This window comes from Nocardioides sp. CCNWLW216 (assembly GCF_037120545.1).
In the GTDB taxonomy this organism is placed as follows: domain Bacteria; phylum Actinomycetota; class Actinomycetes; order Propionibacteriales; family Nocardioidaceae; genus Nocardioides; species Nocardioides lianchengensis.
In genome coordinates this window covers 82,879-138,410 of record NZ_JBBBBJ010000001.1, presented here as the reverse complement: position 1 = coordinate 138,410, position 55,532 = coordinate 82,879, and the positions used below count along the sequence as shown (strand labels likewise).

Annotated in this window: 57 protein-coding genes and 1 pseudogene (1 of these 58 running past the window's edge); 29 read left to right on the top strand and 29 right to left on the bottom strand. The window is 72.4% G+C overall.

Translation table 11 applies throughout. The annotated features are described in order from the left end of the window. The 3 genes in view from V7S47_RS00590 to V7S47_RS00580 are tightly spaced (at most 26 nt apart) and all read left to right on the top strand, a layout consistent with a single transcriptional unit that may run on beyond the window. Nucleotides 1–523: the 3' portion of a UbiA family prenyltransferase gene (locus tag V7S47_RS00590; RefSeq protein WP_336559802.1), read on the top strand. 311 nt of this gene lie to the left of the window's left edge; the window shows 523 of its 834 coding nt (coding positions 312–834); its start codon lies beyond the left edge, outside the window; its stop codon occupies nt 521–523. A 26-nt stretch (nt 524–549) separates the two neighbouring features. After that, nucleotides 550–1,101: a hypothetical protein gene (locus V7S47_RS00585; RefSeq protein ID WP_336559801.1), complete on the top strand. Its 552-nt coding sequence runs from the start codon at nt 550–552 to the stop codon at nt 1,099–1,101. Next, on the top strand, nt 1,101–1,844 hold the full coding sequence (locus V7S47_RS00580; RefSeq protein ID WP_336559800.1) for a phosphoglyceromutase: 744 nt from the start codon (nt 1,101–1,103) through the stop codon (nt 1,842–1,844). The genes V7S47_RS00585 and V7S47_RS00580 overlap by 1 nt, the downstream gene beginning before the upstream one ends. 157 nt (nt 1,845–2,001) lie before the next feature. Here V7S47_RS00580 and phoU read toward each other — a convergent pair whose 3' ends face one another. Beyond that, nucleotides 2,002–2,658, bottom strand: coding sequence for a phosphate signaling complex protein PhoU (gene phoU / locus V7S47_RS00575; RefSeq protein ID WP_336559799.1), 657 nt, complete (start codon nt 2,656–2,658; stop codon nt 2,002–2,004). Between the two features lie 121 nt (nt 2,659–2,779). On the opposite strand from phoU, the gene V7S47_RS00570 reads away from it, so the two are divergent. Both V7S47_RS00570 and V7S47_RS00565 read left to right on the top strand, forming a co-directional pair. Next, nucleotides 2,780–3,937 carry a sensor histidine kinase gene (locus tag V7S47_RS00570; protein WP_336559798.1) on the top strand — a complete coding sequence of 386 codons (1,158 nt, stop codon included), beginning with the start codon at nt 2,780–2,782 and terminating at the stop codon, nt 3,935–3,937. Continuing rightward, complete coding sequence (locus tag V7S47_RS00565; protein WP_090860681.1) at nt 3,934–4,611, top strand: response regulator transcription factor; 678 nt, start codon at nt 3,934–3,936, stop codon at nt 4,609–4,611. The genes V7S47_RS00570 and V7S47_RS00565 overlap by 4 nt, the downstream gene beginning before the upstream one ends. A gap of 142 nt (nt 4,612–4,753) precedes the next feature. On the opposite strand, the gene V7S47_RS00560 is transcribed toward V7S47_RS00565, so the two are convergent. Beyond that, nucleotides 4,754–5,368 (bottom strand): maleylpyruvate isomerase N-terminal domain-containing protein, encoded by a 615-nt coding sequence (locus V7S47_RS00560; protein ID WP_336559797.1) that lies wholly within the window; start codon nt 5,366–5,368, stop codon nt 4,754–4,756. 92 nt (nt 5,369–5,460) lie between these two features. Between V7S47_RS00560 and V7S47_RS00555 the strand changes: the two genes are divergently transcribed. Then, nucleotides 5,461–6,402, top strand: a complete 942-nt coding sequence (locus tag V7S47_RS00555) for a DMT family transporter (protein WP_336559796.1) — start codon at nt 5,461–5,463, stop codon at nt 6,400–6,402. Here the strand turns inward: V7S47_RS00555 and V7S47_RS00550 are convergent, their stop codons facing one another. Further along, nucleotides 6,403–8,034, bottom strand: coding sequence for a sensor histidine kinase (locus V7S47_RS00550; RefSeq protein ID WP_336559795.1), 1,632 nt, complete (start codon nt 8,032–8,034; stop codon nt 6,403–6,405). It abuts the gene before it with no gap. A 184-nt stretch (nt 8,035–8,218) separates the two neighbouring features. Between V7S47_RS00550 and V7S47_RS00545 the strand changes: the two genes are divergently transcribed. Beyond that, a complete protein-coding gene (locus tag V7S47_RS00545; RefSeq protein WP_090860684.1) occupies nt 8,219–8,572 on the top strand; it encodes a DUF1304 domain-containing protein in 354 nt (117 codons plus the stop codon). A 138-nt stretch (nt 8,573–8,710) separates the two neighbouring features. On the opposite strand, the gene V7S47_RS00540 is transcribed toward V7S47_RS00545, so the two are convergent. The 3 genes from V7S47_RS00540 to V7S47_RS00530 form a co-directional block, all read right to left on the bottom strand. Next, nucleotides 8,711–9,211, bottom strand: coding sequence for a YbjN domain-containing protein (locus V7S47_RS00540; protein ID WP_336559794.1), 501 nt, complete (start codon nt 9,209–9,211; stop codon nt 8,711–8,713). Next, complete coding sequence (gene mshA, locus V7S47_RS00535; protein WP_442945322.1) at nt 9,208–10,467, bottom strand: D-inositol-3-phosphate glycosyltransferase; 1,260 nt, start codon at nt 10,465–10,467, stop codon at nt 9,208–9,210. The genes V7S47_RS00540 and mshA overlap by 4 nt, the downstream gene beginning before the upstream one ends. Nucleotides 10,468–10,535: 68 nt before the next feature. After that, nucleotides 10,536–10,898 (bottom strand): hypothetical protein, encoded by a 363-nt coding sequence (locus V7S47_RS00530; protein WP_336559793.1) that lies wholly within the window; start codon nt 10,896–10,898, stop codon nt 10,536–10,538. Between the two features lie 77 nt (nt 10,899–10,975). On the opposite strand from V7S47_RS00530, the gene V7S47_RS00525 reads away from it, so the two are divergent. Then, on the top strand, nt 10,976–11,722 hold the full coding sequence (locus V7S47_RS00525) for an SDR family oxidoreductase (protein WP_336559792.1): 747 nt from the start codon (nt 10,976–10,978) through the stop codon (nt 11,720–11,722). A 315-nt stretch (nt 11,723–12,037) separates the two neighbouring features. Here the strand turns inward: V7S47_RS00525 and V7S47_RS25665 are convergent. After that, nucleotides 12,038–12,496 (bottom strand): annotated as a pseudogene (locus V7S47_RS25665) (phosphatase PAP2 family protein); the annotation flags it as partial. On the opposite strand from V7S47_RS25665, the gene V7S47_RS00515 reads away from it, so the two are divergent. The 3 genes from V7S47_RS00515 to V7S47_RS00505 are packed head-to-tail and all read left to right on the top strand — an operon-like array spanning nt 12,404 to nt 13,987. After that, a complete protein-coding gene (locus tag V7S47_RS00515; RefSeq protein WP_336559790.1) occupies nt 12,404–12,733 on the top strand; it encodes a hypothetical protein in 330 nt (109 codons plus the stop codon). The pseudogene V7S47_RS25665 and the gene V7S47_RS00515 overlap by 93 nt on opposite strands. A gap of 40 nt (nt 12,734–12,773) precedes the next feature. Next, nucleotides 12,774–13,289 (top strand): TetR/AcrR family transcriptional regulator, encoded by a 516-nt coding sequence (locus tag V7S47_RS00510; RefSeq protein ID WP_336559789.1) that lies wholly within the window; start codon nt 12,774–12,776, stop codon nt 13,287–13,289. Nucleotides 13,290–13,291: 2 nt separating this feature from the next. Next, nucleotides 13,292–13,987 carry an aspartate/glutamate racemase family protein gene (locus V7S47_RS00505; RefSeq protein WP_336559788.1) on the top strand — a complete coding sequence of 232 codons (696 nt, stop codon included), beginning with the start codon at nt 13,292–13,294 and terminating at the stop codon, nt 13,985–13,987. On the opposite strand, the gene V7S47_RS00500 is transcribed toward V7S47_RS00505, so the two are convergent. Genes V7S47_RS00500 through V7S47_RS00490 form a run of 3 tightly spaced genes read right to left on the bottom strand, consistent with a single transcriptional unit; the run spans nt 13,984 to nt 16,729 of the window. Then, nucleotides 13,984–15,231, bottom strand: coding sequence for a protealysin inhibitor emfourin (locus V7S47_RS00500; RefSeq protein ID WP_336559787.1), 1,248 nt, complete (start codon nt 15,229–15,231; stop codon nt 13,984–13,986). The two genes, V7S47_RS00505 and V7S47_RS00500, sit on opposite strands and share 4 nt — an antisense overlap. 48 nt (nt 15,232–15,279) lie before the next feature. Then, nucleotides 15,280–16,215 (bottom strand): hypothetical protein, encoded by a 936-nt coding sequence (locus tag V7S47_RS00495; protein WP_336559786.1) that lies wholly within the window; start codon nt 16,213–16,215, stop codon nt 15,280–15,282. Between the two features lie 43 nt (nt 16,216–16,258). Then, a complete protein-coding gene (locus V7S47_RS00490) occupies nt 16,259–16,729 on the bottom strand; it encodes a PPOX class F420-dependent oxidoreductase (RefSeq protein WP_336559785.1) in 471 nt (156 codons plus the stop codon). A gap of 18 nt (nt 16,730–16,747) precedes the next feature. Here V7S47_RS00490 and V7S47_RS00485 point away from each other — a divergent pair, with 18 nt between their 5' ends. The 4 genes from V7S47_RS00485 (at nt 16,748) to V7S47_RS00470 (ending at nt 20,362) form a co-directional block, all read left to right on the top strand. Next, on the top strand, nt 16,748–17,626 hold the full coding sequence (locus V7S47_RS00485; protein WP_336559784.1) for a hypothetical protein: 879 nt from the start codon (nt 16,748–16,750) through the stop codon (nt 17,624–17,626). Nucleotides 17,627–17,710: 84 nt separating this feature from the next. After that, nucleotides 17,711–19,603 (top strand): translational GTPase TypA, encoded by a 1,893-nt coding sequence (typA, locus tag V7S47_RS00480; protein WP_090860693.1) that lies wholly within the window; start codon nt 17,711–17,713, stop codon nt 19,601–19,603. Between the two features lie 91 nt (nt 19,604–19,694). Continuing rightward, on the top strand, nt 19,695–20,048 hold the full coding sequence (locus tag V7S47_RS00475; RefSeq protein ID WP_336559783.1) for a hypothetical protein: 354 nt from the start codon (nt 19,695–19,697) through the stop codon (nt 20,046–20,048). Between the two features lie 8 nt (nt 20,049–20,056). Beyond that, a complete protein-coding gene (locus V7S47_RS00470; RefSeq protein ID WP_336559782.1) occupies nt 20,057–20,362 on the top strand; it encodes a hypothetical protein in 306 nt (101 codons plus the stop codon). Nucleotides 20,363–20,409: 47 nt separating this feature from the next. On the opposite strand, the gene V7S47_RS00465 is transcribed toward V7S47_RS00470, so the two are convergent. Continuing rightward, nucleotides 20,410–21,519: an ABC transporter ATP-binding protein gene (locus tag V7S47_RS00465; protein ID WP_336559781.1), complete on the bottom strand. Its 1,110-nt coding sequence runs from the start codon at nt 21,517–21,519 to the stop codon at nt 20,410–20,412. A gap of 274 nt (nt 21,520–21,793) precedes the next feature. On the opposite strand from V7S47_RS00465, the gene V7S47_RS00460 reads away from it, so the two are divergent. The 7 genes from V7S47_RS00460 to V7S47_RS00430 all read left to right on the top strand — a co-directional run bounded on the left by V7S47_RS00460 (nt 21,794) and on the right by V7S47_RS00430 (nt 29,595). Beyond that, nucleotides 21,794–23,095 carry an ABC transporter substrate-binding protein gene (locus V7S47_RS00460; RefSeq protein ID WP_336559780.1) on the top strand — a complete coding sequence of 434 codons (1,302 nt, stop codon included), beginning with the start codon at nt 21,794–21,796 and terminating at the stop codon, nt 23,093–23,095. A gap of 99 nt (nt 23,096–23,194) precedes the next feature. Next, nucleotides 23,195–24,199 carry a carbohydrate ABC transporter permease gene (locus V7S47_RS00455; protein WP_336559779.1) on the top strand — a complete coding sequence of 335 codons (1,005 nt, stop codon included), beginning with the start codon at nt 23,195–23,197 and terminating at the stop codon, nt 24,197–24,199. Continuing rightward, nucleotides 24,196–25,038, top strand: a complete 843-nt coding sequence (locus tag V7S47_RS00450) for a carbohydrate ABC transporter permease (RefSeq protein WP_336559778.1) — start codon at nt 24,196–24,198, stop codon at nt 25,036–25,038. The genes V7S47_RS00455 and V7S47_RS00450 overlap by 4 nt, the downstream gene beginning before the upstream one ends. Then, nucleotides 25,035–26,531 carry a GH1 family beta-glucosidase gene (locus V7S47_RS00445; protein WP_336559777.1) on the top strand — a complete coding sequence of 499 codons (1,497 nt, stop codon included), beginning with the start codon at nt 25,035–25,037 and terminating at the stop codon, nt 26,529–26,531. The genes V7S47_RS00450 and V7S47_RS00445 overlap by 4 nt, the downstream gene beginning before the upstream one ends. A gap of 19 nt (nt 26,532–26,550) precedes the next feature. Further along, nucleotides 26,551–27,585 (top strand): LacI family DNA-binding transcriptional regulator, encoded by a 1,035-nt coding sequence (locus tag V7S47_RS00440; RefSeq protein WP_090860701.1) that lies wholly within the window; start codon nt 26,551–26,553, stop codon nt 27,583–27,585. Nucleotides 27,586–27,624: 39 nt separating this feature from the next. Beyond that, nucleotides 27,625–28,338, top strand: coding sequence for a FadR/GntR family transcriptional regulator (locus V7S47_RS00435; protein ID WP_336559776.1), 714 nt, complete (start codon nt 27,625–27,627; stop codon nt 28,336–28,338). Nucleotides 28,339–28,578: 240 nt separating this feature from the next. Beyond that, nucleotides 28,579–29,595, top strand: a complete 1,017-nt coding sequence (locus V7S47_RS00430) for a TIGR03617 family F420-dependent LLM class oxidoreductase (protein ID WP_336559775.1) — start codon at nt 28,579–28,581, stop codon at nt 29,593–29,595. 11 nt (nt 29,596–29,606) lie between these two features. Here the strand turns inward: V7S47_RS00430 and V7S47_RS00425 are convergent, their stop codons facing one another. The 3 genes from V7S47_RS00425 to V7S47_RS00415 form a co-directional block, all read right to left on the bottom strand. Then, the gene (locus V7S47_RS00425; RefSeq protein WP_336559774.1) at nt 29,607–30,236 is read right to left on the bottom strand and encodes a hypothetical protein; all 630 of its coding nucleotides are present in this window, start codon (nt 30,234–30,236) and stop codon (nt 29,607–29,609) included. A 38-nt stretch (nt 30,237–30,274) separates the two neighbouring features. Continuing rightward, on the bottom strand, nt 30,275–31,183 hold the full coding sequence (locus V7S47_RS00420) for an LLM class flavin-dependent oxidoreductase (protein ID WP_336559773.1): 909 nt from the start codon (nt 31,181–31,183) through the stop codon (nt 30,275–30,277). A gap of 140 nt (nt 31,184–31,323) precedes the next feature. Continuing rightward, the gene (locus tag V7S47_RS00415; protein WP_336559772.1) at nt 31,324–32,646 is read right to left on the bottom strand and encodes an MFS transporter; all 1,323 of its coding nucleotides are present in this window, start codon (nt 32,644–32,646) and stop codon (nt 31,324–31,326) included. Nucleotides 32,647–32,720: 74 nt separating this feature from the next. Here V7S47_RS00415 and V7S47_RS00410 point away from each other — a divergent pair, with 74 nt between their 5' ends. From V7S47_RS00410 to V7S47_RS00395, 4 genes are all read left to right on the top strand, one after another. After that, a complete protein-coding gene (locus V7S47_RS00410) occupies nt 32,721–33,224 on the top strand; it encodes a MarR family winged helix-turn-helix transcriptional regulator (RefSeq protein WP_336559771.1) in 504 nt (167 codons plus the stop codon). Between the two features lie 81 nt (nt 33,225–33,305). Further along, complete coding sequence (icmF, locus tag V7S47_RS00405) at nt 33,306–36,515, top strand: fused isobutyryl-CoA mutase/GTPase IcmF (protein ID WP_336559770.1); 3,210 nt, start codon at nt 33,306–33,308, stop codon at nt 36,513–36,515. 92 nt (nt 36,516–36,607) lie between these two features. Further along, nucleotides 36,608–37,102 (top strand): thioesterase family protein, encoded by a 495-nt coding sequence (locus V7S47_RS00400; protein ID WP_336559769.1) that lies wholly within the window; start codon nt 36,608–36,610, stop codon nt 37,100–37,102. After that, nucleotides 37,099–37,809: a helical backbone metal receptor gene (locus V7S47_RS00395; RefSeq protein ID WP_336559768.1), complete on the top strand. Its 711-nt coding sequence runs from the start codon at nt 37,099–37,101 to the stop codon at nt 37,807–37,809. The genes V7S47_RS00400 and V7S47_RS00395 overlap by 4 nt, the downstream gene beginning before the upstream one ends. Before the next feature lie 90 nt (nt 37,810–37,899). Here the strand turns inward: V7S47_RS00395 and V7S47_RS00390 are convergent, their stop codons facing one another. The 11 genes from V7S47_RS00390 to V7S47_RS00340 all read right to left on the bottom strand — a co-directional run bounded on the left by V7S47_RS00390 (nt 37,900) and on the right by V7S47_RS00340 (nt 47,584). Next, nucleotides 37,900–38,940, bottom strand: a complete 1,041-nt coding sequence (locus tag V7S47_RS00390) for an App1 family protein (protein WP_336559767.1) — start codon at nt 38,938–38,940, stop codon at nt 37,900–37,902. A gap of 118 nt (nt 38,941–39,058) precedes the next feature. Next, entirely contained in the window at nt 39,059–39,832 is a 774-nt protein-coding gene (locus V7S47_RS00385) for an enoyl-CoA hydratase-related protein (protein WP_336559766.1), read from the bottom strand. Beyond that, nucleotides 39,829–40,407 carry a rhomboid family intramembrane serine protease gene (locus V7S47_RS00380; protein WP_336559765.1) on the bottom strand — a complete coding sequence of 193 codons (579 nt, stop codon included), beginning with the start codon at nt 40,405–40,407 and terminating at the stop codon, nt 39,829–39,831. The genes V7S47_RS00385 and V7S47_RS00380 overlap by 4 nt, the downstream gene beginning before the upstream one ends. Nucleotides 40,408–40,533: 126 nt before the next feature. Then, nucleotides 40,534–40,797, bottom strand: a complete 264-nt coding sequence (locus tag V7S47_RS00375; protein WP_336560424.1) for a GIY-YIG nuclease family protein — start codon at nt 40,795–40,797, stop codon at nt 40,534–40,536. A 168-nt stretch (nt 40,798–40,965) separates the two neighbouring features. Continuing rightward, on the bottom strand, nt 40,966–41,973 hold the full coding sequence (locus V7S47_RS00370; protein ID WP_211753188.1) for a cytochrome d ubiquinol oxidase subunit II: 1,008 nt from the start codon (nt 41,971–41,973) through the stop codon (nt 40,966–40,968). Beyond that, nucleotides 41,970–43,379 (bottom strand): cytochrome ubiquinol oxidase subunit I, encoded by a 1,410-nt coding sequence (locus V7S47_RS00365; RefSeq protein WP_336559764.1) that lies wholly within the window; start codon nt 43,377–43,379, stop codon nt 41,970–41,972. Before V7S47_RS00365 ends, V7S47_RS00370 begins: the two co-directional genes overlap by 4 nt. Before the next feature lie 52 nt (nt 43,380–43,431). Then, nucleotides 43,432–44,091 carry a dihydrofolate reductase family protein gene (locus V7S47_RS00360; RefSeq protein ID WP_336559763.1) on the bottom strand — a complete coding sequence of 220 codons (660 nt, stop codon included), beginning with the start codon at nt 44,089–44,091 and terminating at the stop codon, nt 43,432–43,434. Continuing rightward, a complete protein-coding gene (locus tag V7S47_RS00355) occupies nt 44,088–44,357 on the bottom strand; it encodes a hypothetical protein (protein ID WP_336559762.1) in 270 nt (89 codons plus the stop codon). Before V7S47_RS00355 ends, V7S47_RS00360 begins: the two co-directional genes overlap by 4 nt. Before the next feature lie 290 nt (nt 44,358–44,647). Then, the gene (gene folP / locus V7S47_RS00350) at nt 44,648–45,511 is read right to left on the bottom strand and encodes a dihydropteroate synthase (RefSeq protein ID WP_090860714.1); all 864 of its coding nucleotides are present in this window, start codon (nt 45,509–45,511) and stop codon (nt 44,648–44,650) included. Next, entirely contained in the window at nt 45,508–46,404 is an 897-nt protein-coding gene (locus V7S47_RS00345) for a glucosyl-3-phosphoglycerate synthase (protein ID WP_336559761.1), read from the bottom strand. The genes folP and V7S47_RS00345 overlap by 4 nt, the downstream gene beginning before the upstream one ends. A gap of 52 nt (nt 46,405–46,456) precedes the next feature. After that, complete coding sequence (locus V7S47_RS00340) at nt 46,457–47,584, bottom strand: hypothetical protein (protein ID WP_336559760.1); 1,128 nt, start codon at nt 47,582–47,584, stop codon at nt 46,457–46,459. Nucleotides 47,585–47,730: 146 nt separating this feature from the next. Here V7S47_RS00340 and V7S47_RS00335 point away from each other — a divergent pair, with 146 nt between their 5' ends. After that, nucleotides 47,731–48,348: a TetR/AcrR family transcriptional regulator gene (locus V7S47_RS00335; protein ID WP_336559759.1), complete on the top strand. Its 618-nt coding sequence runs from the start codon at nt 47,731–47,733 to the stop codon at nt 48,346–48,348. Between the two features lie 448 nt (nt 48,349–48,796). Further along, nucleotides 48,797–48,919, top strand: coding sequence for a hypothetical protein (locus V7S47_RS00330; RefSeq protein WP_336559758.1), 123 nt, complete (start codon nt 48,797–48,799; stop codon nt 48,917–48,919). Nucleotides 48,920–48,951: 32 nt separating this feature from the next. Here V7S47_RS00330 and V7S47_RS00325 read toward each other — a convergent pair whose 3' ends face one another. From V7S47_RS00325 to V7S47_RS00310, 4 genes are all read right to left on the bottom strand, one after another. Then, a complete protein-coding gene (locus V7S47_RS00325) occupies nt 48,952–52,473 on the bottom strand; it encodes a M1 family aminopeptidase (protein WP_336559757.1) in 3,522 nt (1,173 codons plus the stop codon). Between the two features lie 149 nt (nt 52,474–52,622). Beyond that, complete coding sequence (locus V7S47_RS00320) at nt 52,623–53,246, bottom strand: N-acetylmuramoyl-L-alanine amidase (protein WP_336559756.1); 624 nt, start codon at nt 53,244–53,246, stop codon at nt 52,623–52,625. Nucleotides 53,247–53,515: 269 nt separating this feature from the next. Then, a complete protein-coding gene (galE, locus tag V7S47_RS00315) occupies nt 53,516–54,520 on the bottom strand; it encodes a UDP-glucose 4-epimerase GalE (protein ID WP_336559755.1) in 1,005 nt (334 codons plus the stop codon). A 310-nt stretch (nt 54,521–54,830) separates the two neighbouring features. After that, nucleotides 54,831–54,983 carry a hypothetical protein gene (locus V7S47_RS00310; RefSeq protein WP_336559754.1) on the bottom strand — a complete coding sequence of 51 codons (153 nt, stop codon included), beginning with the start codon at nt 54,981–54,983 and terminating at the stop codon, nt 54,831–54,833. A 113-nt stretch (nt 54,984–55,096) separates the two neighbouring features. Between V7S47_RS00310 and V7S47_RS00305 the strand changes: the two genes are divergently transcribed. Then, nucleotides 55,097–55,264, top strand: a complete 168-nt coding sequence (locus tag V7S47_RS00305; RefSeq protein WP_170867226.1) for a hypothetical protein — start codon at nt 55,097–55,099, stop codon at nt 55,262–55,264. Nucleotides 55,265–55,532: the final 268 nt, after the last annotated feature.

The following is a 55,532-nucleotide window of genomic DNA, read 5'->3' as shown; positions in this document are numbered from 1 at the left end:
CGACCGCGAGCGCGACCGGCGGCACGACCTGCCCGGCAAGCCGATCGCCCAGGGCCGGCTCGACCCCGGCACGGTCTGGTTCGCGCTGATCTGTGGCGTGCTGCTCCTCGTCCCGCTCTCGATCGCGACCGGCATCACCGCGGGCTGCCTCTACCTCGCGTCGGTGGCCATCGGGCTGCTCGGCAACCTGGTGCTCCGCGAGGGCGTCCTGTCCTGGCTGCCCTGGGCGGCGTCGTACGCCCTGCTCCCGGGCTACCTCTCGTACGGCGGTTGGGGCGGCGAGGCCGTCGGCGACCCGCCCGAGCCGGCGATGGTCGCACTGGCGGCCCTGCTCGGCGTCGGGATCCACTTCCTGCGGGCGCTGTGGGGCCTCGTCCCCGACCACGCCGACGGCTGGACCTACCTGCCGCTGCGGCTGGGGCTGCGACTCGGCGCGAGCCGGCTGCTCGCGGTCGCCTCGGTCTACACCGCGCTGGTCGTCGTCGGCCTGGCCGTGACCGGCACCTACGTGGGGCTCAGCTGAGGCTCGACGCTAGGCTGTGGCCGTTCGTGCCGCTCTCCCGTGAGGCCTCCCAGATGCTGCTCCGCCGCAAGATCGCGCTCGCCGTGTGCGCCACGGCGATCACCGCCCCCGTCCTGAGCTCCTGCGGCTTCAACTACGCCACGGACCAGCCCTACGACCCGGCCGCGGGCACGAACAACCGCGACGCGCGGGTCGACGTACTCGCCGCCGTCGTGGTGGCCGGGCAGGACGACCGTGGCACGCTCGTCGCCGGACTGGCCAACAACGACGACGAGCCGATCTCGCTGACCAGCGTCGTGGGCGAGGGCCTCACCGCCGAGTTCGACCCGATCGAGGTCCCGGCGTCCGGCTACGTCAACCTGGCCGACGAGGAGGTCCACGTCGAGGGCAGCTTCGCCGCCGGCGACGTTCTGAATCTCAGCCTCGACCTCGACAACGGCGAGTCGGTGGCCCTCGAGGTGCCGGTCGTCACCAACTGCGACGAGTTCGCGGGCTTCGACACCTCCACCGGGGAGGGCGCCGAGTCCGAGGACCCGGCGTACAGCTGCGAGTACGCCGAGCACGAGGGTGGTCACTGATGACGTCGACGCTGATCCTGCTCCGCCACGGCGAGAGCGAGTGGAACGCCAAGAACCTGTTCACCGGCTGGGTCGACGTGGCCCTGACCGACAAGGGTCGGGCCGAGGCCGCCCGCGGCGGTGAGCAGCTGTTGGCGGCCGACCTGCTCCCGGACGTCGTCCATACCTCCCTGCAGCGCCGCGCGATCAACACCGCCGCCCTCGCGCTCGACGCCGCCGACCGCCACTGGATCCCGGTCAAGCGCTCCTGGCGCCTCAACGAGCGCCACTACGGCGCCCTGCAGGGCAAGGACAAGAAGCAGACGCTGGAGCAGTACGGCGAGGAGCAGTTCATGCTCTGGCGCCGCTCCTTCGACGTACCCCCGCCGCCGCTGGCCGACGACGACGAGTTCTCCCAGGCCGGGTTCCCGCAGTACGCCGACCTCGGCGACGACCTCCCCCGCACCGAGTGCCTCAAGGACGTCATCGCGCGCTTCCTGCCGTACTGGGAGTCCGACATCGTCCCCGACCTGCGCGCCGGCAAGGTGGTGCTCGTCGCCGCCCACGGCAACAGCCTCCGCGCGCTCGTCAAGCACCTCGACGGCATCAGCGACGAGGACATCGCCGGCCTGAACATCCCCACCGGCATGCCGCTGCGCTACGAGCTCGACGACGAGCTGGTCCCGGTCGTCAAGGGCGGGACCTACCTCGACCCCGAGGCCGCTGCTGCCGCCGCCGCGGCGGTGGCCAACCAGGGTCGCTGAGCGGGCTCGGCGGGGCGCCGCAAAGTTTCATCGGCTAGCCGATGAAGCTCACGCCTGGACGATGAACCTTTGTCGTCCGGGGATGAGTTTCATCGGCTAGCCGATGAACCTTTGCGGGCCGCGGCGGCGACCCCGGAGCAGCCCGGACCAGCCCGGGTCAGGCCCCGACGGCCCGCGGGTTCTCCCCGGTGACGACGAAGACGACCCGGTTGGCGACCGAGACGGCGTGGTCGGCGATGCGCTCGTAGTAGCGGCCGAGCAGGGCGACGTCGACCGCGGCCTCGACGCCGTGGGTCCAGTCGTCGGCGAGCAGCTCGGCGAAGGAGGTACGACGGAGCCGGTCCATCTCCTCGTCGGCGCGGCCGAGGGCGATCGCGGCCTGGACGTCGCGGGCGGTGATGATCCGGGAGACCTTGGAGACCATCTCCTCGGCGACCTCGGCCATCCGGGAGACGGTGGGCCGGACCTCGTCGGGGACGGCCACGAACGGCGTCCGGAGGCGGGCGATCTTGGCGACGTGGACGGACAGGTCGCCCATCCGCTCCAGCTCGGTCACCATCCGCAGCGTGGCGACCACGACCCGCAGGTCGCCGGCCACCGGCTGCTGGAGGGAGAGCAGCTCGAACGCGGTCTCCTCGACCCGCTCGCGGGCCCGGTCGATCTCGACGTCGGCGCTGATCACCCGCTCGGCGATCTCGGCGTCGCCGGTCAGCAGGGCCTCGGTCGCGAGCCGGACCGCCTGCTCGACCTCGCCGCAGATGGTGGCGAGGTCGCCGAAGACGGAGTCGAGCTGCTCATGGAACACATCACGCATGACCAGGACCCTACGGGGCCCGAGTGACCGCACGGGGTGGACGCGTGAACGGGTGGTGAACACTCGGAAGCCGGTGCCCGGGAGGCGAACTCCAGGTGAATCCCGCCGTACTCTTGCCGCCGTGGACCCGACGATGCAGGCGTTCCTCGCCGCGGTCATCGGTGCCGTGGTGGCAGGAGGAGCCGTGCTTGCGTGGGCCGTCAGCGACCGCCAGCAGCACCAGCTCCCGGTCCACGAGGAGCCGGTCGTGCCGGCGGGCGTCGCCACCGTGCTGTCGGTGCTGCGCAGCAGCGCGGTCGTGGTCGACGACGCCGACGTGGTGCTGAAGGCCTCGGCGCCGGCGTACGCCCTGGGCCTGGTGCGCGGCACCCGCCTGGTGGCCGACGACCTCGCCGAGCTGGTCCGCCAGGTCCGCCGCGACGGCCAGATCCGCGAGACCGAGCTGGTCATGTCGCGCCCGGGCGTCCCCTCGCGTCACGTCACCGCCCGCGTCGCCCCGCTGGGCTCGCGCCTGGTCCTGGCCCTGGTCGAGGACCGCACCCGCGAGCGCCGCGTCGAGGCCGTACGCCGCGACTTCGTGGCCAACGTGAGCCACGAGCTGAAGACGCCGGTCGGCGCGATCCGGCTGCTCGCGGAGGCCATGCACGACGCGTCCGAGGATCCGGCGGCGGTCAAGCGGTTCGCCGACCGGATGCACATCGAGAGCGACCGGCTCGCCCAGCTGGTCCAGCAGATCATCGAGCTGTCGCGGCTGCAGGCCGACGATCCGCTGGAGACGCCGGCGGCGGTCGCCCTCGACGACGTCATCGCGGTCGCGGTCGACACCAGCGCCATCGACGCCGGCTCCAAGCGCATCGAGATCCTCACCGGCGGCACGCCGGGCCTGCAGGTCTACGGCAACGAGGAGCAGGTGACCGCGGCGGTCAGCAACCTGGTCGCGAACGCGGTGTCGTACTCCGAGAGCGACTCCACGGTCCTGGTCACCACCAAGGTCGACGAGGGCTCGGTCGAGATCTCGGTCGTGGACCAGGGCATCGGCATCCCGTCCGACGAGATCGACCGGATCTTCGAGCGCTTCTACCGCGTCGACCCGGCCCGCCACCGCTCCACGGGTGGCACCGGGCTCGGCCTGTCCATCGTCAAGCACGTCGCGGCCACGCACGGCGGAGAAGTCCGGGTGTGGTCAGTCGAGGGCCAGGGGTCTACGTTCACCCTGACCCTCCCCCAGTACTTCGGGGCAACCCCGAGAGAAGACACGAAGCAGGAGGAACGCCCGTGACCCGGGTACTCGTCGTCGAGGACGAAGAGAGCTACAGCGAGGCACTCGCCTACATGCTGCGCAAGGAGGGGTTCGAGGTCGCCATCGCGGCCGACGGCAACTCCGCACTGACCGAGTTCGACCGCAACGGTGCCGACATCGTGCTGCTCGACCTGATGCTGCCCGGCCTGCCCGGCACCGAGGTGTGCCGGCAGATCCGGCAGACGTCGAGCGTGCCGGTGATCATGGTCAGCGCCAAGGACGACGAGGTCGACAAGGTCGTCGGCCTCGAGCTGGGCGCCGACGACTACGTCACCAAGCCCTACTCCCCGCGCGAGCTGGTCGCCCGGATCCGCGCCGTGCTCCGCCGCGGGACCGAGCCCGACCTGGCTCCGGCCACCCTCGAGGCGGGTCCGGTGCGGATGGACGTCGAGCGGCACGTCGTGACGGTCGACGGGAACGAGCAGCGGCTGCCGCTCAAGGAGTTCGAGCTGCTGGAGATGTTCCTGCGCAACCCCGGCCGGGTGCTGACGCGCGGCCAGCTCATCGACCGGGTCTGGGGCTCCGACTACGTCGGCGACACCAAGACCCTCGACGTCCACGTGAAGCGGCTGCGGGCCAAGCTCGAGCCGGACCCGGGCGAGCCGAAGTTCCTGGTCACCGTCCGTGGCCTGGGCTACAAGCTCGACCTCTGACGACGCAGGAGTCACAGGTCGAGCGCGCCGGCGGCCCAGCCGCGCGCGAGGAACGAGCGCGGGGCGTGGGGCCGCCGGATCGAGCAGCCCCGCCGCTGAGGAACGAAGCGGCGACGGGCATGTCGAGATCTGACCTCCGACCTCACCCCAGCACCGGCAGCCGCGGGTCGTCGCTGGGCAGCCGCCCCGTGCCCCGCAGCACCGCCTCGACGTCGTCCCACGCCGCCGGCAGCGGCCCGCCGTACGACGCCTCGAGGACGCTGCGGGTGTGCGCGAGCGCTCCGGGCGGCGGGGTCGCGCCGATGTCCAGGTCGAGCAGGTGGACCGTGGCCTCGACCACCAGCGTGGAGACCAGGTCGGCGACCGTGAGCACGTGGCCCTGCGTGGTGACCAGTGCCCCGGGGTCGGCGGCCGCGGCCGCCCGCGCCGCCGCGGCCGAGGTGCTGCTCCACTGGTCGACCAGGCCGGTCGCGCCGTCGTACGCCGCGGCCGCGCGCTTCACGAACCGCGCGTGCGCCGTACCGCCGTCGCCGCGGTCGGGGTGGAACGACGCCCAGTAGGTCACCGCGTCGACGTCGGCCGGCCCGGCGGCCGGGGACGCCAGCGCCACCAGGGCGCGCTGGGCGTCGAGCAGCTGGTGGAACAGCAGCTCCCGCACGTCCCACTCGGCGGTGCGGGTACGACGCCCGAACGCCGCCTCGTCGAGCCCGGTCACCGCGGACGTGACCGCGGCCCAGCAGCCGGTGAGCAGGTCCATGAGCAGGCCCGTACCCACCGGTGGCGGGATCTCGCGCAACGGCGTCCGAAAACCGCGTGTCGACCGTCGGTGGGTGTCCCTACGCTGAGCCGGTGACGAGCACCGCGCCCTCCCCGGCCCCCACCTCTCCCCCGGCGCCCAGCGCTCCGCCCACCTGGCTCCCGGTGGCGGCGGTCGCGGTGACGCTGGTCTTCTGGGCCTCGGCGTTCGTCGCGATCCGCCACCTCGGCCAGGACTTCTCGGCCGGCGCCCTCTCGCTGGGACGGCTGCTGGTCGGCTCGCTGTGCCTGGCCGCGGTGGCGCTGCCACGCGGCCTGCCCCGCCCGAGCGGGCGGCAGTGGGTGACGATCGTGACCATCGGGGTGCTCTGGTTCGGGATCTACAACGTCGCCCTCAACGAGGGCGAGCGACGGGTCGACGCCGGCACGGCCGCGATGCTGATCCAGGTCTCCCCGGTGCTGATCGCGCTGCTCGCGACCCTCTTCCTGGGCGAGCGGTTCACGGTCTGGGTGGGCCTCGGGCTGGCCCTCGCGTTCGGGGGCGTCGCGCTGATCGGGCTGTCGACCTCCGACGGCAGCGATCGCGACCTGCTCGGCGTCGTGCTCTGCCTGATCTCGGCGGTGGTCTACTCGGTCAGCGTGGTGCTGCAGAAGCCCCTGGTCGCGCGGCTGCCGGCGGTCCAGATCACCTGGTTGGCCTGCACCGTCGGCGCGATCGTCTGCCTGCCCTTCGCGGGCCAGCTCCTCGATCAGGCCGCCGACGCACCCACGTCGTCGATCCTGTGGGTGGTCTACCTCGGGGTGTTCCCGACGGCGATCGCCTTCACGACGTACGCCTACGCCCTGCGCCACATGAGCGCCAGCAGCCTCGGGATCACCACCTACCTGGTGCCGCCGCTGACCATCGTGCTCGGCCTGCTGCTCCTCGACGAGGCGCCGCCGACGATGGCGTACGCCGGCGGCGTGCTCGCCCTGGTCGGGGTCGCGGTCGCGCGCCGCAAGCCGCGCCCGGTCGACCGGCCCGCGCCGGCGTAGCTACGACTCGCCGAGGGCCGGCGCGCCGCCGCCCGGCGGGATCCGCACGGTGACCGTCGTGCCGGCCGCGCGGTCGGAGGTGAGGACGCACTCGCCGCCGTGCGCCTCGACGACGGCGCGGACGATGGTCAGCCCGAGACCGACGCCCTGGACCGCGTCCCGGCGCGCGGAGGCGGCCCGGTAGAACGCGTCGAAGGCCCGCTCCCGCTCGTGGCCGCGCATGCCCGACCCCGTGTCGCTGACGACCAGCTCGACCCCGCCGACGGCTCGCAGCTCGACCCGGGTGGTCCCGCCCGGCGGCGTGTGCTTGAGTGCGTTGGAGAGCAGGTTCTGGACCACCAGCCCGAACAGGTGCGGGTCCAGCGAGGCGATCACCGGGTCCAGCCGGCCCTCGAGGAGCACGCCCCGGTTCTCGGCGTGCGGGGCCTGCCGCGCCAGCTCGGCGCCGACGAGGTCGGCCACCTGCACCTCGTTGCGCTCGACGACCATCCGGCCCGCCGAGCTGGCCATGAGCAGCTGGCTGATCCGCTCGGAGAGGCGGAGCGCGCTGTCGCGGACGGTGCGCACCGCGTTGCCGTGCGTCGGGTCGCCGCCCAGGTCCTCGACGAGCATGTCGAGGAAGCCGAGCATGCCGTTCAGGGGGGTCCGCAGCTCGTGGGAGAGGGTCGCGAGGAACTCCTCACGAATTCGCACCGCCTCGACCAGCTCAGTGACCTCGTCGGAGACGACGACGACGCCCAGCCGCTCGCCGTGCTGGGTCGTCACCTGACGCGCTGACATCAACGATGCGACCCGCTCGTCCTCCGGACCGGTCCACAGGAGCTCGGGGGCGAACTCCTCACCGCGCAGAGCCAACCTCAGGGGCTGCTCCTCGTAGGGAACCGCCAGCAGGCCGTCGGCCCGCCAGACCAGGCTCGCCCGGTACGACGGACCGCGGACATCGACGCCGGCGTGCGAGGCGGCCTCGACAGCCGGACGATTGGCGAAGAGCAGCTTCCCCTCGGGAGTGAAGAAGGCAACGGCGACGTGGACGCTGTCGAGGACCGCTTGGCGGATGTCGAGCTCGCGGCGCACCTGGCGCAGCAGCGCGTCCCGGTCAGCGGCCTGCTGGTCGAGCGCCTGGCGCTGACGATCCATCAGGCTGGACGACGCGAACCCGATGAAGCCCAGCGCGAGCGCGATCGCCGGCAACGCCAGGAGAGAGATCCATTCGGTGCCGACCTCGGGCAGCGTCCCGGTCCGCAGGTACCACGAGCTCGACACCAGGCAGGCGCCCAGGACAGCGCCGACCAGGCCGGCCCGGCCGAAGCAGAATCCGAGGCAGATGATCGGCACCAGGGCCGAGGTGTTGGTGCCGGCGATCCGGTCGGCGGTCTCGGAGCGGGTGGAGGCGATCGCCACGATGTCGAGGACCGGCACCAGGTACAGCCAACGGACCGGCATCCACAGCGCGACCACCGAGACCACGAGGACCAGACCCGAGCCGAGCAGCACGCCGGCGCTGAGGAGCACGTCCGGAGCGGCGAGCGCCAGGGAGACGTCGAGCGCGATCGTGAGCACGAGGACCGGGAGCTGCCAGGCCAGGCACCACGAGCGTCGTTCAGCCAGGCTCAGGTCGAACAGCCGGTCCACGCGGTCATCTCCTGCTGGCTCGCTCACGAGGTCGTCGATCCCGGGCGCCTCGAGCGGCCCTTCCGATACGGGACGAAACGATAATTGGGTCAGCCCCCTCTTTTCCCGGGCATCGCGGATTCCATCCAGCCGTCTAGATCGGTTTCTGGGCCGATCGGACCGGGAGACCTGCCATGCTCAGCGGGTGAACGTCGTCGCGAGCGTCCTGGTCGGCCTGGTGGCCGCACTGCACCTCTACTTCCTGGTCCTCGAGATGTTCCTGTGGACCAAGCCCCTGGGTCGTCGTACCTTCGGCAACGACGTGGAGTTCGCCGAGGCGAGCAAGGTGCTGGCCGCCAACCAGGGCCTCTACAACGGCTTCCTGGTCGCCGGCCTGGTGTGGGGACTGGTCGCGGACCGCACGGACGTGCAGGTGTTCTTCCTGGGCTGCGTCGTCGTCGCCGGGGTGTACGGCGCCCTCACGGTCAGCGCTCGCATCCTGCTGGTGCAGGCGCTACCGGCCGCCGTCGCTCTCCTAGCCGTGGCGATCGACTCCTAGCCGGCTGAGCGACACCAGGCACGCACGCCGGCTGCGTTGCCGCCGCTCGTCAGACAACCCCGGTATGCCTATGCGACGGCGCCTTGCCTGCGCACGCGCCTGATGACGCTCAGCTCGACCAGGACTCGACCGACACGGCTAGCCGTCGGGCTCGCCGCCTGACTCCAGCCAGCCGCGGAACGCCTCGAGGTTCTTCGTGGGCTCGCCGCGCAGCTTGCGCCACTCCCACTCCTTGCGGATCGAGGAGGCGAAGCCGAGCTCGAGGATCGCGTTGAACGACTCGTCGGCGTAGGTGAGCACCGAGCCGAGGATCCGGTCGAGCTCGTCGGGCGTGACCGCCGCGAGCGGCAGTCGCGCGTCGAGGTAGATGTCGCCGAGCCGGTCGACCGCGAAGGAGACGGCGTACATCCTCAGGTTGCGCTCGAGGAGCCAGCGGTAGACCCGCTCGTGGTTCTCGTCGGGCTTGCGGCAGACGAACGCGTGCACCCCGAGGGCGTGCTCCCCCAGGTCGAGGCGTACGGCGGTCTGCAGCTTCTTCTCGCCCGGCAGCGAGAGTGAGAAGAGGCCGGGAGCGGTCTCCTCGTGCTCGATCCCCGCGTCGGCGAGGTGGTCGCGGACGACCTGCGCCAGGTCCGTCATCCGACCGACTCGCGCATCGCGAGCCGGGCCCGCTCGTAGACCTCGAGCGTGCGCGCGGCGGTGGCCTCCCACGAGAACTGGCGGGCCTGCTCCAGCGCGCCCGCCTCCAGGCGCACGCGCAGCCCGGGGTCGTCGACGATCCGACCCAGGGCGCTGGCCCAGTCCTCGGCGTCGTGGCCGTCGACCAGGAGCCCGCTGTGCCGGTCGCGGACGACGGTCGTCAGGCCGCCGACGGCCGCCGCGACGACGGGGGTCCCGGCGGCCTGCGCCTCGGCGGCCACCAGCCCGAACGACTCGTTGTACGACGGGACGGCGACCGCGGTGGCCGCGGCGTACCAGCGGGCCAGGTCGGCCTGGCTCACCGGCGGCACGAACCGGACGACGTCGTCCAGGCCCAGCTCGCCGGCCAGCGCGGCCAGCGACTCGGGCCGGTCCAGGCCGCTGCCGGACGGCCCGCCGACGACGGGTACGACGAGCCGGCCGCGCAGGCCCGGTGAGCGCTCCAGCAGCACCGCCACGGCCCGCAGCAGCACGTCGGGCCCCTTCAGCGGCTGGATCCGCCCGGCGAAGAGCAGCACGTCGGCGTCGGCGGGCAGGCCCAGCTCCGCCCGGGTCGCGGCCCGGTCGAGCGGGCGGAAGAGCCCGAGGTCGACGCCGGGGTGCACGACCTCGACGCGGGCCGGGTCGGCGTCGTACAGCCCGACGAGCTGGCGGGCCTCGAGGTCGGTGTTGGCGATCAGCATGTCGGCGGCCTCGACGACCTGCTCCTCGCCGATGATCCGCGCGGACGGCTCGGGGGTGTCGCCGTCGGCGAGCGCGGCGTTCTTGACCTTGGCCATGGTGTGCATCGAGTGCACGAGCGGCACGCCCCAGCGGTCGCGGGCCAGCGCGCCCACCTGGCCCGAGAGCCAGTAGTGGGAGTGCACGGCGTCGTAGTAGCCGACCGGGCGGGAGGCCTCGGCGCGCAGCACCTCGCGGGCGAAGACGCACAGCTGGCCCGGCAGCTCGGCCTTGGTCAGGCCCTCGAACGGGCCCGCGTGCACGTGGTGGACGGCGACGCCGTCGACGGCCGACACCACCGGCTCCAGCGCCGAGCTGGTGGCTCGCGTGAAGATGTCGATCTCGATGCCCTGCGCGGCTAGCCGCTTGGCCAGCTCGATGACGTAGACGTTCATGCCGCCCGCGTCGCCCGTGCCGGGCTGGTCGAGCGGGGAGGTGTGCAGGCTGATCATGGCCAGTCGCCGGACCTGTCCCACGTCGTCCCCCTCTCCTGCTGATGCTCCAGGACCGCAACCACGCCGGGTCCCCGTCGATTCCCTGACGCTCAGGCGGCGTGCGTCCCGAGCCGGGACCGGCGCCGCGCGCGCCTCAGCAGGGGTACCCAGACCAGCACCGCCAGCACGCCCAGGATCCCGTCGACCCGGACCTCGTCGCCCGCCTCGTGCAGCACCATCAGCACGGCCCACGCCAGCACCGGGAAACACACCGCCACCAGCACCCGCAGCCAGGCCGCCCCGGCCAGCCCCGCCCCGGCACCGGCGAGCCCGATCGCCAGCAGCGCCAGGCCCGCGCCGTACGTCGACCCGACGACGGTCTCGCTCGTCCCCTGCGCGTCGAGGACCCAGCGCAGCACCCAGGCCAGCCCGCCCAGCGTCCCGCAGAGACGGGCCAGGGTGCGCGGGTCCATGCAGGGTCCTCCGATCGGGTGGTGCGCGACGACGGGCCAGTGTGCCATCGGCCGGCGCGGCCGACCAGAATGACGCCATGACCTCTCGTCGTACCGCCGTCGTGACCGGGGCCAGCAGCGGGATCGGGGCGGCCACCGCCCGCGCCCTGGCCGCCCAGGGCTTCCACGTCTACTGCGCCGCCCGCCGCGAGGACCGGGTGACCGGGCTGGCCGCCGAGATCGGAGGGACGCCGGTCGTGTGCGACGTGACGTCCGAGGAGTCGGTCGCCGCGCTCGCCGCGACCGTGGGCGACCGCCTCGACGTCCTGGTCAACAACGCCGGCGGCGCGTTCGGCGGGTCGCCGGTCGCGGCGGCCGACAGCGACGAGTGGCGCCGGATGTACGAGGTCAACGTGATCGGGCTGATGCAGGTCACCCGGGCGCTGCTGCCCGCCCTGCTCGCCAGCGGTGCCGGCGCGATCCTGAACGTCGGCTCGACCGCCGGCCGGATCGCCTACGAGGGCGGCGCCGGCTACACCGCGGCCAAGCACGGCACCCAGGTCGTCACCGAGACCCTGCGCCTGGAGCTGTGGGACCAGCCGGTGCGGGTCATGGAGATCGCGCCCGGGATGGTGAAGACCGACGAGTTCGCCCTGGTCCGGTTCGAGGGTGACCAGGAGAAGGCCGACGCGGTGTACGCCGGCGTCGCCGAGCCGCTCACCGCCGAGGACGTCGCCGACGCGATCTCCTGGATGGTGACCCGCCCCCCGCACGTGAACATCGACGAGCTCGTGCTCCGTCCCCGCGCCCAGGCCGCCCAGCACAAGGTGCATCGCCAGCCCTGAGCCTGCGGAGGGCCGACGCGGTGAAGGCGCCGCATCCGCACAGCCTCGAGTCAGCAGAAGTGGCGGGGGGGGGCCCCCCCCCCCCGGGGGGGGGGGGGGCCCCCCCCGCGGCGGCCGCGGCCCCGGGGGGGGGCCCCCCCCCCCCGCCCCCGCGCGACACATTCGGGGGGGGCCCGTCACCCCCCCTGTCGGGCCGCCGCCCCCCACCACTGCTGCTGACCCGGCGCGAGGTCGGGGGCACCGGACCCGGGCCATCAGCGCCAGCGCGCCGAGCACGATCGCCGTACCGGCGGCGGCGTCGAGCCAGTAGTGGTTGGCGGTCACCACGACGACCAGCAGCGTGACGATCGGGTGCAGCACCCACAGCCAGCGCAGGCGGGACCGCCCGGTGCGCACCAGGACGACGGCCAGCAGCACGGCCCAGCCGACGTGCAGGCTGGGCATGGCGGCGTACTCGTTGGCGAGCTCGGAGACCGGCGAACCGCCGTACGCGCTGTTGCCGCCGACGGCTCCGGTGTCGATCATGCCGAGGCCGGCGAGCAGCCGCGGCGGCGTCATCGGGACCCAGATGTGCACGAGCATCGCGACGGCGGTCGCGAGCACCAGCGACCGGCGGGCCCAGCGGTAGCCCGGTCGGTGGCGCGCGTAGAGCCAGACCAGGACGCCGACGGTGATCGGGAAGTGCAGCAGGTAGTAGCGGTCAGCCAGGCCGACGAGGTGCGGGACGCCGAGCGCCCACTGCTGGAGCGCGGCCTCGGCCGGCAGCCGGAGCACACCCTCGGCGTCGAGCAGCGAGCGGGCGTGGTCGTCGGCGGTGTGCAGGCGACCCTTCGCGACGAGGCGGCCGAGGTTGTAGAGGCCGAAGAGGGCCAGCACCAGGGCCGTCTCCGCGACCGCCGGCAGCAGGGTCGAGCGGATGCCCCGCCCCGGGGCCGTCACCGGGCGCAGCGGGACGTTGAGCACGGCGCATATATTACATGTGTAAGTTATTGTCGTCCGATGGGGGCGTGAGAGGGTGAGGCCCGTGGGGACCCCGAGCACGGACGCGCGCGTGACCCGCAGCCGTGCCGCCCTGGTCGAGGCCGTCGAGGACGTCCTCGACGAAGGCCTCTGGGGCGAGCTGACGATCCGGGGCCTGTGCACCCGGGCCGGGATCAGCCGGCCGACCTTCTACCAGCACTTCTCCTCCCCCGAGGACCTGCTCGGCGCGACCATCCGGCACCGGCTCGACCAGGCCCGCGCGGGCGTCTGCAGCACCGCCGACGTGCCCGAGGTGCTCGCGGCCGCGCTGGCCCGGCTCGACGGCGAGCGGCAGGAGTACGCCTGCCTCGCCGCGCACCCGACCGTCTACGCCCAGGTCCAGGCCGCCTTCCAGGACTGGCTCGAGGGCCGGCTGCGGGAGCGCTACCCCGACGCCGGCGAGGTCGCCGTCTCGTACGTCGTGGGCGGGGTCGCCCGGGTGACGGGTCAGTGGCTCGCCGCCGAGTCCGGCCGACCCTCCCCCGAGGACCTGGCCCGCACCCTCTGGATCCTCAACCGCACCGTGCTCGAGATGACAGACTGCTGAGCGTGCAGACCATCGGACTCGTGGGCGGGCTGAGCTGGGAGAGCTCGGCGGCCTACTACGAAGCCCTCAACCGTGGCGTCGAGCAGCGGGTGAGCCCGCTGAGCTCGGCCCGGACGGTCCTCTCCTCCGTGGACTTCGCGGAGGTGACCGCGCTGCAGGAGGCCGAGCGCTGGGACGACGTCGCCGCCCTGCTCACCACCGCCGCCCAGGGGGTCGAGCGCGCCGGCGCCGACTTCCTGCTGCTGTGCACCACGACGTTCCACCTGGTCGCCGACCAGGTGGCCGAGGCGGTCGGGATCCCGCTGCTCCACCTCGCCGACGTGCTCGCCGACGCCGCCGACGAGGCGGGCGTCCGGTCGATCGGCTTCGTCGGCACCACCTTCGCCATGTCACGACCGTTCTTCACCGACCGGCTGGCGGCCCGCGGGCTGACCGTGCGCGTGCCGGACCCCTCCCGCCACGACGAGGTCAACCGGATCATCTACGACGAGCTCGTCCACGGGCGGGTCGAGACCGCCTCGCGGCGCACCGTCGTCTCGGTGATCGAGGAGTTGTGGGACGCCGGCGCCGGCGGGGTGGTGCTCGGCTGCACCGAGCTGGAGCTGCTCATCCGGCAGGCGGACGTCGACGTACCCGTCTTCCCGGCGACCACCCTGCACGTGGCGGCGGCCCTCGACCGGGCGCTGGCCGCGGACTAGGCGTCCAGCAGGAGCTGGGCCAGGCGGCGCAGCTCGGGGGTGAGCCCCTGCTCCGGCACCCGCGCGGTGCCGCCGGGGAGGTCGAACTCGTAGACGAACATGTCGGGCCGCGGCGCGCCGCCGGGGACCGCCCCCAGGTCGACCCGGCCGAGCAGGTCGCGCACCTCGGCGCACCGCGCGTCGGACGAGTCCAGGTCGAGCCGGCCGGCGGCCGTCCGCCCCGCGAACCCGCCGGTACGACGGACCGCGGCGACCGGTCCCGAGGCCGTCACCCCGACCCCGGCCCAGGCCGCGCGGACCGCGTCGGCGTGCTCGCCCGCAGCGGCGACGGTGGCCGCCGCGAAGGAGGCGAAGTCGGCCCGCGGATCGACCCGGCCGCCGGTGAGCGCGTCGTACCAGATCCGGCCGGCGCCCTCCCAGGTGCGACCGCCGATCGCGGTCGCGGCCAGCTGGAAAGCCCGGTTGGGGATCCCGGAGTTCACGTGCACGCCGCCGTTGTCGTCGGTCGTCTCCACGTAGTCGTCGAGGTGGCCCGGCTGGGGGTCCTGCCCGAGCAGCGGATCGTCGTAGGCGGTGCCGGGTGCGGCCATGTCGCGCAGCCCCCGGGCCGCCACCCCCGGGAGGAAGAGCCCGACCCCGATCAGCCAGTCGGCCCGGTCGGCGGTCTGGTCGAGCAGCCGCTGGCGCAGGCAGGCGGCGAAGACGTCGGAGACCGACTCGTTGAGCGCCCCCGATTGGCCCTCGTAGACCAGGCCGGCCGTGTGCTCGGTGACGGCGTGGGCGAGCTCGTGGCCGAGCACGTCGACCGGCTTGGTGAACCGGTCGAAGACCCGGCCGTCGCCGTCGCCGAAGACCAGCTGGCGGCCGTCCCAGAACGCGTTGGCGTAGCCCTCGCCGTAGTGGACGGTCAGCGAGACCGGCGCTCCCTCCCCGTCGTACGACGACCGCCCGTAGACCTCGGCGAAGAGCGCGAGCGCCGCCGCCACCCCGTCCGCCGCCTCGTCGACCGCGGCGTCGCCCGTGGCGGCCTGCCCGGCCGCGCGCACCGGGTCGCCCGGGAGCGCGGTGGCCCCGCCGGCGTCGTACACCGTCCAGGGCGCTACGCCGGTGTCTGGGGGGAACGGCGCGGCGGCCCGCAACGAGCGGATCCGCCCGTCCTCCACCAGGGTCAGCCGGTAGGGCGCCGGGCCGACGGTGTCGGCGAGCCGGCGGAGCAGGTAGGGCGGCAGGAAGGAGCACCTCATGGCTCCACCCTCCGCTCGACCACCGACAGCGGCAAGGCCGTCGACGGCTCAGGACAGGAAGCGGACCCGCACCCAGCCGCTGCGGTTGCCGAGCCGGTCGGTGAACCGGACCCGCTCCAGGACCGACCGGTCCCAGCTGACGACCGTGCGGCCCAGGCGGTGGGCCCGACGGACCGTGCCGTTGCGCCGGGCGGTCTCGAACGAGGCGACGCCGGCCCCCACATCGCGCGCCCGGGTCCGCAGCACCCAGCCGCCGCGGCGGTTGCTCCAGCGCGCGTGCGCCTTGGTCACCCGGGGCGGGCTGACGTCGTACCGGAGGACGTCGGAGACGGTGGTCGGCGCGGTGGCGCCGGGGAAGCGCACGTAGATGCGCTGCGGCGTGCCGTCCGGGAGGTCGGCGAGCGTCCAGCGATAGGTGCAGCGCGCGTCGAGCCGGCGCCGCTGGGCGCCCCAGAACTCGGGGTTGCTCGCGATCTCGACCGCGGTGGTGCCGGCCGGCGTCGCGACCCGGATCGCGACGGTGCGGCGCCGGGTCCACAGGACACCCCCGGCCGCCTGCACGTACGGCGTGCCGGTGCAGGCGGTGCTCGGCGCCGGCGGAGCGGACGGGGTCCGCGGCGGGGCGGTGACGGTGACCGGCGAGGAGCTGGCGGTCGACACGCCGCCCGGGTTCTCCGCGCGCACGGTGCAGACGACGACGGCACCGACGTCCGCGCTCCGCACGACGTACGACGCGCCCTCCCCGAGCGGGGTCGCTCCGGTCCGCCAGGCGGTGGTCAGGGTCGGCTCGTCGAGCCAGGTCCCGGGCGAGCAGCGCAGCGTCCCGCCCGGCCGGGCCGGGCCGGTGATGGCGGGCGGGAGGACGTTCTCGGGCGGGTCGGTCTCCGGGTCGGCCTGCGCCGCGGGCGCGACGAGGAGGGCAGCGGCCACCAGGCCTGCCGCAGCCGCGCCGACCGCGCGGCGGATCCCCCCGAATCCGAACACCGATCCAGGGTAAGCCGGGCGCACCGGCCGCGAGGGCTGCTGTCTAGGCCGGGGCGCGGTCCGGCGGGAAGCCGCCGGTGGCGATCGGGCCCCACGAGTCGACCGAGATCCGCAGCAGCGACTTGCCCTGGCGACGCATCGCCGCGCGGTAGTCGTCCCAGTCGGGGTGCTCGCCGGAGATGCAGCGGAAGTACTCGACCAGCCCGTCCTCGGCGGCCGGGTCCGGCATGTCGAGGACCTCGGCGGTGCCGTCGAGCTGCACCCAGGCGTCGTCCCACTCGTCGGAGAGGACCAGCACGGTGGCGGCCGGTCGGCGGCGCAGGTTGGTCACCTTGGCGCGGTCGGGGTACGTCGACACGACGACCCGCCCGTCGGCGTCGACCCCGCCGGTGACCGGCGAGACCTGCGGCGAGCCGTCCTGCTTGGTGGTCACCAGCAGCATCCGGTGCCGGGGCCGGACGAACTCCAGCAGCTGGTCGCGGTCGACGCGGTCCTTCGTGGCGATCCGGGGCATGTCCTCCACCATAGGAGCGTGAAGGTGACGGTGGACCGGGACAGCGTGGCCATGGGCGACGACACGGAGTCGCACGAGCGCACGCTCGACGTCCCCGGCGAGACGACGCTGGGTGCCTTCCTGGCGCACCTGACGCCCGGCGTCTCCGTGGCCGGATCGGCCACGTGGGTGGTGCGCCTCGGCGGCCGCGGCGGCGACTGGGTCGGCATGTACGACGGCCAGATGCGCGTGCTGCGCGAGGCCGAGCGGACCCTGGCCGACCTCGGCGCGACCGGGATCTACTTCGACTACTGGGCCGGGGCGCCGGCCGAGCTGCTGCTGGAGTCGCTAGCCGCGGGCCGGCTGCCGGCGAAGGACGCGCTGCAGCGCGAGGGCTGGCGCCGTGGCTGGCAGGCCGAGGACGACCGGGCCCGCGCGAAGGCCGCGACCACCACCCGGCGGCTGCTCAGCGCGGAGGCGGTCGCGGCCGTGGCCGCACTGGGCGGGCGGATCGAGGTGCACGCGCCGTCGTACTGCCGGCTGGTGGGGGCGGACGGCACGACGTACGTCGTCACCGCCGACCAGCACTGGTCCCGCGTCTCGACGGTCGACGAGGCCGGCGACCGGCGGGGGCTGGGCACCTTCCGACCGCCGGGACCGCTCGCGGAGACCACCCTGGTCGCCCGCCTGGGCGCGACCTGGCGGGCGACCCGGGGGCTGGACCCGGTCGAGCCGCCGCGGCACCGCACCACGGTGAGCCGCTCCGGTGGGATCTGGCGCTGGACGTTCACCGACGGCGGCGTCGAGCACGAGGGCCGCTACTGGCCGGACGGGACGCTGGCCGCGGCCCTCGCGCCGTACGCGCGGCTCGAGGTGCCCGAGATCACGGCGCTGTTCACCGCCGGCGACGCTCGCTGAATCGGCGGGAGCGACGCGGCGCCGGTAGACTCGACGAGGCCCGCTCGGGTCCTCGTACCCCACCGGAAGTGACGTCGTACCGCCATGTCTGGAAACACCCAGCGCACTGACCTCCGCAACGTCGCCATCGTCGCGCACGTCGACCACGGCAAGACCACCCTCGTCGACGCGATGCTGCGCCAGGCCGGCGCGTTCACCGCGCACCAGGCCGAGAGCGTCGCCGAGCGCGTGATGGACTCCGGTGACCTCGAGCGCGAGAAGGGCATCACGATCCTCGCGAAGAACACCGCGGTGCACTACGAGGGTCCGGCCGGCGGCGGCCAGCCGATGGTCATCAACATCATCGACACCCCCGGCCACGCCGACTTCGGTGGCGAGGTCGAGCGCGGCCTGTCCATGGTCGACGGCATCGTGCTCCTGGTCGACGCGTCCGAGGGCCCGCTCCCCCAGACCCGCTTCGTGCTGCGCAAGGCGCTCAACGCCGACATGCCGGTGATCCTGGTCGTCAACAAGACCGACCGTGGCGACGCCCGGATCTCCGAGGTCGTCGACGAGACCTACGAGCTCTTCATGGACCTGCTCGACGAGTCGCACAGCCAGGACGCGCTCGACTTCCCGGTCGTCTACGCCTCGGGTCGCGCCGGCATCGCCAGCCTGACCGCGCCCGAGAACGGCACCATGCCGGAGGGCAGCGACCTCGAGCCGCTGTTCAAGACGATCCTCGAGACGATCCCTGCGCCGACGTACGACGAGGGTGCGCCGCTGCAGGCCCACGTCACCAACCTCGACTCCTCGCCGTTCCTCGGTCGCCTGGCGCTGCTGCGCATCAAGCAGGGCAACCTGAAGAAGGGCCAGACGGTCGCCTGGATCCGCCGCGACGGCGAGGTCAAGAACGTCCGGATCACCGAGCTCCTCGTCACCGAGGGCCTCGAGCGCAAGCCCGGCGAGTCGGCCGGCCCCGGCGACATCGTCGCCATCGCCGGCATCCCCGACATCACCATCGGCGAGACCCTCGCCGACGTCGAGAACCCGGTCGCGCTGCCGCTCATCCACGTCGACGAGCCGGCCATCTCGATGACCATCGGCACCAACACCTCGCCGCTGGTCGGCAAGGTCAAGGGCGGCAAGGTCACGGCCCGCCTGGTCAAGGACCGCCTCGACAGCGAGCTGATCGGCAACGTCTCGCTGCGCATCCTCCCGACCGAGCGCCCCGACGCCTGGGAGGTGCAGGGCCGCGGCGAGCTGGCGCTGGCCATCCTGGTCGAGCAGATGCGCCGCGAGGGCTTCGAGCTGACCGTCGGCAAGCCCCAGGTGGTCACCAAGGAGGTGAACGGCAAGGTCCACGAGCCGTTCGAGCGCCTGACCATCGACGCCCCCGAGGAGTACCTCGGCACGATCACCGAGCTGCTCGCCTCCCGCAAGGGCCGCATGGAGCAGATGACCAACCACGGCACCGGCTGGGTGCGCATGGAGTTCCTGGTCCCCGCCCGTGGCCTGATCGGCTTCCGCACCCAGTTCCTCACCGACACCCGCGGCACCGGCATCGCGCACGGCATCTCCGAGGGCTACGAGCCGTGGGCCGGCGAGATCCGCTCGCGGACCAACGGCTCCCTGGTCGCGGACCGCAAGGGCGCGGCGACGGCGTACGCCATGACGTCGCTGCAGGAGCGCGGCGTGATGTTCGTCGAGCCGACCACCGAGGTCTACGAGGGCATGATCGTCGGCGAGAACTCCCGCGCCGACGACATGGACGTCAACATCACCAAGGAGAAGCAGCAGACCAACATCCGGTCCGCCACCTCCGACAACTTCGAGAAGCTGATCCCGCCGCGCAAGCTGAGCCTGGAGCAGTGCCTGGAGTTCTGCCGCGACGACGAGTGCGTCGAGGTCACCCCCGAGTCGGTCCGCATCCGCAAGGTCGTCCTCGACCAGAACGAGCGCGCCAAGATGGCCAGCCGGGCCCGCAAGTCCAAGTAGTCCCCAAGCAATCCCGCCGAGTCGGCGTGAGTTCACTGCCGAGTCGGCGCGAACTCGCGCCGACTCAGCGCATTTCTGGCAGGGTTCGGGCGTGGACGGGGACACCGAGCAGATCGTCATCGGAGTGGCGGACTACATCGTCATCTCGCTCTGGGTCGAGATCATCGCCGCCGCTGTCGTGCTGGTGGCCTGCCTGACCCTCGTACGCCGAGCCGCGCTGCCGAGCCTGATCGGAGCCGGCGGCGCACTCGTGGGCGGCGTCTCGACGGCTCTCGCGCTGGCGCTGCTGACCGGGACCTGGGTGGACCTCGACCTGATGCTCTCCGACTGGTTCTGGGAGGCGACGAACGCAGCGCGAGCCGTCGGCCTCGCCCTCGTCTGCGTGGCGCTGACGATCTTCCTCGTCCGGACGCAGCGGCGTCCGCGACCGATGTCCGAGTCGTAGGAGGCCGCATGACCGACGTGCCCCTGAGCTACGTCCTCGCCTGCCTCCTCGAGGTCGGCTCCGGCCTGCTCGTGACGCTGGCCTGCCTGACCGTCGTACGACGGGGTCCGGTGGCCTTCCTGGCCGGCCTGGCCGCACTCGTGGTCAGCGTGTCAGCCGGCCTGACCCTGGCCGGCTACGAGCGCCATGACTCCTTCTGGACGGAGGAGTGGTTCTGGGAGCTGACGACGTACGCCCGGGCGGTCGGCTTCGCCGTACTCGGGATCGTCCTGCTCCTCGCCCTCCTCCACTCCCGCCGCCCTGGGGAGAGCTAGGCCGAGTCGGCGCACATGTGCGCCGACTCGGCGAGTCTGTCCACAGATCAGGCGGTGAGGCGGGCGCCGGTGGCGGTGTCGAAGACGTGCACCTTCTCGGGGCTGGTGGTCAGGCGGACCACCTCGCCCTTGGCGAGCGGCAGCCGGGCGTCGATGCGGGCGACGATCTGCTGGAGCAGACCACCCTCCCCGGCGGCGTCGGGCGCGGGCTCGGCCGGGGTGGCGTAGAGGAAGGCGTCGGCGCCCAACTCCTCGACCACCGCGACCTTGACCGGGTACCCCTCCTCGCCCTCGGCGGCGATCCGCCAGGACTCCGGCCGTACGCCGAGGGTGATCGCGCCCGACGACTTCGCGGCCGCGGTCCGGTCGATCGGGATCGAGAAGCCGTCGACGACGGCCGAGCCGTCGCCGGCGCTCTTCGCGGCCAGCAGGTTCATGGCGGGCGAGCCGATGAAGCCCGCGACGAAGAGGTTCGCCGGCTTGTCGTAGAGCGCGAGCGGGGTGTCGACCTGCTGCAGGACGCCGTCCTTGAGCACCGCGACCCGGTCGCCCATGGTCATCGCCTCGACCTGGTCGTGGGTGACGTAGACCGTCGTGATCCCGAGCCGCTGCTGCAGCGCGGCGATCTGGGTGCGGGTCGAGACCCGGAGCTTGGCGTCGAGGTTCGACAGCGGCTCGTCCATGCAGAAGACCTGCGGCTGGCGAACGATCGCGCGGCCCATCGCGACCCGCTGCCGCTGACCACCCGAGAGGGCCTTCGGCTTGCGGTCGAGGTACTGCTCGAGGTCGAGCAGCCGGGCCGCCTCGGCGACCCGGGTCCGGCGCTCGTCCTTGCCCACGCCGGCCATCTTCAGCGCGAAGGCCATGTTCTCGGCGACGGTCATGTGGGGGTAGAGCGCGTAGTTCTGGAAGACCATCGCGATGTCGCGGTCCTTGGGCGGCAGGTCGGTCACGTCGCGATCCCCGATCAGGATCTGGCCCGCCGTCACCTCCTCCAGCCCGGCGAGCATCCGCAGCGAGGTGGACTTGCCGCAGCCGGACGGCCCGACCAGGACCATGAACTCCCCGTCGCCGATCTCGAGGTTCAGGTCGGACACCGCGGGGGTGTCGGAGCCGGGGTAGGTCCGCTCCGCGTTTCGGTAGGTCACAGAGGACATGACAGGTAGATCCCTTCACCGGCAGGCACGTGCCGGACGATCCGTCGTGAATGGGTCCCCGAACAGTACGACGCACGCTGGGCCGCCGTCTAGTGGAAGCGTTTCCACACTTTCTGCACCGGGGAGTGGGCGATTGCAGCGCAACCGTTGACAGGGAATGTGACCCATGTCATCGTTGCGCCGTCGATCCGTGGAAGCGCTCTCACACCTCCGCCCGACTCGGGACCTCCGATCGACGCCGTCATGCTGATCCGTGCAAGTCAGGAGTGTCACCGTGCGCAACACCATCACCCGACCGGTCCGCCGGTCCCTCGCAGGCGCCGCCATCGGCGTCCTCGTCATCGGACTGACCGCCGCGTGCGGCGGCGACAGCGACCCCAAGAAGTCCGCGGAGCAGGAGGACCTCGCCAAGGGCGACTCCATCTCCATCACCACGTTCGGCGAGTTCGGCTACGACGACCTCATCGAGCAGTGGAACTCCGAGAACCCCGACATCCAGGTCGAGCAGACCAAGGTCTCCAAGTGGGACGACTGGAAGGCCGAGGTCACGACCAGCCTCCAGGCCGGCGGCAAGGGTCTCCCCGACGTCGTCGCCGTCGAGGGCGACTACATGCCGGCCGTCGTGGCCGCACCGGACGTCTGGGTCGACCTCTCCTCGCCCGACGTCGAGGGCCGCTGGCTGGACTTCAAGTCCGCCGGCGCCACGACCGAGGACGGGCAGCTGCTCGGCTACGCCACCGACGCGGGCCCTGAGGCGATCTGCTACCGCAAGGACCTCTTCAAGGCGGCCGGCCTCCCCAGCGAGCGGGACGAGGTCGCCGCCGAGATGGGCACCTGGGACGACTACTTCGCCCTCGGCGAGGAGTTCAAGAAGGGCTCGGACGCCAACTTCTACGACGCCAGCGGCTCGATCGCCCAGGCGATGCTGAACCAGGTCGAGTTCCCCTTCGAGCAGGCCGACAACACCATCGACATCTCCTCCGACGAGCTGAAGAACGTCTGGGACACCGTCACCTCGCACACCGACCTCGGCAGCAAGGCCGTCCAGTGGAGCCCGGACTGGACCGCCGCGTTCCAGAAGCCCGGCATCGCCACCGTCGCCTGCCCCGGCTGGATGCGCAACAACATCAAGGAGAACACCGGTGACCCCGCTCCCGCGGGCGTCGAGTGGGACATCGCCGATGTGTTCCCGGGCGGCGGCGGCAACTGGGGCGGCTCCTACCTGACCGTCCCGAAGGTGTCGAAGCACCAGGCCGAAGCCAAGGAGTTCATCACCTGGCTCACCGCGCCCGAGCAGCAGGCCAAGGTCTTCGAGCTGACCGGCAACTTCCCCTCGCAGGTCGAGGCCCTGAAGTCCGAGGCCGTCCTCGCGGCGACCGACGACTACTTCGGCGGTGCCCCGGCCGGCGAGATCTTCTCCAACCGGGCCGCGGCCATCACCGTCCAGCCCTACCACGGCCCGCTCTACTCCGACGTCCTGCAGAAGTTCCAGGACGCCATCAACCGCGTCGACCAGGGCACCAAGCCCGCCGACTCGTGGAAGACCTTCGAGCAGGACGTCGCCTCGCTGCAGTGATCGCACTCCCGTGACCCCGCTCCAGTGATGGAGTGGAACGACCGTCGGGCCGCCCGAGCTCTCCCCGGGCGGCCCGACACCACCTGAGGAAGGGCGCCGATGCTCACCGATGAACGACCCGGCCGGGGCACCGCCCCCACCGACGAGGCCGGGAGTACGACGACCGCACCCCCGCCGCCCGACCGGCGGCTGCTGCGCCGGCAACGACTCTCGCGCTGGGACGTGCGGCTCTCGCCGTACCTCTACATCTCGCCCTTCTTCGTCCTCTTCGCGCTGGTCGGCCTGTTCCCGCTCCTCTACACCGGCTACCTGTCGGTGCACGACTGGGACAAGATCTACCGCCAGCGCGGCGAGTTCACCGGGTGGGAGAACTTCGACTTCGTCCTCCACGACCCGATCTTCCAGAAGGCGCTGGTCAACACCTTCAGCATCTTCCTGATGTCGTCGATCCCGCAGATCGTCATCGCCGTCAGCATCGCGGCGCTCCTCGACAACCAGCTCCGGGCCAGCACCTTCTGGCGGATGAGCGTGCTGCTGCCCTTCGTGGTGGCCCCGGCCGCCACCGCGCTCATCTTCGGCAGCTTCTTCGCCGACCAGTCCGGGCTGATCAACACCACGCTCCGCGAGATCGGGCTGGAGCCCATCCGCTGGCACGTCGACCGGCTGTGGAGCCACGTCGCGATCTCGAGCATGGTCAACTGGCGCTGGACCGGCTACAACACGCTGATCTTCCTGGCCGCCATGCAGGCGGTGCCGCGCGACCTCTACGAGTCGGCGGCGATCGACGGGGCAGGCCGGGTGCGCCAGTTCTTCTCGGTCACCCTGCCGATGATCCGCCCGACGATGATCTTCATCATCGTCACCAGCACCATCGGCGGTCTGCAGATCTTCACCGAGCCCCGGCTCTTCGACGACTCGATCAGCCGCGAGGGCGGGGCCGACCACCAGTACATGACGGTGGCGCTCTACATCTACGACCGCGGCATCGTCGACGGCTTCTACGGCCGGGCCTCGGCCGCCGCGTGGATCCTCTTCCTGATCATCGTCGGGATCGCGCTGCTCAACTTCGCCCTCACCCGCTACGTCACCAGGAGGGCGTCATGACCAAGCAGAGCAAGCTCGTCCACCGGCCCGGCTGGGTGGTCTACGGCCTCCTGGCGGCCTTCGTCATCGGCTCGGCACTGCCGCTCTACTGGTCGTTCGTCATCGGCTCGCACACCAAGGCCGAGGCCCGCGAGGTGCCGCCGCCGCTGCTGCCGGGCGGGCACTTCCTCGACAACGCGCGCCGGGTGTTCGACACCATCGACTTCTGGCAGGCGATGGCCAACAGCATCATCGTCTCGACCGCCTGCGCCGCGTCCGTCGTGTTCTTCGCGACGCTCGCCGGCTACAGCTTCGCCAAGCTGCGCTTCCGCGGCAGCAACGCGCTGATGGGCTTCGTGGTGCTGACCATGGCCGTCCCGACCCAGCTGGCGATCGTGCCGCTGTTCATCATCGTCACCGACTACGGGCTGTACGACACCCTGGCCGCCGTCGCGCTGCCGACCCTGGTCACGGCGTTCGGCGTCTTCTTCATGCGGCAGTACCTCCTCGACGCCATCCCCGGCGAGCTCATCGAGGCCGCCCGCGTGGACGGCGCCTCGATGATCCGCACCTTCTGGACCGTCGCCGTCCCGGCCGCGCGCCCGGCGATGGCCATCCTGTTCCTCTTCACCTTCATGACCGTGTGGACCGACTACATGTGGCCGCTGGTCGCCCTGAAGGACAACCAGACCCTCCAGGTGGCGCTCGACCAGCTGGCCATCGCCGGCCAGGGCCAGACCACCGACTACGCGCTCGTCCTCTGCGGCACCGGGCTCGCCACGATCCCGCTGCTGATCCTGTTCGTCGTCTCCGGCCGCCAGCTCGTGGCCGGCATCATGCAAGGAGCGGTCAAGGGATGACCTCCCCCACCACCACCATCACGCCCGACACCACCGGGCAGCTGGTCTTCCCCCGCGACTTCCTCTGGGGCGCCGCCACCGCGGCGTACCAGATCGAGGGCGCCGTGGCCGAGGACGGCCGGACCCCGTCGATCTGGGACACCTTCTCCCGCGTGCCCGGGGCCGTGCTCGGCGGCGACACCGGCGACGTGGCCTGCGAGCACTACCGGCGCTACCCCGAGGACGTCGCGCTGATGTCCTCGCTGAACCTCAACGCCTACCGGTTCTCGACCGCCTGGCCGCGGGTCCGCCCCGACGGCGGCGCTCCCAACCAAGCCGGCCTCGACTTCTACGCGCGGCTGACCGACGAGCTCCTCGGCCGCGGGATCACCCCGTGGATCACGCTCTACCACTGGGACCTGCCCGAGACCCTCGAGCGGGCGGGCGGCTGGACCAACCGCGACACGGCGTACCGCTTCGCCGACTACGCCCTCTCCCTGTACGACGCCCTCGGCGACCGGGTCCCCTACTGGACCACGATGAACGAGCCCTGGTGCTCGGCGTTCCTCGGCTACACCGGCGGGCAGCACGCGCCGGGTCGCCAGGAGGGCGTCGCCGGGGTGGTCGCCGCGCACCACCTGATGCTCGGGCACGGGCTGGTCGTCGACGAGCTGCGCCGCCGCGGCTCGCAGGCCCAGCTCGGGATCACGCTGAACCTCACCGTCGCCGACCCCTACGACCCGACCGAGCCCGCCGACGTCGACGCCGCGCGCCGCGTGGACGGCTTCTTCAACCGGGTGTTCCTCGAGCCGATCTTCCACGGCCGCTACGCCGACGACCTAGCCGGCGATACCGCGGGCCTGACGTTCAACGGCCGGCCGTGGCAGGACGTCGTCCGCGACGGCGACCTCGAGCTGATCAGCACGCCGATCGACGTCCTCGGCGTGAACTACTACCACGGCGACGCCGCCAGTGGCCGCCCGATCGGCGACCCCACCGAGGTGCTCGGGTCCCGTATCGAGCACCCGTCGCGGCCGGTGACCTCGCCGTACCCGGGCGGGACCGACATCAGCTTCCCGCGGCGCGGACTGCCGGTCACCGGGATGGACTGGGAGGTGCAGCCCGAGGGGCTGACGCGCCTGCTCGTCCGGCTCCGCGACGAGTACGACGTCCCGCCGGTCTACATCACCGAGAACGGCGCGGCGTACGACGACGAGGTCGGCCCGGACGGGACCGTCGACGATCCCGGCCGACTCGAGTTCATCGACGCGCACCTGCGGGCGACGCACGCCGCGATCGAGCAGGGCGTCGACGTGCGCGGCTACTTCGCGTGGTCGCTGCTCGACAACTACGAGTGGGCCTACGGCTACGGGCAGCGCTTCGGGATCGTGCACGTCGACTACGACACGCAGGTGCGCACCCCGAAGGCCAGCGCCCGGTTCTACGCCGAGGCCGCCCGCACCGGACGGCTGCCCGGACGGCTGCCTGGACACACGCCCGGGACGACCCCGTGAGGTCGGTAGCGTGGCGCGCGTGAGCACCCGCAACGGCCTCGGTCCCGGGGGTTCGCCGACCCTCGACGAGGTCGCGCGGCTGGCCGGGGTGTCCCGGGCGACCGCCTCGCGAGCCATCAACGGCGGCAACCGGGTCAGCGCCACGGCCCAGGCCGCGGTCGACGCCGCGGTCCGCACGCTGGGCTACACGCCCAACCCGGCGGCGCGCAGCCTGGTGACGCGGCGGACCGACTCGGTGGCGCTCGTCGTACCCGAGCCGGACGAGCGGGTCTTCACGGACCCGTTCTTCGCCCACACCCTGCGCGGCGCGACCCGGGTGCTCGCGGAGCGCGACGTCCAGCTGGTGCTGCTCCTCGCCCGGCCCGGCGAGGAGGAGCAGCGGATGCTGCGCTACCTCCGCAACCGCCACATCGATGGCGCCCTGGTGGTCTCCCACCACCAGAGCGACAGCCTGGCCGACCACCTGGCCGCCCTCGACCTGCCGTGCGCCTTCGTCGGCCGGCCGTGGACCAGCGCCGACAAGGTGGCCTACGTCGACACCGACAACGTCGCCGGTGGCCGCGAGGCCACCCAGGCGCTGGTCGAGCGCGGCTGCCGCCGGATCGGCACCGTCGCCGGCCCGGCCGACATGACCGCCAGCGTGGACCGGCTCGACGGCTGGTACGCCGCGATGCGGCAGGCCGGGCTCGCCGACGACGCGGTCATCCACGGTGACTTCACCGAGTCCGGCGGCGAGCGCTCGGCGGCCGAGCTGCTGGCCCGGCACCCCGACCTCGACGGCATCGTGGTGGCCTCCGACCTGATGGCGGCCGGCACGCTCAAGACGCTGGCCGCCCTGGGTCGCCGGGTCCCCGACGACGTCGCCGTCATCGGGTACGACGACCTCGGCGTGCACGAGCGCACCAACCCGCCGCTGACGACGATGCGCAACCCGATCCGCGAGATGGCCGAGCAGGCGACCCGGCTGCTGCTGGAGCAGGTCGACGGCGAGCGACCGGCGGCCGCCATGCGGGTGATCTTCCCGCCGTCGCTGGTGCGTCGGGAGACCGCCTGAGTGGCCCCACCCCGGCCGATCGATGAATATGATCCGCCCATGTCGACGACCCGCCCGCAGAAGACCGCGCTCCTCGTGGCGCAGCGGATCGTGGCCGACATCAACCGGCGCGGCAACACCGTGGGCGACCGGCTGCCGCCCGAACGGGTGATGCTCGAGGAGTACGAGGTGGGCCGGGGCACGTTGCGCGAGTCGCTGCGCTTCCTGGAGCTGCAGGGCGTCATCGCGCTCAAGCCGGGCCCGGGCGGGGGCCCGGTCGTCCGGCGACCCGACCCCACGGCGCTCGCGACCTCGCTGACCCTGCTCCTGCAGTTCGACCAGGCTCCGCTCCGCAGCGTCGCCGAGGCCCGGGCGGGCCTGGAGCCGGCGCTGGCGCGGCTGGCGGCCGAGCAGATGACGGAGGTCCAGCTCGCCGAGCTCCGCGCCGTCGCCGAGAGCCCGGAGCACCTCGACGACCCGCGCGGCTTCCTGGAGCAGGACCGGAACTTCCACGACCTCGTCGCCCGCGGCTCGGGCAACCCCGTGCTCGCCCACCTCTCGGCCGCCCTGCTGCTCCTCGATCGCCCGGCCGGGGGCACGGAGACCGCCGCGCGGCGCTCCACCGCCCGCCGGGCCCACCTGCGCATCGTCGAGGCGATCGCGTCCCGTGACGCCGGGGAGACCGGGACCGCGATGGCCGACCACCTCGCGCAGGACCTGCGGCACGCCGAGGAGGCGCAGCTCGCGGCCCCGGTCGTGTGGGAGAGCCCGTAGCGTCCCGTCTCGCAACCCCCGCCGGGCGACGACGGCGTTCGGGTGCGGGGGTTTCGAGACGGTTGCTGCGCAACCTCCTCAACCACCGGGCCGGGCGGCGACCACCGGCGGTTGAGCAGCGAGGCCGCGCTGGCGGGCGAGCGTGTCGCTGCGCGACCTCCTCAACCACCGGGGCCGGCGGCGGCCGACTGAGCGGGACGCCGGCGGCGACCGTCGTACCGCTGGGTGAGGATCGGCGGCATGCTCCTCGACGTCCAGCTCGACGCCCGTCCGGACCTCGCCGCGGAGCGGGCCCGCGAGCTGGTCGCCGCGGGCGTCGACGGGCTGTTCACCTTCGAGGGCCCGCACGACGTCTTCCTGCCGCTGGCCGCGGCGGCCGGGACGGTCGAGACCGACCTGATGACCAACGTCGCGATCGCCATGCCCCGCTCCCCCATGCACCTCGCCCACACCGCCTGGGACCTGCAGCTGATGTCGCGGGGGCGGTTCCGGCTCGGCCTCGGCTCGCAGATCCGCCCCCACATCGAGAAGCGGTACGGCGCCACCTGGTCGCCGCCCGCCGCCCGGATGAAGGAGATCGTGGCCGCCGTGAAGGCGATCCTGGCCTCGTGGCAGGACGGCACCCGGCTCGACTTCGTCGGCGAGCACACCCGGCACACGCTGATGCCGCCGACGTTCGTCCCCGGCCCGAACCCGTACGGCGCTCCCCCGGTGCTGCTCGGCGCCCTCGGCCCGGTGATGACCCGGACCGCGGCCGAGGTGGCCGACGGTCTGCTGGTGATGCCGTTCCACAGCGTCCGGCACCTCGCCGAGCGCACCCTGCCCGCCGTCCAGGAGGGCCTGGAGCGGGCCGGCCGCGAGTCGATCGCGATCTTCCCGCAGGCCATCCTGGCCATGGGCCGCACGCCCGACGAGCTGGCCGCCGCCAGCCTCGGCGTGCGCGGGCTGCTGGCCTTCTACGGCTCCACGCCGGCCTACCGCCCGGTCCTCGACGTCGAGGGCTGGGGCGACCTGCAGCCGGAGCTGAACGCCCTGTCCAAGCAGGGCGACGTCGCCGCGATGATGGCGCTGGTCAGCGACGAGATGATCGACACCATCGCCGTGCGCGGCACCCCCGAGGAGTGCGCGGCCGAGCTCGGCCGACGCTTCGGCGCGGTCGCCGAGCGGGTCTGCTGCTACTTCCCCGGGTACGACGCGCCCCTGGACCAGGTCGGCGCACTCGCTGCGGCCCTGCGGCCAGAGGGTGCTCGCGAGTAGTACGGGGTCCCTCAGCGCAGCCGCAGCGCCGGCGCCGGGTTGGCGGAACGGATCCCGATCCCGGCGAAGGCCAGCCCGAAGACCAGGATCGACCACTTGGAGACCGCGTTCGGGAGCAGCGCCCCGAGCGGCAGCGTCAGCACGTGCAGCAGCATGAGCAGCGGGATCCAGCGGGGCACCGAGCCGGCGCGCAGCAGGGCCACGCCGAGGAGCAGCTCGCCGAGGTAGAACGCCACGATCCAGCCGTAGAGGAAGACCAGCAGGCCGGCCTCCTCAGTGACGGCGTCGATGCTCTTGTCCCGGATCGCGTCGGTGACCACCAGGGCGCGCAGGAAGACCAGCAGCATCGCGTAGCCCGCGATGCCGATGAACCCGACGGCCAGGGCGACCACGGCGGACATCCCGACGTACCGCCCCGGGCCGGGGACCAGCACCAGGACCGACGGCAGCCCGAGGATCAGCATCGCGGCGGCCAGGAAGTAGATCGCGGAGACGGCGAGCCAGCGGTTGTCGTTCTCGCGGACCAACTGGAGCGTCTCGGAGCCGCCGGACCCGGTCGGGGTCAGCAGCGAGGCGAGGGCGAGGGCCATCGCCCCGGTGGCGAGCAGGGCCGCCGACGCAGGCACCCAGTCGTTGCGCATCCGCACACCGTAGGGGTCGGCGGACCGGTGCCGAGGACTTATCCCGAGGTTTTCGCCACGGCGTCCGCGACCCGTCGTACCTGCTCGACGGCGGAGCCGGTCGGGATCAGCTGGACCTCGTCGGCGCCGAGGTCCTCGAAGCGGCGCAGCAGCGCCACCAGCTCGGGCACGGTGCCGGCGAAGCCCGTGGTCGGGGCCATCGCATCGACCAGGCTCGCGGGCAGCCAGCTCATGTAGTGGCGCAGGTGCCGGTGCACCTGCGCTCGGGCCTGGCCGCCGGTGGTCTCCTCGAGCGCGAACCAGAACGACGTGGCCAGCCGCGGGGCCGGCCGTCCCGCCTCGGCCCAGGACGCACGGGCCAGGTCGAAGAGCGTCCCGACGGCGTCCGTGGACAGGTCGAGGGTGACGCCGGCGAGTCCGTCGGCCCAGCCGGCGGCGTACCGGACCGTCCGCGGACCCATCGTCCCGACCAGCAGCTCGGGTCCGCCCTCCTGGACCGGGGGCGGCCCGACCGGCCCGACGTCGTCGCCGACGCGCTCGCCCTTCCACACCCGCCTCATCACCGCGGCCCGGTCGCCGAGCTCACGCATCCGCTGCGTGGTGGGGTCCGCGCCGACGGCGAGGTAGTCCTCGACCCGGCCCCCGACCCCGAGGCCGACGCTGAGCCGGCCCCCGCTCAGCCGGTCGCCGGTGGCGAGCGACTTGGCCAGCAGCACCGGGTCGTGCAGCTGCGGCACCACCACGGTGGTCGTGATCCGCACCCGCGACGTCCAGGCCGCGACCGCGCCCAGCAGGGTCAGCGTCTCGGGGTTGTCGAAGGCCATCCGCTCGCCGAAGCACACCGACGAGAACGGCCCCTCGTCGGTGGCCCGAGCCCACGCCTCCAGCGTCCCCGGCTCGGCCCAGAGGTCGGGCTCCATCACGGGCAGCGTCATCCCCACCTGCATGCGCGTCACTCTGACCGAGTCCGGCTTCCCTCGCCCCCGACCCCGTCTCGGTCACCGGGACCCGCCGGTGGTTGAGCAGGTTGCGCCAGCAACCGTGTCGAAACCCCCGCACCCGACCACCCACAGCGAGTGACCCACCCTCAGACCACCTCAGCCACCCGCCGCAGCTCCGGCGCGAGCGCCACCAGCCCCAGCACCGGCAGCACCGCCAGCACCGCGAGCGCCCAGGACACCCCGATCACGTCGCCCGCTCCACCGACCACGGCCGACCCGACCGAACCGCCGGTCATGAACACGAGCGTGGCGATGCCGAGCGCGACGCCGCGGACGTCGACGTGCACGGCCGACCCGACCGCGGCGCCCAGCGACGGCTGGCCGAGCCCGAAGGCCACGGTCACCAGCAGCACCCCGACGCCGAGCACCGGGGCGGAGTCGATGCCGGCGCCCAGGCCGGCGACCAGCAGCGCGACCGACGCGGCCACCCCGGAGATCGCCAGCGACACCGAGGGGCCGACCCGGTCCAGCAGCGGGCCGGCCACCCGCGGGACGAACAGCGCCACCGCCGCGCTGGGGACCAGCAGCAGGCCCACCTGCCAGGCCTCCCAGCCGTCGTGCACCAGCACCGCCGGCACCGCGATCAGCTGTCCGAACCAGGCCGCGGGCACCGCCGCCGCGGCCAGCGCGCTGCGCACCACCGTCGGGTTGCCGATCACCGCGATCGGCAGGAACCCGTCGTGCGGACGCTGCCGCACCCGCAGCGCCACCAGCGGCGCCCCGAGCACCAGCAGCAGCACCCCGGCGAGCGCGACCACCAGGCCGGTCGACGGCGACTGCACCAGCAGCACCAGTCCGGACGCGGTCAGCGCGACCAGGACCGCGCCGAGGATGTCGAGGCTGGCCCCGGTGCCGTCGCCGACGAGCGCCTTCCACAGCAGCGGGACGACCAGCACGCCGAGGACCGGCAGCGCCATCACGGCCCGCCAGCCGAAGGCGTGCTCGACGATCCCGCCGAGCAGCGGACCGAGGCAGGACACGGCGGCCGCGGTGCCGGCCAGCCGGCCGAGGGCGAGCCCGCGCACCGCGCCGTCGTACCGCGCGCTGACGATGGCCACGCCCAGGGTCGGGACGGCCGCGGCACCGGCGCCCTGGAAGAGCCGGGCCACCAGCAGCACGCCGTACGACGGCGCGGCGGCCGCGACCAGCGCGCCCGCGGTCATCAGCCCGATCCCGACCAGCAGCGGCAGCTTCACGCCGACCAGGTCGGAGACCCGGCCGTAGACCGCGGTCGTGACCGCGAGCATCAGTGCGTAGAGGCTGATCGTCCAGGTCGCCTGCCCGACCCCGATGTCGAAGTGGTCGCCGATCATCGGCAGCGCGATCGCGGCGGACGCCGAGCCCATGCCGGCGAGGCCGAAGAGGAGGCCCAGGAGGACAGAGATGCGTCTGGAGTCGTCCGAGGCCATGTCCGGCGACAACCACCGACGACCGGGATCTGTTCCGCGCGGACCCAGGGCGTGTCACGCCCTACGCTGGCCCGGTGAGCCCCGACCGCGACCCCATCCGCGAGGCGCACCGGCAGTGGACCCGGCACGGCTGGTCCGAGGCCGCCGACGGGATGGCGATGGTGACCTCCGTGGTCCGCGTCCAGCAGCTGCTGATGGAGCGCATCGACGCCGTGCTGCGCCCGCTCGGGCTGACCTTCGCCCGCTACGAGGTGCTGCGGCTGCTCTCGTTCTCGAAGGCCGGCGGGATGCCCATGACCCGCCTCGGCTCGCTGCTCCAGGTCCACCCGACGAGCGTCACCAGCGCCGTCGACCGCCTCGAGCGGCAGGGGTACGTCGAGCGGGTCCGCCGCAGCGACGACCGCCGGGTCGTGGTCGCCTCGATCACCGCCGCCGGCCGCGCGGTGGTCGAGACCGCGACCACCGGGCTGAACACCGAGGTCTTCGAGCGGCCCGGTCTCGAGGCCGACCGGCTCGCCGCCCTCACCGAGCTGCTCGGCGCCGTCCGCGCCAGCGGCGGCGACCTGGTCGACGGCTAGACGGGTGGTTACTTCCCCGTAGGTCCGTGGACGTCCTACTATCAAATAGTTGGACATCCAATCTTCTCCCCCGAGGCGGCCATGACCGACTTGCACGTCCCCCAGCACCCCGTCCGCCTCGTCACCGCGAGCAGCCTCTTCGACGGTCACGACGCGTCCATCAACATCATGCGGCGGATCTTCCAGAGCCAGGGCTGCGAGGTGATCCACCTCGGGCACAACCGCTCCGTGCAGGAGGTCGTCGACGCGGCCCTGGAGGAGGACGCCCAGGGGGTCGCGGTGTCGTCGTACCAGGGCGGGCACCTCGAGTACTTCGAGTACCTCGTCGAGTCGCTGCGCGCCCAGGGCGCCGACCACATCAAGGTCGTCGGCGGCGGGGGCGGCGTGATCGTGCGCGAGGAGATCGAGCGGCTGCGCAGCTCCGGCGTCACCATCTTCTCGCCCGAGGACGGGCAGCGGATGGGCCTGGTCGGGATGATCAACTCCGTCGTCGCCGACTGCGACTTCGACCTCTGGAGCGGCAAGCAGGTCGGCGCCGACCAGGTCATCAGCGGCGACCGGTTCGCGATCGCCCGCGCGATCACCGGCGCCGAGGGCGGCCGGCTGCCGGCCGACATGGTCGCCGCGCTGCGCGACGCCGCGGCCGCGCACACCACCCCGGTCCTCGGCATCACCGGCACCGGCGGCTCCGGCAAGTCCTCCCTCACCGACGAGCTCGTACGACGCTTCCGCGTCGACCAGCAGGACAAGCTCCGGGTCGCGGTCATCGCCGTCGACCCGACCCGGCGACGCGGCGGCGGGGCGCTGCTGGGCGACCGGATCCGGATGAACTCCCTCGACGGCGACCGGGTCCTGTTCCGCAGCCTGGCCACCCGCGGCGCCCACGAGCTGCCCGACCACCTCGACGACGTCATCACCGTGGTCAAGGCGGCCGGCTTCGACCTGGTCGTCGTGGAGACCCCCGGCATCGGCCAGGGCGACGCGGCGATCGTGCCGTTCGTCGACGCGTCGATGTACGTCATGACGCCCGAGTTCGGCGCCGCGTCGCAGCTGGAGAAGATCGACATGCTCGACTTCGCCGACGTCGTCGCGATCAACAAGTTCGAGCGCCGGGGCGCCAAGGACGCGCTGCGCGACGTCGGGCGCCAGCTGGTCCGCAACCGCGAGGCCTTCGGCCAGCAGCCCGACGACATGCCCGTCTTCGGCACCTCCGCCGCGACCTTCAACGACGACGGCGTCACCGCGCTCTACCAGCACCTGCGCGGGGTGCTCACCGAGAAGGGCCTGGACTTCGCGGAGGGCGCGCTGACCCCGGTCGACGTACGGCACTCCTCCGGCATCCGCCAGGTGGTGCCGACCGAGCGGGTCCGCTACCTGGCCGAGATCACCGAGACGGTCCGGGCCTACCACGCCGAGACCGAGAAGCTGGCCGCCGCGGCCCGCCGCGCCCAGGCCTACCGGCTCGTGGCCGACGACCTCGGGAGCGCCGACCTCGCGTCCGACACCGACGCCGATCTCGCCGGTCGAGTAGCGAGCGCCAGCGAGCGTATCGAGACCCACCTCCCCCCGGACCTCCGCGAGCAGATCGCCGGCTGGCCGGCCGTCGTCGAGTCCTACTCCGGCGACGAGCAGGTCGTGAAGGTCCGTGACAAGGAGCTGCACACCAAGCTGACCCGGGAGTCGCTCTCGGGCAACAAGATCCCCCGCGTCGCGCTCCCGTCGTACGCCGACCACGGCGAGCTGGTGCGCTTCTGGCGCCGGGAGAACCTGCCGGGCTACTTCCCCTTCACCGCGGGCGTCTTCCCGTTCAAGCGGGACGGCGAGGACCCGGCCCGGATGTTCGCCGGCGAGGGCGACCCCGCGCGCACCAACCGGCGCTTCAAGATCCTCTCCGCCGACGGCGACGCGAAGCGGCTCTCGACGGCGTTCGACTCGGTCACGCTCTACGGCCGCGACCCCGACGAGCGGCCCGACATCTACGGCAAGGTCGGCACCTCGGGTGTCAGCGTCGCCACGCTCGACGACATGAAGATCCTGTACGACGGGTTCGACCTGCTCGCCCCCAGCACCAGCGTCAGCATGACCATCAACGGCCCCGCCCCGACCGTGCTGGCCTTCTTCCTCAACACCGTGCTCGACCAGGCCCGGGCGGCCGGCGTCGACGACGCGACCGCGCTGGCCACGGTCCGCGGCACCGTCCAGGCCGACATCCTCAAGGAGGACCAGGGCCAGAACACCTGCCTGTTCTCGACGGAGTTCAGCCTGCGCTGCATGGCCGACATCCAGGAGTGGTTCATCGAGCAGCAGGTGCGCAACTTCTACTCGGTGAGCATCTCCGGCTACCACATCGCCGAGGCCGGGGCGAACCCCATCAGCCAGCTCGCGTTCACCCTCGCCAACGGCTTCACCTACGTCGAGGCCTACCTCGCCCGCGGCATGGACATCGACGACTTCGCGCCCAACCTGTCGTTCTTCTTCTCCAACGGGATGGACCCCGAGTACTCCGTCATCGGCCGGGTCGCCCGCCGGATCTGGGCGGTCGCGATGCGCGACAAGTACGGCGCAGGTGAGCGCTCGCAGAAGCTGAAGTACCACGTCCAGACGAGCGGCCGCTCCCTGCACGCGCAGGAGATGGACTTCAACGACATCCGCACCACGCTGCAGGCCCTGATCGCGATCTACGACAACGCCAACAGCCTGCACACCAACGCCTACGACGAGGCCGTCACCACCCCCACCGAGGACTCCGTGCGCCGGGCCCTGGCCATCCAGCTGATCATCAACCGCGAGTGTGGCCTGGCCATGAACGAGAACCCCCTCCAGGGGTCGTTCATCATCGACGAGCTGACCGACCTGGTGGAGGCCGCCGTCCTCGAGGAGTTCGACCGGATCAACGAGCGCGGCGGCGTACTCGGCGCGATGGAGACCGGCTACCAGCGCGGCCGGATCCAGGACGAGTCGATGCTCTACGAGCACCGCAAGCACGACGGCACGCTGCCGCTCATCGGCGTGAACACCTTCCTGAAGAAGGACGCCGAGGGCGCCACCCCGGTGACCGTCGAACTGGCCCGCGCCACCGAGACCGAGAAGCGCTCCCAGCTGGACCGCGTGCACGCCTTCCAGGAGGCGCACCGCACCGAGGCGGAGGCGGCGATCGACCGTCTGAAGGCCGCCGCGACCTCCGGCGGGAACGTCTTCGCCGTCCTCATGGACGCCGCCCGCGTGTGCACCCTCGGTCAGGTCACCGAGGCGTTCTTCGAGGTCGGCGGCGCCTACCGGCGCAACGTCTGACTCCCCCGGTGGTCGAGGTGCGAGCGAGCCGAGCCTCGAAACCCGGTGAGGCGGCGGAATGGCCGGGGACCGACCCGGATACCCTGCCGACCGTGAGCACCCTGCCGACGTACGACGACCTGGCCGCCCTCCCCGCCTACAGCGACCGGCGCGTGCCGGTGGCGTTCGAGGACATCAACGGCCACATGAACGTGAAGCACTACATCGGGATCGCCAGCGAGGGGCTCGACGAGGCGCTCACCGAGGTCGGCATCCCGACCAACTGGGCCGACAAGGGCTTCGCGGTCTTCTCCGCCGAGCACCACCTGACCTACGTCAACGAGCTGCTGACCGGGGACAACGTGTCGGTGCGGGTGCGGCTGATCGGGCGCTCGGAGCGGGCGATCCACGTGGTCGTCTACCTGCTCGACGACACCCACAAGCAGCTCAGCTACGTGATGGAGGAGATCTTCCTCCACATCGACATGACCACCCGCAAGACGTCGCCGTGGCCCGAGGACGTGGCCACCAAGGTCGACGCCCGGGTCGCCGAGCACGCGGACCTGCCCTTCGAGCCGGCCCTGTCGGGGACCATCAGCCTGCGGTGACCCTCGACCGGGTGGTCTCGCTGGTGCCCTCGATCACCGAGGCCCTCGCCAGCGTCCGCCCGGACGCGCTGGTCGGGGCGACCGACTGGTGCACCCACCCCGCGGACCTCGTCGTACGACGGGTCCGCGGGACGAAGAACCCCGACCTCGCGGCGATCCGCGACCTCGCGCCCGACCTGGTGATCGTCAACCGCGAGGAGAACCGGGAGCTCGACGTACGGCGCCTGCGCGAGGCCGGCGTACGCGTCCACGTCACGGTGATCGAGACGGTGCCGCAGGCGGTCGAGGTGTTCGAGGAGCTCTTCGACGACGTCCTCGGCTGGGCGCGACCGGAGTGGCTGGCGACCGCCCGGGACCTCTGGTGCGGGCCGCTGCCGCCGGTGCGTCGCCGGGTGGCGATCCCGATCTGGCGCGACCCGTGGATGGTGGTCGGCGCGCGCACCTTCACCGGCGACCTGGCCCGACGCCTCGGCCTCGAGAACGTCTTCGCCGACTCCCCCGACCGCTACCCCCACGTCTTTGTCGCCGACGTCGAGGCGGCCGGGCCGGACGTCGTGCTGCTGCCCGACGAGCCCTACGTCTTCACCGCCGACGACGGCCCGGAGGCCTTCACCACCCCCACCGAGCTGGTCAGCGGTCGGCTGCTGACCTGGTACGGCCCCTCCCTCGTCGAGGCGCACCGCTCGCTGAGCTCGTCGGTCGAGTAGCCGCTCGCCGCCCGCTGGTCGAGTAGCCGCCGAGGAACGAGGCGGCGTATCGAGACCCACCAGGTGTCTCGATACGCTCGCTGGCGCTCGTTACTCGACCGACGAAGGCGGGACCAACCCCAGGTCCCGGAGCGCGGCCACCATCGTCGCCGTGTCGGGCGCGAGCACGAACGGGACGTCCTGGTCCCAGCCGTCGGTGACCGCCTCGACCCGCCCGTCCCCCGGGTCGAGACGCACCTCGCGGATGCAGACCGCGAGGATCCGGCCGGGGTGCCGGCGGACCGTCTCGGCGTAGATCTGCGGGTCGTGCTCGGCGGAGTCGCCGACCAGCACGAACCGCAGGTGGGGGTGGAGGCCGAGCACCTCCTCGATCCGCTCGCGCTTGCGGCCTCCGGCCACCAGGTCGCGCAGCAGCACCGGCCCCGTCGGGAAGCCGCGGTGGGCGAGGAAGCCGAGCAGGAAGTCGTGCAGGTTCCACGGGCTCGAGGAGACGTAGAAGAACGGGTTCCGGTCGTCGGGCCGGGCCAGCGCACGGTAGAGCTCGGGCGCCCCGTCGAAGGTGGTCCGGGTGAGCGCGGACCCGGTCAGCGTCTGCCGGATCATCGTCCAGGTCCGCTGCACGCCGGTCACCAGGATCGTGTCGTCGACGTCGGAGAGCACCCCCAGCTCGGCCCGCTCGTCGCTGACCCGCACCAGCACCCGCGCGGTCGCCTCACGGATCCCGCGGTACGGCGCCGCGAGCCGGATCGTCCCCTCCGACCACGGCGCGCTCAGCTCGCAGTCGCTCAGCTCCACGCGGAAGTAGCCGTCGTCGTCGGTGACCGCCTCGGCCTCCGCGCCGCCCACCTCGACCCGCAGGTGCACCCCCGGGAGCTCGCTGGTCACGAAGCCGGCCACGCTGCGTCGTACCGCCGCCCACGGGGTCTCGCCGTCGATCGTCTCCGCCGGCTCCGGGTCGTCGAGCACCCGGCCGCGGACGACGACGCGGCCGGTCCCCTGCTGGTCGGCGCTGCCGTGGCCGACGTACGCCACGATCCGGAAGTGGGCCGGGACCTTGTCGCCCCACCGCGACCGGAGCAGCGAGTCCCACCGCCGCTCGAGGCGGCCCAGGACGACGCGTGCGCGGCTCATGCCCCGGAGGCTACCCAGACCCGAGGGCGAGCTGTGGGGGCGGACGAGCGGCCGGACCCGCCCTCAGGAGGGGCGGCGGTCACGTTCGCCCCCGTGGGGCGCCCTGGTCCCGGGCTACTCACCGGAAGGCGGGCCTCTCCTTGGCCAGGAACGCCCGCACCCCCTCGGCGAAGTCGGGTCCGGTGTAGACGTCGCGGAGCACCGCCTCGTCGTCGCGCGGGGACGCCTCGGCGACCTGCGCTCGGGCGTGGAGCTGGGCCTTCGTGGTGCGCAGGGTGACGCCGGAGGCGGCCCGGATCCCGTCGACGAGCGTGGCCAGCTCGCCGTCCAGGTCCTCGACGACCCCGAGCAGCGCGCCCACGGCGTAGGCGCGATCGGCGTCGACGAGCCGGGAGGCCAGCAGCATCTCGCGGGTCAGGGACTCTCCGAAGACAGCGGCGGTGCGGTAGACGATCGAGGCGGAGAGGGCGTTGCCGAGGGTGCGCGCGATCGGGTAGCCGAACCGGCTGCCGGGGGTGGCGACGCGCAGGTCGCAGTGCGACGCGACCGCCAGCCCGCCGCCCACGCAGACCCCGTCGACCGCGGCGACCGTGACCTGCGGCAGCGCGAACAGCGCCTCCAGCAGCTCCCGGATCCAGCCCTCGTAGGCCACCGCGTCGGCGTCCACGAAGTCACTGATCTCGTTGCCCGCGGCGAAGGCCTTGCCGCCCGCCCCGCGCAGCACCAGCACCCGGACGCCGGCGTCCGCCCGCAGCTCGTCGCACAGCTCGCGGAGCCCGGCGTACATGGCTCGGGTGAAGGCGTTGCGGCGCTCGGGGCGGTTGAACGTCACCTCGACCACGCCGTCGGACCGGCGCACCAGCAGCTCGTCGCTCACACCCTGCTCAGTCATGCCCGGGAGGCTACCGATCGGTCCGGCCGCAGCACCCAGGCGGCGACCACGCCGCCGACCGCCCCGAACAGGTGCCCCTGCCAGGACACCCCCGGATCACCCGGGAGCACGCCCCAGAGCAGTCCGCCCCAGATCACCAGCACCCCCAGGCCGATCAGCACCTCGGCCAGGCTCCGGTTGAGGACACCACGGACCAGCAGGTAGGTCATCCAGCCGAAGATCAGCACGGACGCCCCGATGTGGACGGTGTACGACGGCGCCACGAGCCAGGTGCCGAGCCCGCCGACGACCCAGATCACGCCGGTCGCGGCGAGGCCGCGGGCGATCCCGGTCGCGAGCACCAGGAAGCCCAGGACCACGACCGGCACCGTGTTGGCCTCCAGGTGCCCCCAGCCCCCGTGCAGCAGCGGCGCGAAGGCGATCCCGAGCAACCCCTCGGCGTCGCGGGGACGTACGCCGTACTGGTCGAGGCGGTGGTCGGCGACCGAGTCGACGATCTCCAGCACCCACAGCAGCACCACGAACCCGCCCACCAGCCCGATCGCCTGCTGCCAGACCGGCCTCCGCGTCTCCATCCCCCCACCCTGCCAGCCCCACCCACCCACCCGGCGGTCGAGCAGCGCCCCGGTGGTCGAGCAGCGAGGCCGCGCTAGCGGGCGAGCGTCCGTCGAGACCCCCGCAGCCAGCCGCCAACCCTCCCCTCACATCAACGGCGGCAACGTCCGTCCACGAGCGAGCCCCGGGAGATCGTCGAAGCGACCCTCGATCAACGCGATGCGCGTTGCCCGCCCCCAGTTCTGCACCTGCTTCTCGAAAGCGAAGGCGTCGTCGACGCGCGCGAACTCGGCGCACCAGACCAGACGGACCGGACGACGCCGCCGGGGCCGCGTGTAGGCGGCACCCTCCCCGTTCTGATGTCGGCTGAAGCGAAGGTCGAGGTCGGGGTGCTGCCGACGTAGAAGGATCCGTCAGCGCACTCGAGGATGTACGTCCACGCCATGATCGAAGATCTCGCGATCGGTCGACGACGTCCAGGCCTGCTCACTGAGCTGTGAATGGAGGTCGTTTGCGGGCTGCGGGGGTCTCGACGGGCGCTCAGGACTTCGTCCTTCGCTGCTCGACCACCGGGCGGGCTAGTGGTCCGGCCTCGTCCACGCCTCGGTCTGGGTGAGCCGGTAGAGGTAGGCGAGCGAGGGGAGCACCAGGGCGGCGGCGATGGCGGCGGCGATCAGGACCCCCTGCAGCGTCGCCCGGGCGCCGGCGGCGTCGGCGATGGTGACCTCGTCGACGAGCAGCCAGGGGTACTGGGCGACGCCCCAGCCGAGGACGACGGCGGCGACGGCGAGCAGCGCGGCGGGGCGGGCCAGGGCGAAGCGGCGGGTCCAGAGCAGCCAGAGGGTGGCGGCGCCGGCGAGGAAGGACAGCACGATCAGCGGTGCGGCCCGGGTCTCCAGGCCGTCGGCGAGGGTCGGGGCGTCGCGCTCCAGCGGGACCAGCGCGGCGAAGACGACGGCCCCCGTGACCAGGCCGACCGACAGGGTGCGCAGCCGCAGCGTCGCGGCCAGCCCCGCGGAGCCGGCGCGGGCGGCGTCGGCGGTCAGGAAGACGCCGGCGAGGAAGGCGCAGGTCCCGACGGCGATCACGCCGCCGAAGATCGAGGTGGGGTTCACCCAGGACCCGATCAGCTCACCCCGGCCCGACGCCGGCACCCGCCCGGACGCGATCGCCCCGGCGATGGTGCCGAAGAAGAACGGCGTGACGACCGACGACAACGCGAAGACGACGCCGAAGAATCGGGCCTGACCGAGCGTCTCGGCGTACTTGCGGAACGCGAAGCTCGCGCCCCGCAGGACGATCCCGAACAGCGCCAGGAACATCGGCAGGATCAGCGTCTCCATCGCCGCCGCGAAGGCCTCGGGGAACGCCGTCCACCAGGTCACCAGCACGTAGATCAGCCAGACGTGGTTGGCCTCCCACACCGGGCCGATACTCCGGTCGACCTGGGTGCGCAGCTCGGCACCTCGCTCGGAGCCCCCGGCGGTCAGGTCGAAGAAGCCCGAGCCGAAGTCGGCGCCGCCGAACAGGGCGTAGACGACGACACCGACGAACATCGCGGCCGCGACCGCCATCTCGAGGGTCACGACGGCTTCTCCGACGACGCGAGCGTCTCCACGCGGGGCCCGTACGGCGAGGGCAGGTCCTGCTCGCCCGCCCGCCACCGGCGGGCCATCGACCGGATCACGATCGTCGCCCCGACGGTCATCAGGGCGTAGACCACGGTCGTGATGCCGAGCAGCCACCACAGCCCGGAGTTGTTCCCGGCCGCCTCGGGGGTCCGCATGATCCCGTAGACGATCCACGGCTGGCGGCCCACCTCGGTGGCGATCCAGCCGGCCTCCAGCGCGACCACTGCGAGCACGCCGGTGATGGACACGAACCGCAGGAACAGCCGCCTCTCGAGCAGGTCGTGCCCCCGCCACCGGGCCACCCAGAAGATCACCACGGCCAGGGCCAGCAGGGTGCCGATGCCGACCATCGACTGGAACGCGAGGTGCGTCATGTTGATCGGCGGCTGGTCCTCGACGGGGATGGTGTCGAGGCCCTGGACCGGCTTCGTGAACGAGTTGCGGGCGAAGAGCGAGCCCAGGTACGGGATGTCGATCGAGTAGCGGACCACGCCGTCGATCAGCACCCCGCCGATCCGCAGCGGCGAGGCGCCGGAGTCGGTCTCGGTGGCCAGCTCGAACGCCGCCAGCTTGGCCGGCTGGGTCTCCGCGAGCCGCGACCCGAGCAGGTGGCCGACCACCGGCTGCAGGACGGCGGAGACGCTCGCGAACCCGAACGGCACCAGGAACCCGAGCCGGTGGTAGCGGTCGCGCCGGCCCTTCAGCAGGCCGACGGCGTACACCGCGGCGACCGAGAAGCCGGCCACCATGTAGGCCGCGACCCACATGTGCAGGAACTGCCAGAACGCGTTCGGGTTGAACAGCACCGCCCACGGGTCGATGTTCGTGACCTCGCCGTTCACGAGGTCGAACCCGACGGGGGCGTTCATCCAGGCGTTGACCGTGAGGATGCAGTAGGTGCCGACGACGCCGGTGATCGCCATCGGCAGCACGAACCACAGGTGCCGCCGCGGGTCGATGCGTCCCCAGCCGTAGAGGTAGATGCCGAGGAAGATCGCCTCCAGGAAGAAGGCCAGCCCCTCGAAGGCGAACGAGAGGCCGACGACGTCGCCGTACGTCCCCATCAGGCCGGGCCACAGCAGGCCCATCTGGAAGGCCAGCGCGGTGCCGGACACCACGCCGATCGCGAACAGCACCGCCGACACCTTGGCCCACCGGTGCGCGAGCAGCAGGGCGGTGTCGTCGCCGCGCCGGACCCCGCGCCAGTGCATCCAGAAGATCATCGCCGGCAGCGCGACGCCGAAGCAGGCGAGCACGATGTGCCAGCCCAGCGACAGCGCCATCTGCTGCCGGGCGGGCATCAGTCCCGCAGGGTCGAGGTCCGAGGTGAGCGCGGTGATCAGGAGGTCAGGCGTGGCCACCCTGACGACGGTACGCCGAACCGAACGCGTTCAGAACCGTTTGTGAAATCTTTCACGAAGTGATCAGCCAGCGCCCGAGCAGGGTCCCGTCCTGCTCGAGCAGCGTGTTAAGCACGAGGGGTACGTCGACCGGCGGCCCCGCCGCGATCCGGGGGTGGTCGCCCCCGACCACCCGGGGTACGACGGTCGCGCAGAGCTCGTCGGCCACGCCCTGGTCGAGCAGGTCGCGGAGTAGGTGCGGCCCGCCCTCGGCCAGCAGGCTGGTGTGGCCGAGGGCCACCAGCCGGCCGCGCAGCAGCGGCAGGTCGACCCGGTGCTGCCCGCAGACCAGGACGTGCTCGGCCCCGAGCAGCTCACGCGCCGCGGCCAGCCCCGGGGAGGTCGCCACGGTCGCCATCAGCACCCGCCCCGGGTCGGCCCCGCGGAGCGACTCCGGGACCTCCGCGGAGCGGCTGACCAGCACGATCGGGACGTCGGCGGGCCGGTAGCCCTCCGCGCGCGCCGTCCCCGCCCCCACCAGGACCGCGTCCGCGAGGCGCCGCAGGGTGGCGAACACCTCGCGGTCGGCCGGGTCGTTGATCGACCCGCTGCGCCCGTCCGACCCGGTGGCGGCACCGTCCAGCGTGCTGACCATGTTGACCCGCAGCCACGGCAGCCGCGGCACGGCGTACAGGTCCTCCAGGGGACCCTCGGTGCCGATCAGGACCCTCACGACCACTCCCACCTCATCACCCAGTACCGGACCCCGAACGGGTCCTCGTCGTAGTCCACCTGCGCCGGTGTCCCGGCCGGCAGCAGCCCGAACAGCTCGCGGATCCCGTCGAGCGACGCGAGCAGGTCGTCCCCGAGCGCGAAGTCCGACCATCCGGCGTCACTCGACGAGAGCGCCGTCCGCAGCCCGTCGTCGAACGCGAACGACCGCTCGTCCAGGTGCCCCGGCGCCTTCTCCGAGCGCCGCGCCGACCCGTTCCCCACCACCAGGTAGGAACCCCCCTCCGGTGGTTGAGGAGGGACGAAGTCCCGTCTCGAAACCCCCGCAGCCGAGAGGAGCGAATGACCCACCCGACACCCCTGCGGATCCCCCACCACGACCACGTCCGACCCCAACCAGGACACCGCGTCGAGGCACGCCAACCGCAGGTCCAGCACCGGGTCGCTCAGCCCGGCGTACGACGGCAGCAGCGCCAGCACCCCCGGCACCAGGACGGCTCTCGTCGGTCGAGTAGCCCCCGAGGAACGAGGGGGCGCATCGAGACCACCGTCGAGACTCACTGCAGCCCCCGGATCGCCCGCGCCGGCAGCCGCCGCCCGGCGATCGTGTTGACCATGTCGACCGTCTGCCGGGTCTCGACGACCTCGTGCACCCGGAAGATCCGCGCGCCGGCCAGCGCCGCGACCGAGGTCGCCGCGAGCGTGCCGGTCAGCCGCGAGCCGACCGGCAGGTCGAGCGACTCCCCCACGAAGTCCTTGTTGGACAGCGACACCAGCACCGGCCAGCCGGTGTCGACCATCTCCCCGAGCCGGTGGGTGAGCTCCAGCGAGTGGAAGGTGTTCTTGCCGAAGTCGTGGGCCGGGTCGATGACCACCGAGCGGCGGTCGACGCCGGCGGCGACGGCCCGGTAGGCGTAGGCGACCGTGTCCTGGATGGCCGAGCGGACGACGTCATCGTACTCCACCCGGTAGGGGCGGGTCCGCGGCGTCGCGCCGCCGGTGTGGGTGCAGATGATCGCCGCGCCGAAGGCCGCCGCGACGTCGACCAGCTCGGGGTCGGCGCCGCCCCAGGCGTCGTTGAGCACGTCGGCGCCCGCCTGGCAGACCGCCCGCCCGACCGAGGCCCGCCAGGTGTCGACGGAGATCACCAGCGAGGGGTACGCCGAGCGCACCCGCGCGACGAAGTCGACGACCCGCCGCTTCTCCTCGTCCTCGGAGATGTTCTCGCCGGGGGCGGCCTTGATGCCACCGATGTCGACCATCTCGGCACCCTCGTCGACCACCTGGGCGACCCGGTCGAAGGCCTTGTCCTCGGCCCAGGTCGCGCCCTTGTCGTAGAACGAGTCGGGCGTGCGGTTGACGATCGCCATCATGATCGTCGCGTCGTCGGGGAAGTGGTGCCGACCCAGCTTCAGCGTCATGCGCCGACCCCCACCGCGGGCGGCCGCTCCGTCACGGGTACGGCGACCTCCTCGAGCGTCATCCCGGCCCCGAACTGTCTCAGCGTGATCTCGTCCGCGTGGTGGCTGTGCGTCGAGCGGGCCCAGCCGGCGGTGAGGATCTGGGTGGCCATCGCGCCGAGGTCGCGCAGCGCCTGGTGCCGGTGCGCGCGGCGGCCCAGGTCGACCTGCGCGATCGCGTCCATCCCGTGGGCGCGCCAGGTGTCGACCAGCGCGGCCAGCTCGACGGCGTACCCGGTCGGCACCGAGAGCGAGGCGAACAGCGATCGTCGTACGGCCCACTCGCCGGCCAGCGGCTGCACCAGCCCGGCCAGCGGCGGGAAGAGCAGCGCGACCAGCGGCCGCGCGACCAGCTCGGTGACCCGCCCGCCCTCGTAGGCGCCGTCCTCGCCCGGCCGCTCGTAGAAGCCCTTCACCAGCGACACCTCCGGCTGGGTGAGCAGCGGCCCGAGCAGCCCGGGCACGAAGTGGGTGTCCCAGTCGAGCAGGTCGGCGTCCATGAAGACGATCACGTCGCCGGTGGTCACGAAGAGCGACTTCCACATCGCCTCGCCCTTGCCGGGCCGGGAGCCGAGGTCGGGGCGGACCTCGGCGGAGCGGTGCACGACCGCGCCGGCGTCGGTGGCGACGTCGTAGGTGTCGTCGGTGGAGTCGGAGTCGATCACCACGATCTCGTCGACCAGCGCGACCGTCTCGACCAGGGCCTCCCGGACCCGGGTCACGACGTCGCCGACGGTGGCCGCCTCGTTGCGGGCGGGCACCACCAGACTCACCCGCTGGTCCCCCTTCGCGGCGAGCAGGTCGTCGAGCGACCAGTCGTCCCAGCGGTGCGTGTTGCGCGCGAACCAGGTCACGGGGCGAGGGTATCCGCGACGGCAGAACGCACCGCCGTGGTCCCTCGCGCCGCTACTTCTTGGTCTTCGTGGGTGCCTTGGCCTGGAGGGTCAGCGTCCGGTAGCCGGCCTTGGTCGCGGTCGCCTGCAGCACGACGCGCTTGCCGACCATCTTCCTGGTCAGCTTCAGCGACGCCTTGGTGCCGACGACCTTGGAGCCGACCCGCCAGCGGTAGGCGACGGCCGTGCCGGCCGGGAGACCGCTCGCCCGGGCGCGGAGGGTGCGCCCGGCCTTCGGCTTGCCGACGATGCGGACCTTGCCGGCCGCGAAGGTCGCCGGAGCGACCGCGGCGGTCGCGGCGCTGGCTGCCGAGGCGACCGTGTAACCCGGCTTCGAGGCCGTCACCCGGACGCTGAGCGGGGCGCCGAGGTCGGCGAGCCCGAGTCGGTACGACGACGCGGTGGCCCCGGCGACCGGCGTACCCCGGCGCAGCCACTGGTAGGCCAGCGCCGCGTCGGCCGGCCAGCCGGACGGGCGGGCGCTGAGGGACTGACCGAAGCGGGGCGCGCCGGTGACGGTGACGCTGCCGGCGACCATGGTCGCGGGGACGACCGGGGCGGTCGGCTCGCTGGTGCGGACCACCTTCGAGTAGCCGGGCCGGGTGCTGGTGACCCGCACGGACAGGGCGGCGTCGACGTCCGCGACGGTCGCGGTGTACGACGCCGCCGTGGCGCCGAGGATCGGCGTGCCGCCGCGCAGCCACTGGATGGCCTGGGTGGTGCCGATGTCCCAGGCGCCGATGGTGGCGTCGAGGCGGTCGCCGTACCGCGGCGTGCCCGCGACGGTCGGGACCGGCCGCAGCGTCTGCTGCTCACCGAGGATGGTGACCGGCGCGCTGACGACGCGGGTGTCGTCGAACCCCTGCTTGGAGCCGGTGACGGCCACCTGGAATGCGACGTCGATGTCCTGCTGTCGCAGGGTCCAGGCGGGGCCGCTGGCGCCGGGCTCCTTGACGCCGTCGAGGAGCCACTCGTAGGACAGCGCGGTGCCCTCCGGCCACTCGCCCGCGTTGATGAAGATGTTGTTGCCGGCCTTCGGCTCGCCCGTCAGGACGGGGGTCGGCGCGGGCGTGATGGGCGCGGCGTACGACGGGCCGGTCTGGAGGCCGACGAGGCCGCCCACCGCCAGAGCGAGGGCCACAGCCCTCAGGATCGTCCGTCGCCGCCAGGTCGGGTGCACATGGGTCACGGCGGGACTATGGCACGCCGATCGCGGTCCCCGCGGGGCTTTCGGAGTGTTGGTGACGGGGCGCGGGCCACACTCGACGGCGGTGGTTGAATGCGGGAGTGTCCTCCCCCGAGCCCGCGACACCCGCCGAGCCGGCGCGCCGCCCCCGCGGGCGCCCCCGGGACCCGGGCGCCGAGGGGCGGATCCTCGACGCCGCCCTCGAGGAGTACGGCGAGCGCGGCTGGTCGGGCTTCACGATGGACGCGGTCGCCCGACGGGCCGGGGTCGGCAAGTCGACGGTCTACCTGCGCTGGCAGGACAAGGACTCGCTGCTGATCGACGCCGTCGACGCCCGCACCGGCGGCATCGAGGACGTCGACACCGGCAGCTTCCGCAGCGACCTGGTCGAGCTCTCGGCCAACCTGTTCCGCCACTACCTCGACCCGGCCGGCTGGGCCACCCTCCGGCTGGCCGTCGACGCCGCCGCCTCCCCCTCCGCGCTCGGCACGTTCAGCGCCCGGGTCGCCGAGCAGCACACCGCCGCGGTCCTGGCCATCGTCGGCCGGGCCGTCGCCCGCGGCGAGGCGGCCTCCGATCTGCCCCCGGCGCCGCTGGTCTTCAGCCTGTACGGCGCGGTCACCATGCAGACCCTGACCCTCTCCGGCTCCGACCGGCAGCTGCCCGACGCCGAGATCCGCCGCCGGGTCACCGAGCTCGTCGACTTCCTCCTCCGCTGACCCGAGAGTCGGGCTCGACCGGTGCCGACCCTCGGCTCACCGGGTTTCGAGACGGTTGCCAGAGCAACCTCCTCAACCACCGGAAACACCCCACCCGGTGGTTGAGGAGGGACGAAGTCCCGTCTCGAAACCCCCGCACACGAACACCGACGTCCAGCCCACCGGGTTTCGAGACGGTTGCCAGAGCAACCTCCTCAACCACCGGAGCACCCCACCCGGTGGTTGAGGAGGGACGAAGTCCCGTCTCGAAACCCCCGCACACGAACGCGCTCGTCCAGCCCACCGAGGGTTTGGAGACGATTGCCAGAGCAACCTCCTCGACCACCGAGGGGCGTCGACGTCGAGACCAACCGGGGAAGCCCCTCAGCCCCGCGGCGGATAAGCCGATGGATTGACCATGACCGGGGGATCAGAGGAAACAACGACCTGCGACGTCTGCTGGGCACTCGTGCCCCGGACGATGATGACCTTCCACCGGGACTGGCACGACGGTCTCGCCCAAGCCGTCGCCGCGGAGCGCACGGACGTCCCCGGGCTGGTCGCGGTCGAGCCGCGACGCACGGCCTGCTGACGCAGGCCCCCCGGGGACGTCCGTCCCTGCTGCTACTTCTTCTTCTTGACCTTCGCGGTCGCCCGGCTGGTCACGGTCTTCGTGACGTAGCCGGCCTTGGTGACGGTCACCTTGACGGTGACCTTCTTGCCCGCGGTGGCGGCGCCGAGCTTCACCGTGGGCCGGGTGCCGATCTTCCGCGACCCGGCGTACCAGGCGTAGCTGACCTGCACGCCGCTGCCGAAGCCGGTCGCCCGGGCCCGGAGGGTGCGGCCGACCTTGGCCTGCCCGGTGATGGTGGCCCGACCCGACCCGAGGGTCGCGCGGGCGACCGCACCGGACGCGGCGCTGACCTCGGTCACGGTCGTGTAGCCCGGCTTGGTGCCGGTGACCGCGACGGTGATGCGGTCACCGAGGTCGGCCACCCCGAGCCGGTACGACGTGCCCGTGGCGCCGGCGATCGGCGACCCGTTGCGTCGCCACTGGTAGGCCAGCGCGACACCGGCGTCCCAGCTGCCGGCCGCGACGGAGAGCGTGCTGCCGAAGCGGGCGGTGCCCACGAGGCGCGGCACCGGGGTGCTCGCGATCGTGGCCGGGGCGACCGTGACCGGCTCGCTCTCCACCGTCACGCTGGTGTAGCCGGGCTTGGTGCCGGTGACCGCGACGGCGACCTCCTTGCCGAGGTCGGCGGCGCCGAGGTCCAGCGTGGGACCGACCGCGCCGGCGACCTCGGTGCCGTCGACGATCCACTGGTAGGCCAGCGTCACGCCGCCGTCCCAGGTGCCGGCGTCGGCGGTGAGCGTCCGGTCGACGATCGCGTCGCCGGTGAGGACCGGCTTCGGCGTCGTCACGAGCGTCGCCGCCGCCACGTTCACCGCAGCACTCGTGCGCGTCACCGTCGTGTAGCCAGCCTTCGTGCCCGTCACCGCCACCGTCAGCGCCTTGCCCAGGTCAGCCGCGACCGGCGTGTACGACGCGGACGTCGCGCCGCTCACCGGCGTACCGGCCACGCTCCACTGATAGGTCAGCGCCGTCCCCGACGTCCACGTCCCGGTCTGAGCCGAGACCGCAGCATCCACCGTCGGCGTCCCCGACAGCGTCGGAACCGGAGCGGTCCCGATCGTCGCCGCCACCACGTTCACCGCAGCACTCGTGCGGGTCACCGTCGTGTAGCCGGCCTTCGTGCCCGTCACCGCCACCGTCAGCGCCTTGCCCAGATCAGCCGCGACCGGCGTGTACGACGCGGCCGTCGCGCCGCTCACCGGCGTACCGGCCACGCTCCAGGCGTAGGTCAGCGCGGTGCCGGCGTCCCAGCTGCCGGTCACCGCGGTGACCGCGGTGTCGACCGTCGGGGTGCCCGACAGGGTCGGGACGGGGCTGGAGGTCTGCGTCCCGGCCACGACCGTGACCGGCTCGCTGGTCCTCGTCACCGGGAGGTAGCCCTCCTTGCTGCCGGTCACCGTGACCGTCAGCGCCTTGCCCAGGTCACCCGCCACCGGCGTGTACGACGCGGACGTCGCCCCGTTCACCGGCGTACCGGCCACGCTCCACTCGTAGGTGAAGGAGGTGCCGGCGGCCCAGCCCGCGGTGGTGGCGCTGAGCGCGGTCCCGACGGTCGGCGTACCGGAGAGGGCCGGGTCCGCGGCGGGGGTGATCGGGTGGGCGTCGACCGACGCGTCGGTCGCGCAGCCGGCGGTGGAGCAGAGCCCGCCGAGGCCGGTCGGCACGGCGGTGGCCTTCAGCGTGTCGCTGGAGGCGTCGCCCTTGACGACCACGTCGAAGGACGCGGTGGCCGAGGTGCCGGTCGCCGTCGAGGGCACGGTCCAGGTCAGCGTGGTGCCGTCGAGGGCCAGGCCGTCGGGCAGGGTGCCGATGGTCGCGTCGTCGAGGACGTCGGCCAGGTCGACCTTCACGACCCCGTTGGCCAGCACGACCTTGCCGACGTTGGCGGCGGTGAGCTGGTAGGTCAGCGTCGCGCCGGGCTCCACGACCCCGGAGGCGGGAGTGCTGGCCAGGGCGAGGTCGTACTTGCTCGGCCAGGCCGGCTTGTCGCCATCCATGATCCAGTCCTGCCAGAAGGCGTCGAGGTCGCGGCCGGAGATCTCCTCGGCCAGCGCCTTCAACTCGTCACCGGAGCGGCTCTGCCCGCCGTACCGGGTCTGCCACTGCTTGACGACCTTCAGGAAGTCGACGTCGCGGAGGGCGGTGTTGAGCGCACCCCAGAACTGCGCGCCGCGCGTGTAGGTCTGGTAGCCGTAGATGTTGACCGGGTTGGTCTGCGCACCGGGCGGGGTGGTCCAGCTGGCGCTGGTGGCTGCGGTGTTGTTCCAGTTGTTGTAGTACGACGTCTCGACCGCGGCCGGGTTCGGCGTCGCGGCGGCGAGCACGTTCGTGTAGTACGTCGGGCCGTAGGTCGCCATGCCCTCGTTGATCCAGATGTCGGTCCAGAGCTTCGGCGAGACGTTGTCGCCGTACCACTGGTGGACGAGCTCGTGGATCAGGGTGTTGCCGTTGACCGTGTTGGTGTTCGGGAAGAACGAGCGGTCCTGGGTCTCGAGCGCGTAGTTGATGCCGCCCGGGACGGTGTCGATGACGACGCCGGTGCTGTTGCCGGGGTAGGGCCCGTAGATCTGCTCCAGCCGGCTGATGATCGTGCCGAGCTGGGCGCGACGGTTGGTGATCGTCGTCTTGTTGGTCGTCGACAGCGACGAGTCCATGAACGACCACTCCGGGATGACCCGGCCGTCGGACAGGGTCACCTGCGACTCGATGACGTCGTACTTGCCGATGGAGATGATGATCAGCTCGCTGGCCATCTGCTTCTGCTGCACCCACCGCCAGGTGGTGCGGGTGCCGTCCTCGCTGAGCGTCTTGGCGGCCAGCTCCCCGTTGCCGACGACCGCGCTGGGGCCGGCGCCGGTCGCCGAGGTGATGGTGCTCGGGATCGTGGTCGTGAAGGACCAGGTCGCCTTGTCACCGGGCATGTTGTTGTGCGGGATGCCGGCCATCGCGCCGACCGGCTGGCCCATGAAGGTGGCGCCGTCGGCGGTCGAGGCCCAGCCCTCCCACGAGCCGTCGGGGTCGACGTGGTGGTTCGGGACGCCGTGGTAGCTCACGACGGTGGTGAACTCGCCCTCGACCGGCGTCGCCGGCGTGACGATGAGCTTGTACTTGATCGCGGCGGCGTCGATGACCCGCTCGTACGACGCGGGCTGGCCGTTGACCGTCACCGAGTCGATGGTGAGGCCCTCGAAGTCGAGCGAGAACGTCTTCAGCGGGGCGCCGGTGGTCTTCGCCAGCATCGTGGTGCTGGCGGAGTTGAGGACGCCGGTCATGTAGTTGCTGACGACGCCGGTCGCGCTCCAGTCCATGACGACGTCGTAGTTGAGGGCGTCGTACCCACCGTTGCCGACGTTCGGGAACATCGCGTCGCCGGCGGTCTGCGCCCCGTCGATCGGGTCGGCCGCGTGCGCGGGGGCGGCGATGCCTGCCAGGCCGCCGGCCATCAGCATGATCGGGACGGCTCTGGCCGCCGTCCTGCGCCACCAGGGGTGGGGGCTCGTGTTCTGGGTCATCTGCATCCTCACTGTTCGGATCCGACGGGCCCGAGCCCCGAGCGACCGTAAGCAGCGAAGATTTCGGGGGTGTTAAGGATGACTCCCATTGTCTGACAACTTCTGGGCGCCTCGATCCACGGCGACGTGCGACGTCGCCGGTGGTGCGATCAGCGAAGCTCGGCGGCGATCGCGCCGCTGAGCGCCCGGGCGTACGACGCCCGCCCCCGCGCCGTCCGCATCCGCCGGGCGTCGCGGCGGTCGTGCATGTTGCCGAGCTCGACCATCGCGGTCGGCACCCGCGAGAGGTTGAGCGTCGCCAGGTCGGTGCGCTCGTCGAGCCCGTCTCCGCCCGCGATGTAGTTGGCCACCGGGATGCCGGACCGGCGCAGCGACGACCGCACCTCACGCGCCAGCCGCGCCGACGCCTTCCGCTCCGGCAGCGTGATCACGTGGAACCCGCGGGCCCCGACCGCATAGCTGCCGTCCGCGTGAATGCTCAGCATCAGGTCGGCGTGCGCCCGGTTGCCGGCCCGCCCGCGCCGGTCGACGCACGGCCCCCACCGGTCGTCCCGGTTGCTCTGCCGGGTCAGCACCACCCGCGCCCCCTGCGCCTCGAGCCGCCTCTGCACCAGCCGCGCCACCCGCCAGGTGAACGTCGCCTCCGGGAACCCGCCGTCCGTCGCCGTCCCCGTGGTGTTGCACGGCTTGCGCTGCCCCCGCCCCGCCGGCACCAGCCGGTTGATCTCGCGCGGGAAGTTCCGGTTCCCCAGCTGGTGCCCCGGATCCAGCACCACCACCTTCCCCGCCAGCGCACCTTCCGCTGCTCGAGGTGCGAGGTCCCACGCTGGTTGAGGTGCGAGGGCCCCCCGGGCCCGAGCCTCGAAACCCGGCGAGCCGAGAGTCGACGCCCATCGCTCGACCCCCACCGGTGGTTGAGCAGGTTGCGCAGCAACCGTGTCGAAACCCCCCACCGGTGGTTGAGCAGGTTGCGCAGCAACCGTGTCGAAACCCGGCGAGCCGAGCAGCAACACCAAGGCCCCGAGCACCGCCGTACGACGCATCACTCGTAGCCCAGGATCTCCTGGCGCTTCTCGCCCCAGGCCAGCGCGGAGGCGATGGCGTCGGTGATCGACAGCTCGGTGCGCCAGTCGAGCAGCGCGGCGGCCTTGTCGGCATTCGCGTACGCACCGACGGCGTCACCCGGCCGCGGCGGCGCCTCGGCGAGCGGGACCGTCTGACCGAAGACCTCCTGGAAGGCCTCGACGAGCTCGCGGACCGTCGTACCGTCGCCGCTGCCGAGGTTGATGACCACGCTCGGCTCGCCGACCTTCGCGATGACGTCGTCGAACCGCTCGACCGCCCGCACGTGGGCGCGCGCGATGTCCCAGACGTGGATGTAGTCGCGGATGCCGGTGCCGTCGCGCGTGGGCAGGTCGGTGCCGGTGATCGTGAACGCGTCCTTCTGCCCGCGCGCGGCCATCACCAGCTGGCCCAGGACGTGCGAGGGCTCCTTGGCGTAGATGCCCGACTCGAGGTCGGGGTCGGAGCCGATCGGGTTGAAGTAGCGCAGGATGATCGCGCGCAGCTCGGTCGCCGCGGCGACGTCGACGAGGACCTGCTCCATCATCAGCTTGGTCCGGGCGTACGGCGACGTCGGCGCCAGCGGGTCCTCCTCGGTGACCTCGAACCCGTCCTTGGTCGCATAGAGCGACGCCGAGGACGAGAACAGCACCCGGTGCTTGCCCAGCGCGGTCAGCTCGTCGAAGAGCTCCAGCGACTTCGCGACGTTGTCGCGGTAGTACTCGTACGGCTTCTCCACCGACTCCGGCACGACGATCCGCGCCGCCATGTGGATGGTCGCGTCGAGGTCGGGGTGCTCGTCGACGATCCGCCGCAGCAGCTCCCGGTCCGAGATGTCGCCCTCGTAGAAGATCCGGTCCCGCACGAACGCCTGCGGCCCCACGAGCAGCGAGTCGAGCACCACGGGCGTGTGCCCCGCCACCTCGAGCGCCTTGCACGTGATCGACCCGATGTAGCCGGCACCGCCGGTGACCAGAACCTTCATGCCAGCACCCTACTGACGCCCCGGCCCTCACCGCCCCCGTCGGTCGCCGCCGTCGGTCGCCGCCACCGTTGGTTGAGCAGGTTGCGCAGCAACCGTGTCGAAACCCCCGCAGCCCACAGCCACCGCCGGCCCCACCGATGGTCGAGCAGCAAGGCCGCGCTGGCGGGCGAGCGCCCGTCGAGACCCCCGCAGCCCACCAGCAACGCCACGCCAGATGGTCACCCCCGGCGCTCCACGCCGGTGGTTGAGCAGGTTGCGCAGCAACCGTGTCGAAACCCCCGCAGCCCACAACCAACCCCGGCCCGAAGGACTAAGCCGCGACCGACCCCCGCACCGACTCCGCCAGCCTCTCCGGCACGTACTCCGGCGACGACTGCCGCAACGACCGCCCCACGGCCACCGCCAGCGGCAGCGGTACGACGCACCACGCGAGGGCGAGCAGCCCGACGACGAACCAGATCATGCAACGAGTGTGCGACCCGCTCCTGCACAGCACGCCCAACCGAAGTTCACCTACCGGTAACGCCCCGGTACCAACCTGGTTTGACCCACGTCACACTCGGGCACTCCTGCTCCATGGCGTCCTTCGACCTCTACCTCGGTCAGCTCTTCGAGCGCGCCGAGGAGCCCCTCACCACCCCGTTCGAGGACTGGTGCCGCGAGCACGCCATCCACCCTGAGGCCTGGGGCGCCTGGGAGCGCTTCGAGCTCGACCAGGCCCGCACCGCCGCAAAGGCCGGCTGACCAACCCCACCGGCCGACCTCGACTCCTCGCCGGTCGAGCAGCCCGTGAGGAACGAACCGGCGCCCCGGTCGCTGGTCGAGCAGCCCGCGAGGAACGAACGGGCCTCCCTCGCTGGTCGAGTAGCCCGTGAGGAACGAACGGGTGCCCCGGTCGCTGGTCGAGTAGCCCGTGAGGAACGAACGGGCCTCCCTCGCTGGTCGAGTAGCCCGTGAGGAACGAACGGGCCTCCCTCGCTGGTCGAGTAGCCCGTGAGGAACGAACGGGCCT

Bases quoted from the DNA above. Each gene is read 5' to 3' on its own strand.
- V7S47_RS00430 (WP_336559775.1), top strand. From the start codon at position 28,579: ATGCTCCTCGACGTCCAGCTCGACGCCCGTCCGGACCTCGCCGCGGAG.
- V7S47_RS00425 (WP_336559774.1), bottom strand. From the start codon at position 30,236: ATGCGCAACGACTGGGTGCCTGCGTCGGCGGCCCTGCTCGCCACCGGG.
- V7S47_RS00500 (WP_336559787.1), bottom strand. From the start codon at position 15,231: ATGAGGTGCTCCTTCCTGCCGCCCTACCTGCTCCGCCGGCTCGCCGAC.
- V7S47_RS00560 (WP_336559797.1), bottom strand. From the start codon at position 5,368: ATGGACCTGCTCACCGGCTGCTGGGCCGCGGTCACGTCCGCGGTGACC.
- V7S47_RS00385 (WP_336559766.1), bottom strand. From the start codon at position 39,832: ATGACTGAGCAGGGTGTGAGCGACGAGCTGCTGGTGCGCCGGTCCGAC.
- typA (WP_090860693.1), top strand. From the start codon at position 17,711: ATGTCTGGAAACACCCAGCGCACTGACCTCCGCAACGTCGCCATCGTC.
- V7S47_RS00420 (WP_336559773.1), bottom strand. From the start codon at position 31,183: ATGCAGGTGGGGATGACGCTGCCCGTGATGGAGCCCGACCTCTGGGCC.
- V7S47_RS00310 (WP_336559754.1), bottom strand. From the start codon at position 54,983: ATGATCTGGTTCGTCGTCGGGCTGCTCGCCCTCGCGTGGTGCGTCGTA.
- icmF (WP_336559770.1), top strand. From the start codon at position 33,306: ATGACCGACTTGCACGTCCCCCAGCACCCCGTCCGCCTCGTCACCGCG.
- V7S47_RS00470 (WP_336559782.1), top strand. From the start codon at position 20,057: ATGACCGACGTGCCCCTGAGCTACGTCCTCGCCTGCCTCCTCGAGGTC.
- galE (WP_336559755.1), bottom strand. From the start codon at position 54,520: ATGAAGGTTCTGGTCACCGGCGGTGCCGGCTACATCGGGTCGATCACG.
- V7S47_RS00455 (WP_336559779.1), top strand. From the start codon at position 23,195: ATGCTCACCGATGAACGACCCGGCCGGGGCACCGCCCCCACCGACGAG.
- V7S47_RS00380 (WP_336559765.1), bottom strand. From the start codon at position 40,407: ATGGAGACGCGGAGGCCGGTCTGGCAGCAGGCGATCGGGCTGGTGGGC.
- V7S47_RS00530 (WP_336559793.1), bottom strand. From the start codon at position 10,898: ATGGACCCGCGCACCCTGGCCCGTCTCTGCGGGACGCTGGGCGGGCTG.
- V7S47_RS00445 (WP_336559777.1), top strand. From the start codon at position 25,035: ATGACCTCCCCCACCACCACCATCACGCCCGACACCACCGGGCAGCTG.
- phoU (WP_336559799.1), bottom strand. From the start codon at position 2,658: ATGCGTGATGTGTTCCATGAGCAGCTCGACTCCGTCTTCGGCGACCTC.
- V7S47_RS00325 (WP_336559757.1), bottom strand. From the start codon at position 52,473: ATGACCCAGAACACGAGCCCCCACCCCTGGTGGCGCAGGACGGCGGCC.
- V7S47_RS00490 (WP_336559785.1), bottom strand. From the start codon at position 16,729: ATGCCCCGGATCGCCACGAAGGACCGCGTCGACCGCGACCAGCTGCTG.
- V7S47_RS00305 (WP_170867226.1), top strand. From the start codon at position 55,097: ATGGCGTCCTTCGACCTCTACCTCGGTCAGCTCTTCGAGCGCGCCGAG.
- folP (WP_090860714.1), bottom strand. From the start codon at position 45,511: ATGACGCTGAAGCTGGGTCGGCACCACTTCCCCGACGACGCGACGATC.
- V7S47_RS00525 (WP_336559792.1), top strand. From the start codon at position 10,976: ATGACCTCTCGTCGTACCGCCGTCGTGACCGGGGCCAGCAGCGGGATC.
- V7S47_RS00540 (WP_336559794.1), bottom strand. From the start codon at position 9,211: ATGACGGACCTGGCGCAGGTCGTCCGCGACCACCTCGCCGACGCGGGG.
- V7S47_RS00450 (WP_336559778.1), top strand. From the start codon at position 24,196: ATGACCAAGCAGAGCAAGCTCGTCCACCGGCCCGGCTGGGTGGTCTAC.
- V7S47_RS00390 (WP_336559767.1), bottom strand. From the start codon at position 38,940: ATGAGCCGCGCACGCGTCGTCCTGGGCCGCCTCGAGCGGCGGTGGGAC.
- V7S47_RS00465 (WP_336559781.1), bottom strand. From the start codon at position 21,519: ATGTCCTCTGTGACCTACCGAAACGCGGAGCGGACCTACCCCGGCTCC.
- V7S47_RS00580 (WP_336559800.1), top strand. From the start codon at position 1,101: ATGACGTCGACGCTGATCCTGCTCCGCCACGGCGAGAGCGAGTGGAAC.
- V7S47_RS00415 (WP_336559772.1), bottom strand. From the start codon at position 32,646: ATGGCCTCGGACGACTCCAGACGCATCTCTGTCCTCCTGGGCCTCCTC.
- V7S47_RS00435 (WP_336559776.1), top strand. From the start codon at position 27,625: ATGTCGACGACCCGCCCGCAGAAGACCGCGCTCCTCGTGGCGCAGCGG.